Origin of the sequence: Moritella dasanensis ArB 0140, assembly GCF_000276805.1 — a bacterium.
Taxonomy (GTDB): domain Bacteria; phylum Pseudomonadota; class Gammaproteobacteria; order Enterobacterales; family Moritellaceae; genus Moritella; species Moritella dasanensis.
In genome coordinates this window covers 1-57,671 of the sequence record NZ_AKXQ01000028.1, presented here as the reverse complement: position 1 = coordinate 57,671, position 57,671 = coordinate 1, and the positions used below count along the sequence as shown (strand labels likewise).

The following is a 57,671-nucleotide window of genomic DNA, read 5'->3' as shown; positions in this document are numbered from 1 at the left end:
CTCAAAATTAAGCTGAAGTGCTAGTCCTTAAGCTGAATCAAGTTGTTCATTATCAACAAAATCGACTAAAAGTCGAGGTTTGGCTATTAAATAGCCTTGCACGTAATCAATGCCGATTCCTGATAGTATATTTTTGATGTTTTCATTTTCAACATACTCGGCAACGGTTTTGATATTAACCGCCCTTGCGATGTCATTAAATGACTTAACCATAGTATAATCAATGTTATCTGTTTCGATATTCTCGACAAATGAGCCATCAATTTTAAGTTGATCAATCGGCAATCGCTTAATGTAACTATACGAAGAAAAACCACTACCAAAATCATCCAAACTAAAACGACACCCTAATGCTTTAAATTTATTCATGAACAAAATCGTTTGATCAAAATCCATGATGGCCTGGCTTTCGGTAATTTCAAAACATAATTTTTCAGGTGGTATCCCATACGTTATTATCGTATTTTCGATATAAGTATGCATGCTTCTATCAACTAAAGATTGACCACATAAATTGATTGACGCTGAACTCAGGTTGGCAAGGTGTGTTGGATTAGACGATAACCATTGACAGTAATTTTTAACAACCCAACGGTCTATCTGGGTCATGAAGTTATAGTTTTCAGCGGCAGCAATAAATTCACTCGGCGATTGTAAATTACCGTCTTCATCTCTTAAACGGAGCAGTATTTCGTAACGATAACCTTCTTTAATATCCGTTGATAATGGCATGATCGTTTGAAATGCGAGTTCGAAACGGTCTGCGTCTAACGCTTCACGTAATACACCAATCCAACGCATTTCACGTTGATGACCCAACATGACGTCATTGCATTTACTATACACATGAACACGGTTACGTCCCTGCTCTTTTGCTGTAAAACAGGCAGTATCAGCGAGGCTTAATGCTTGAGAAAAATTTTCAATTGACTCATCAAGGGTTACTATACCAATACTAACACCCAGCACAAAGTGACGTCCCTTGTGCGTAAACCTAAAATCTTCGATCCCACAACGGATAGTATCTGCGACTTCGAGAGCATCATCAAAGTTTGTGTGATTCAGCAGGATACCAAACTCATCACCACCAAGGCGCGCCAATATAGCGTTATCATCAAGAAATGATTTTACAACAACGGTAATCTTTTTCAGTAATGAATCACCGACATCGTGACCACATATATCGTTAACCAATTTGAACTGATCGAGATCCATATACAATAAAATATTATCTTCGAGTACCGAACGATTACTTTCTAGTGACACACCAACAAGATTCTCAAAGTGTGTGCGATTGACTAATCCTGTTAGTTGATCATATTTAGCAATAGATTCAAGTTTTATTTCATGTTGTGTACGCTTTGTCGTATTAACAAATGAACCATCAATAACCGTTATATCTGGTTGAATATTTAAGCGCATATTCATCTCACCATGGAATACTTCGCCATAGCGATCATGTCCGGACATCTCGATGCTATTAACCTCGCCTTCAATACGCACCTTCTCGATTATTTGGTCTCGCAGGTTTGGGTCCGCGTAAAACTCATCGGCTTTGAAATGACCCGATTTATTCATATCCTCAAGATTAATAAAACCTAATATCCGACACATCGATTTATTAATGGCTAATATATTACCGTCGATTGATGTGGTAAACATGCCTTCTGCCGCGTTTTGAAACACACTATAATAACGCTCATTAACCGACGTTATTTGCTTCTCAACGTCTTTTTTAGCCACTCTGTCATGGGCCATTTGTTTGGCGAAGTTCCAGCATAAATATACCAGTATAATTAATGCCGAAAAGGCTGAAACATAATCTGCAAATTCAAACTCGCTAAGCAACCCGAATCGCGTCAATATGTGTAAATCAATACCAAGTATAAAATAGACCAACGACAGTACATAAAAGCGGACACTTCTAGATTCATCACGTATAAAAAATAAACCGCATACGATCGATAATAATGTAATGCCCAACGCTAAAGCAGAGACTAATATAATACCGATTTTAAATGAGAATAATAACGGACTTAACATGACAATAAAGGAGCAGATAATTAACGCTTTCGTCGATAGTGCAAACCAATAACGGTATCTTAATTTAAGCAGTTGCCGTGCAAATAAACAGAGGTTTAATCCAATAATACCCATTAACACCACGATTAACGAATCATAATATTGCGCTATAAAATCGACTTTATAAACAAATCCAAAACCTTCTATTATCCATATAACTAATAAATAACAAATAATAAAGACAATGTATTGTACCAATCGCGCTTCTTTAAGATGAATATACAAAAACGTCAAGTAACATATCATCATCAAGAATAAACCGATAAACATACCAACCATTAATTTATGTTGTGATTGTTCACCAATAAAATCTTTCGCGTTCCAAATTTTTAATGGTGTTTGTAAAAATGCACTTGTTTTAACACGTATAAAGTAATGCACGGTTTCGCCAGCAGCGATCTTAAATCCGGTAGAAAATGTTAAGTTGGACATGTTATCGTTGTATTGACGACGAGTACCTAGCTTTTTTGCAATTGAACTACCGTCATCATGAATCAAATACAGGTCAATCCTATCGAGTAGCGAATCACCAAAATCGATAATGAGATATTTTTCAACGCCCGCTTTATTAACTACCTCGCCTTTAAACCAGAACGCACTGTCCGAAAACCCAAAGTTAAAATGCGCTTTATGGCTGTTAACCCAGGGGATAGCAGAGTGTCTCTGTGACAAATAATCAAAGGTATACGAATTGGTTTTATCCTCAAAATATTTTGATGTTAAGCCCAGACGGCCAACTTCAAAATCTGAATCGATGACGATTCCTTCTGCTTTTGCAAAAGTAATATTTAGACTAAAAACGCTGAGCAGGAGTAAAGATAATAAATAATGCATGGATTTGAATATCTATCTCAAAATTATTTTAAATTGATGAATTGATATTACAGAAAAGCATTATGCAAGTATATAGAAGGCTTTGTAGACAGGTGCTTATACCTATTTTATAGGTCAGTCGTATTATTTATTTGTAGGTAGTCGTATAGGTTAGTTGTAGATATCAGTATTAGTTAACTGTAGAAATCGTTGGATTGGTTGTAGGTATTAGCATTAGCTAGTGATAGCTCGTTGTATTTAATCAAATCCCAGATGCTAAAAAAGGAGGCTCAAGCCTCCCTTTAATAACCGTTACTTAATTAATAATTAATTATGCAACTGCTTCTTTTGCTTTATTTACTAGTACAGTAAATGCCGCTTTATCGAATACAGCAATGTCTGCTAAGATCTTACGATCGATTTCAATAGAGGCGTGTTTAAGGCCATTAATGAAACGGCTGTAAGACATACCATTTTGACGTGCAGCAGCGTTAATACGTGTAATCCATAATTGACGGAATTGACGTTTACGTTGACGGCGATCACGGTAAGCATATTGACCAGCTTTAGTAATTGCTTGGAAGGCAACACGGTAAACTCGTGAACGAGCTCCGTAATAACCTTTAGCTTGTTTTAAAACTTTCTTGTGACGAGCACGTGCAACAACACCGCGTTTAACTCTAGGCATAACTATTTTCCTCTTTTATATCTAAAATTAAGCGTATGGAAGCATACGTTTAACGGATGCAACATCGCACTTTGCAACCATTGTCGTACCACGAAGGTGACGTTTACGTTTAGTGCTCTTCTTGGTCAAAATATGACGTAGGTGAGACTGTTTGCGTTTAAAACCATTAGCGGTTTTCTTAAAGCGCTTTGCAGCGCCTTTATTCGATTTCAACTTAGGCATTATAACTCCGCATTGTTGAATATTAATGAATAATAATAAGGCGAGCATAAGTGTTCAAACACTTATACTACTTGGTAGCACCTACTATTTCTTTTTTGGGGCTAACACCATCACAGCTTGACGACCTTCCATTTTCGGGAAAGCCTCCACGACAGCTATTTCTTTTAAATCTTCTTTAATACGATTTAAAAGATCAAAGCCTAAGCTCTGGTGCGCCATTTCTCGACCTCGGAAACGCAGCGTAATTTTTGCTTTGTTACCTTCTTCGAGGAAGCGAGTCAGGTTGCGTAGTTTTACCTGATAATCGCCAGTATCGGTACCAGGACGGAATTTTATTTCCTTAACCTGAACACGAATTTGCTTTTTCTTCTGCTCTTTAACAGACTTACTTTTCTCGTATATAAATTTACCGTAATCCATTATACGGCAAACAGGAGGCTCGGCATTCGGGCTAATTTCTACAAGATCTAAACTTAACTCTTCTGCTTTAGCAAGAGCATCTCTTATAGATACGATTCCGATTACTTCACCGTCAGCACCGTTTAAGCGACATTCTGGTATACGAATTTCTTCGTTGATACGATGTTGTCTGGCCGTCTGTTGTTGACCTTTTTTTCCGCCTTTTATAACGAATCCTCCAAAGTTGTTTTACCGCGGCTATTGATTTCGGTTTGTAATTTACTAATAAAGTCATCTAACTTCATAGTACCTAAATCAACGCCCTTACGAGTACGAACTGCAATTTCTCCTGATTCGACTTCTTTATCGCCGATAACCAAAAGATAGGGCACACGTTTCAAAGTATGTTCCCGGATTTTAAAGCCTATCTTCTCATTTCTCAAGTCTAATTTTGCTCTAATGCCTATTTTCTTCATTTTTTCTACAAATTCTGTAGCAAAAACAGCCTGTTTGTCTGTTATATTCATTACAACAGCTTGAACAGGTGATATCCAAGTAGGGAAAAGACCAGCATATTCTTCAATTAGAATACCAATGAAGCGCTCAAGAGATCCTAAAATCGCTCTGTGAATCATAACTGGAGTGTCGCGACCATTGTTTTCGCAAACATATTCCGCCCCTAATTTCTCAGGCATTGAGAAGTCTAGCTGAATTGTACCACACTGCCATGCACGATCTAAACAGTCATGTAGGGTAAATTCAATTTTAGGTCCGTAAAACGCACCCTCGCCTTCTTGTATATCATAGCTTAGGCCACTTGCCGTTAATGCATCAGCAAGTGCTTTTTCTGATTTATCCCAAGTTTCGTCACTACCTACACGATTATCAGGACGTGTTGACAGTTTAATTTCGATATCTTTGAAACCAAATGTTTCATACGTTTCGAAAACCATCTTAATACAATCAGATACTTCTTGTTGTATTTGGTCTTCAGTACAGAAGATATGTGCATCATCTTGTGTGAAACCACGTACACGCATCAAGCCATGTAACGAGCCTGATGGTTCATTACGGTGACATGAGCCAAACTCAGCCATACGTAATGGTAAATCACGATAAGATTTTAAACCTTGGTTATAAATCTGTACGTGACCAGGACAGTTCATTGGTTTAATCGCGTATTCGCGGTTTTCCGAATGCGTACAGAACATACCGTCTGCATATTTGTCCCAGTGACCTGATTTTTCCCATAAGCTACGATCCATGATTTGTGGACCTTTCACTTCTTGGTAATTAAAATCACGTAGTTTTTCACGAATGAACGTTTCTAACTCACGGAAAATCGTCCAACCATCATTATGCCAGAACACCATGCCCGGAGCATCTTCTTGCATATGGTAAAGGTCAAGCTGCTTACCAATTTTACGGTGATCACGCTTTTCAGCTTCAACAAGACGTTGAAGGTATTCTTTAAGCTCTTTCTTATCTGTCCAAGCTGTACCATAAACACGTTGCAACATCTTGTTGTCAGAGTTACCACGCCAGTATGCACCGGCAACAGACATTAATTTGAAATGCTGGCAATGCTTCATTACTGGTACGTGCGGACCGCGACACATATCGATGTATTCTTCGTGATGGTATAAAGCAGGTGTTTCATCTCGACCGATGTTCTCGTCTAAGATAGCTACTTTATAAGTTTCACCACGTGCTTCAAACGTGTCACGCGCTTCTTGCCAAGATACAACTTTCTTAATTACTTGATAGTTGGTCTTAACCAGTTTGGTCATGTGCTTTTCTAGTTTAGCTAAATCAGCTTCACTAATTGGTTCTTCCATTTCGACGTCATAATAGAAGCCTTTATCAATGGTAGGACCAATAGCCATCTTGGTGTTTGGCCATAATTGCTTAATAGCATGACCAAGTAAATGCGCACAAGAGTGACGTAAGATCTCTAAACCATCGGCATCTTTAGAAGTAATGATTTCAATTGCAGCGTCTTCAGTGATCAAGTCACATGCGTCAACACGTTCACCGTTAACACGGCCAGCGATACACGCTTTAGCAAGACCAGAACTGATGTCTGCGGCAATATCCATTATAGATACTGGGTTGTCAAATTGACGCTGAGCGCCATCTGGAAGAGTAATAACAGGCATTTTATATCCTTTTTGCAGTGATGCTGCCTACGATGCAGCGTTTGCATAAATTAATGATGTGAACAACACATCATGCGATAATGAATTTTAGCTAAATGAGGAGTACAAAAGACCCTCTCGCATGACTAAAACTGAAATTTGAGTTCGAACCCTTTGTAATTGAATTACTAAAAGTAAAAACTATAACTAGAAAGAAATTTCAGACCAAGTATTATATAGAATTACATTATAATTACACGGCTTTTGTTGATGTTACCTGAATTTATCCGTCTTATATAAGAATAAATCCGTAAATCAACAACGCAACTAAGTCCTATAATTTCATCAGCAATGGAATATTTAAAATGTCATACACAGGCCATATCAGTAAAATGGTTTCAACTCTTAATGCAGATAGCAGTGTGAGTTACCAGTTACCACTCGACGATACCCTTATTCCGTTAAACGAATTTATCGGTAAATCACTCACACTGACGCACACCGGCAACATACATTGTTCGAACTGCGGTAAGAAAACCAAGAAAAGCTATTCACAAGGCCACTGCTTTGTTTGTACACGTAAATTAGCCAGTTGTGACATGTGTATAATGAAACCAGAAACATGCCATTATGAGCACGGTACTTGCCGTCAACCTGAATGGGCTGATGATTTTTGTATGACTGACCATTATGTCTACCTGTCTAACACATCGTCATTAAAGGTTGGTATCACCCGCCATACGCAATTACCAACCCGTTGGATTGATCAGGGTGCGACACAGGGCCTGCCCATTTTTAAAGTTAAAACCAGACAGATTTCTGGACTAGTTGAAACCGCACTGGCTGAATTCATTGGTGACAAGACTAATTGGCGTACAATGCTCAAAGGTGAAAATGCGGATCTTGATTTAAAAGCTGAAGCAATTCGTTTAATGCCTTTAATAGAAGAACAGTTAGGTAACATCGAAATGATGTTTGGTTTAGATGCAATTGAAGAACTTGAAGAAGAGATTGTAACGATTAACTACCCTGTTACTCAGCATCCAACAAAAATTGTCTCGCACAATTTTGATAAAGAACCGGTTGTGTCCGGTATATTACAAGGCATTAAAGGCCAATACCTGTTTTTTGATACGGGTGTGATAAACATACGTAAATTCACCAGCTATGAAATCACCTTAACAGCTTAATTACTTGACCTAGCTGTCAACAAGCAAAGCCAACTTACGCGATACTGACCGCAAACTTCGGTCAGTAATTTGAACTACATCACACTAATTCGCACCTCTTTTCTATTCCCCAGCATTTATGTTCTATTTTTCATACATTTTCAGTATTTAATATATTAAAAATTAAAAAACAGATAGAACAAAAGTGATTAAAACTGCTTAATACGTGATTTAATACCCACATATCCCGCCTATCGTTAAGCATCCAGTTTATAGATGGTGGATACTTATAATTATGTGACATATTAATCTACTTGGAGATAAGCAAGTGCAAGTTAAAACCCCTTTCTGCGTACGTAATGCCGCAGCTGATACATTCGCAATGGTCATTTTTAGTTTTGTTGTGGGAATGTTGATTGAGATTTTTGTCTCTGGGATGTCGTTTGAACGATCTTTAGCTTCTCGTGTAGTGTCAATACCGGTGAACATCGCGATTGCATACCCTTATGGTTTGTATCGTGATTATATTATTAAAACCGGTGGTAGGTTAGTTAAGCATAAATTAACCAAACAGTTTGGTGATACGTTTGCGTATGTCTCTTTCCAATCGCCGGTTTATGCTTTAATTTTATTATCTGTCGGTGCTGACTTAGCTCAGATCGTAACAGCAGTATCAAGCAACGCGGTTGTATCTTGTTTTGTTGGTGTGTTTTACGGTCAGTTCCTTGATTTGTGTCGTAAGCTATTTCGCGTACCCGGTTACAACGCCGGTATGAGTGCTTAATAAGCTCTACCGATAGTTCGCTCACAACATAAAAATAAATATAGGCGCAGATAATGCGCCTTTGTTGATTTTATTCTATATACGATACTATTTCACACAACCCACTAGCTTGCCGTTGTGATCATTTCTAACTCTTGTTCAGACTTTAATGTAAATACAATCTTAACCGCGTTATATTCCGCCAAACTTTGAACGTGTGAACCACCACAAGGCATGGTGATACTCTCACCTTTACCTAAATCGCAACACCAAAAGCGAGAGTCTGTAAGCTGCTCTCCTTCGCATTTCATGACTACTGGCGCTTTCGTCGCAAGCCAGGCTGCCAACACATCATTCACTTTAGCTTCGATAAGCGCAAGGTCTGCCAGCATATCTGCGACATTAAGTCCTCGTTTTTTCAGCGTTTTACCTAAACGGTAAGTATCAGTTGATTGGTTTTCAGAAACCAAACTTAATTCCTGTGCATACGAATGAAAATCACGGCTGTTTAACGCATCTCTACGCGATGCATCTTTACGCCAGTAAGCTTGCTCAAGTACTTTGTTTAATGCAAAAGAGGCTAAGTGACCAGCACTGTGTCCGCGACTTAATGCAGTTTGATAGTTTGCATCAACAATCAATTCAACATCATCACTAAGGTTTATCACTGCATCAAGCGCTAACTCGTGCACAACAACAAAATGCCAACCTGCTTCACCACGTTTCACTGGAATATCTGCGCCTACGTGTAATTTGTTATTTTCAATATCAAACGCACCAGTAAGACAATCAATCACAGCGTATTTAGTACCAGCCAATACCAAGAAACCTTTGTCCGCAGGATGATCTGGCCAAATATGGCTAACTGGGTGGAAAGGTGTATTTTCAGTTACGACATAAGAACCTGTGTCTGTTTGTTCAACCCATTGAACTTGAGTTAAAGATTGGGTGATTTCTTGGGTAAAAAGTACCTTGGTAGGGAGTACTTGATGAGTTAAAACTTCAGACATTTAAATTCCTTTCAAACAGTAGAATACTAATAACGGGAATAATACCACTTACACTCAATATTTGCTGATGCATTAGATAGTGGCGAAGTTATATGCAGATTTAAAGTTTGCCACCATTTATTAACACTTATGCATGATGGTCTAAAATATAGAGGTTTTGAGCATTGACTAAATCGCCACCAGCGAGGTGAATAAAATGAGTTGATAGTGAAGAACGTTTCTGTAATGCAGTTTAATTTAAATGGGGACATAAAAAAGAGACAACCTCAAAAATGGGGATGTCTCTGTATAATATTTAAAAAATTTGATGCTTAGCAGCGCAATAAATTACACTGCTAATAATATAAAGTTACGCTATATGGCCAGTCCCTTTATTCACATTACCCCACGCTAACGCAATGTTGTGTTTTGCACCGTTATCTAATTGGTCCATAAACCCAGCATCACCAGCTGATGGTTCAAAACCACTCATGGCCTGTACTAAATTATCTACAGCACCATTCGACAACGCAGTATAATCACGTTCCCCTGATTCTTGCTTGGCATCCATGCTGATCACTAATTTAGCTCGGTTATCCGCGAAGTAGTCAGTGAAGGTAACCAAGCCGAGGCTTTCAAATTTAGCCTGTGCCGAAGTATAATCAGCCTTACGGTTTATCTTGATCTGTAAATCCTCACCGCTGCGCTGCAGCCACAAATCACTCCAGTTCACGTTATTAAAGACAATGAAATCATCTGCAGAAATGTCTGTAACCTGATTGTCGATTACATTAACATTGACCATGAAGCTGTCAATTCCGGTGCCACCTTGGAAGTTATTACTATAACCACCAAGAACGAGTAGATCATTACCTTCGCCACCATCGATCTCACTGTATTTCGAGACAGATGCTGCGATTAAGTGATCATCATCAGCTCCCGCGTCGATCACGGCATGGTAACCCATCAATTTGATAACATCGTTGCCAGCTTTACCGTCAATCTTATTATAATTACCGAACACGTTCGAGAAGTCATCACCATTACCTAAGTCGATCTGATTATTATTACCAATCGTGACCACATAGTCTTGACCATCACCAGCCTGTACAGAATTATAATTACCTGATGTTACAACATAATCTTGGCCTGAGCCGGATTCAATTGTGCCACCTTCGCCGAAGACAAAGGCTTGGTCATTACCATCTCCCATAAACACATGATTAATACGGCCAGCAACAACAGCTGTATCATCACCATCACCACCGAACATCATATTTTCACGGCCCATTAGCACGCCCATATCATTACCTTCACCACCAGTGAAAATATTTGACGTACCAGTTGCGTAATAAACATCATCACCGCGACCACCCCAGAAATTATTATTGTCACCGAGATAAGCGCCGAGATCTTTACCGTCGCCACCCCAGTTGAAATTATAATTACCCAGAGATACATTGACATCACCATCACCTTGCAGATGTCCGCTATTACGAAGGAAATCAAACGTTGCTTCCTTCATATTAAGCAGATCTGCAGTCAGGTTACCTTTCAGATTGGTCACCAGAGATTTCATTTCAGACTGTTTATCTGCACTAAAAATAGTGGCAAATAAGTTAGGTAAATTAAGCGTATTGAATCCAAACGGACGCTCTTCTTTCCCTGCAACTTCATCTGTTGTTACAGCTTTAGCCTGAGAATCTGTTTCAGCATTAACACTGACCGTTGCTTTATTTTCCAGTTCTTCCGGTGCTTTGTCTTTTAAACCATGACTTTCAACAAACGAGTTGAGGCCATCCTTACCCATATCTAAGCTTGATTTCAAGCTATCTAACAATGTCGACGGATCAATGAATGATTTCAGTTGTTCGCCACCAAATTCAGCAACCACTTCCACCATTTCAGTCAGTATAGCGACGCCATCTACAGCCTCGCCATTACGTGCAACTATTTGACCATCAGCAGTATAATCAACCGCAAAAATATCAGCCAATGTAGTATCAGCACCGACGCCAGCAAGTTTACCCAACAGCTTATTTTGTAACTGACGAGGTAAGTCTTGAGGGTTATAAGTGAAGGTTGTTCCCGCTTTTCCTGTTGCCGAGAACTGCTGAGTCATCAGGCCGAATAACGAACCGAGGTTAGTATCGAGAATGGACTGAATATTATCACCGAACATAAAGTTCCAGTTACCAGTCGTTACTTGAATATCAGCGCCTCTGCCACCTACAGCTAAGTTAAATGCCAGCTCTTCATTTTTCTGACGGAGCTTATCTGAACGGCTCATCTTACTACTGTCTGAACTCTTATTACCGCCTAACCATTCGTTATACTTCTTGTTCAATGTTGCTTCAGTATCACTTTTCAGACCACGGCTACTACGTTCGTGCTGAGAATCCAGATTAACTAAAGTTGTATAATCAACACTGCTGGTTTGGTCCAGACCTGACATATCTTTAACGTATTTACTCACACCCGCTAATGTCCATTGACTGTCCTGAGCGGCCAACCAATCCTGATCTTTCCCTGATGCAGAAATACTCTGAAGTACACCTGAAATACGCGCTGCACCATCAAAAGGATTAACCAATGGCGGAGTTGGAATTGACTTGTCCATCATCACGATCAAATCATTACTGCGCCCCATATTGAAGCTCACGTTACGGTTACCGATAAACATTTGTGCACCTTCCAGTGCTTGATAGCCACCCATATCAACGCTATGTTTGCTGTCACCGTTACCGATATGCACCATCACATTATTATCACCAAAGGCCAGCGACTTGAAACCACCAGTACCGACTTTAATGCCCACGTTTGATGTGCCCCAGTTGAGCGCTGTAAACTCTCCATCACCGACGTTCACTTGAATATTGCCCGAGTAACTCACTTTGTTATCCGATTTATCCGAACTACTCGTTTCAACTTTATCTTTGCGTTTTTCTGGCGCAGTAAAGACATCATCATTATCGGCAATCGCACCACGAGTCACGCCATCGTTTTCACTTAAACCGATGCGGCTAAGATCAATATCACCTTCAGCAATAGTGTTACGCACAGCTTCTTCGCGAACAGTCACGTCCCCCTGATCATTCCAGCTAAGAACAACTTTGTTGTCGACCAATTTCTTCGTCCACTGCTCATCTGCATCACGGGTATGTTTATGGCCAGTTGCATCAATAGCAACTTCACTACTGCGCGCAGAAACATCAGTACGAATGTCGCTTTCCGCCATCGCAGTAATAAATGTTTTAGCGAAGCCTTTCTGCTTATCAGTACTAATCAACGAACAACCGACAATACTGATATATTCAGGTTTGCTGTTGATATTTTTAGCCTGACTAAAGTCCTCATTAAACTGGACCAGGTTAGCAGCCAGCTCAGTTGCGCTATAACCGCTTAATCGCGTATTATTATTGTCACTCGCGTCTCGGCCATGGCCGACAATTTGCCAGCGTAGTTTGCCCGCTAGTTTTGACGGGTCACCATAAACAACACGATACTTACCGTCAGCATCAAGCTGCACAACAACGCTTGAATCAGGGTGTTTACCTGCTAGGTTAGCTGCCGCTTTTGCAGCTGCCGGATCGTTTTCCGTCTGAATAATAAGTTGACCATCAAAGCGAGTATCACCACCGTCATTCTGTGGTGTTACGGTAACTTTATCCCAACTTTCAACATTATTTTTTTGCACCTTACCATCATCTGAATTCAGACTGTTGGTAAATTCAATTTTAGCTTTATTGAGTACATCACCATAAATAACACGCTGACTTAAATCGTCAGCCTGCGCTTTGAACTGGTTCGTCTCACTGATCTTCAAACCAGGTAAATCAAGACGGTGTGTAATACCAGGAACAAAACCTTCAATACCTTTATGCGATTGCAAATGAGCATTACCGTAGATAGCGACGAATTTCTCACCAGCCGGTAAACCTGAAAGCGTTTCTACAGCAACATTATTAGCCGCACCAGCACGATACATCAAACCATGTTCTGTACCTTGGATAGTCGGACGAGTAGTACTGTTTGCATCAAGTGCAACAATACGCAACCCTTTCGCACGCGCATTTTCAAATAACGAGATATCAAGATGCTTAGTTTTCAGCATTATGCGTAGCTCAGAAGACATATCACCACTTGACAGGTAACTATCAATTAATGGCTGAGCAAGATCCGCACGTAAATGCTCTAGGCCAATAACAGAAACCCCTTGTGCTTTAAGGGCATCCATCTGCTCGTTGACAAAACGTAAACCATTGACGTCGCTACCATGGCTTTCGCCAATCAACAGGCCATTACGTTTTTCCAACAACAGTGCTAGTTGTGCTTCCACACTGGTTGCAGCTCCAAGCTGACTGTTTAACTCATTCAAAGCGGTACCAGAATAACGCTTATCCCAACCTGCAATATCAGTATCATGGCTACTGCGATAAATTGATTCGATTTGATCAATACGCTGACGTTCAAGTTCAGTGATATAATTTTTATCCGCAAACTTATTTAATAAGATCATTTCAGCAGAGTCTGCTGATGTCGGATCGGATTTTTTAGCCGCTTCCTTCAGGAAGTAAGCAGCCATTTGTACCGATTCAGTACCAGTCTGATCTTGCAGTTCTTGATAGGTGTAACCCAAGTGCACCGTCTTTGTGCTCTCATCAATAACAGCTTTAGTGAGTAGACCTTCAACTTGTGCTTTCTCTAGAGTCTGCTTAAAATCAGCATACTGAGAACCAAGTTCAACATGGAATTTTGCTTCAAAGCCAAGATCAGATGGTATATCACCCTGATAGCCATTTTTAGCAGACAAATACGGGTCTTCCTTCGCCCAACGAACCATCAAGTCCGTCAGTCCCAAATTTTTACCGTTTGCTTCTTCTTGAGCAATGATATAGATACGCGCTGCAAGCTCAGGACGAGTCTGAGCGATTTCGCTGATACCCTCTTTAGCCACCTGTATATCACCGTTAAATAACGCATTCGTTATCTGCCCTTTCAGCTGATTAAATGCTTGATTTCGGCCTGATGCCGGATTCGCTTCAACATAAGCGTCAATTTGTTTATTCAGTTCAAAACTAGCCGCAATTTGGTCACGGCCCGTAGTACTATGCACAAGACCAACTTGATCCAGAATTCTCTGGTAAGACACACCGATAGGTTTAGCAAATACCTTGGCATTTTTCTTAAGCTGATCCTTTGTGAATACTTCTGATAAATCAGCAGACTGCTTAGCTTTATTACCTAATGACTCAAGTTCTACTACTGTTTGAGGTTTAGCATCGAACAAACCAGATACAATTTCCTTAGCATACTGACTCATCAAGCGATTACTTGCTTCATGTCCGTAGAAGGTGTTTTCACCTGATATCTGATAACCATCCGCAGCAAGCTTGGCACGTAGTTTTTCACCTTCGTTACCCAAGCCTTCATTATCCGTTAGCAACATGATCGGCGTCTCTTTCGGTAAACCTTTTAGGTTCTTCTCTACCGAAAACTGACCATTAACTATTTTAGACAATGCTCCGACGATACCCGCGGGGTTTACCACCTCATGTGCCGTGATCGCCTTCGTCATGCTTGGCATTGGACGATCTAGTAACAAGCCGGAAACAGCCTGATTATTCTGTGCTGCAAAACGAGCTAAATCAGCCGCAATCGGTCCACCGAGCGAGTAACCATGAATAATGATATTACTGGGATCGATACCTTTGTCATTAACCAGATAGCTGAACATCGTACGAGCGTCTTGGTAAAGGCCTTTTTCATTAGGGCCACCATCACTTGCACCGTAGCCACGCATATTAACAGCCAGAATATCAATGCCTTGCTTCTGATAATGCTGACGGACTGCACTCGCCTGCTCTTCAGCTGAAGAACCCGAACCATGTACAAACAAAACCACCTTCTGAGAAGTATCTTGAGCCTGCACGGTATCTTCAAGCGTGTTGCCATGATGATAATAACCACTCAATCGGCCTGACTCACCTTTCAGCGTCACCTTGTCTGATTTCCCATCAGTTACGGCGTTATCAAGCAAGGTTTGGGTGATGTCGCCAATTTTTTGGCGAGCATCTTTACTTCCGTACAATTCATTATTTAAGAAACGAGTCAGCGGACTAAGTGATGCTTTCTCGCGTGGTGGTTTCCCATCATTTTCCATGACGACGGATTCCAGCACCTTATCTTTACCGGACAACGTGTCAACATCATCAATAGAGTGACGACTTTGCTTCTTCGTTGCGATTTCCAGTTGAGCTTCCTGCAGCGCCTGACCGTAATTAAACAGCGCTGTTGGCGTCCAGACACCAACATTCGGCGTCCAAGTATGACCAATCAACTTATCCGCGCCACCGGCTTTCAGCACTTTTGCAACAGTAGTTGAACAGTTCTTGGTCAGCAGTTGATAGCGGGTATCTGGGTCATTGCTGATCGTATTCCATTCAGCCTGCATTGCCGCAACGTCCAAACCCTCTAAATTAATTCGGAATACGCGTCCCAAATCAGCTTCTTGAGTTTTAAAGTTATTAATATCTTCTAGTGCACGATCAGCAAACTGGCGGACCACATTGCCAATACGTTTTTCCATTAATACCGTATCACTGCTTGCTTGAGCTTGTTTTTGCAGTTCCTCAGCAAAACGTTTAGCTACGTCCATCATGTCATAACTAGTATCATTCCACTCATCGACAAACCGTCGAGAAACATGCTCTGGAATACCAGATGTCTCCAACATATCAGGGTTCATCAAGGCAACCATCGTAAATGCTTCAGAGATATCCTTAAACTGGGCATCAATGCCTTTAGCAATATTCAGTTTTTCTATAAAACGTTCGAGTTTGCGATCTCCATCTTCCATACCGAAGTTATCATTTTCTTCAGACACCATGTCATGCTCAAGAGTGTCGTTTTGGTGTGCTGGTTGACTAAAATCACTCTTACGAATTTTCAGGTCTGGGTGTTCAGATGTGGCTATATTGAAAATATCGCTAATCTTCGAAGACTTGCTGCCCAGCGGCCACCAGCTCACATAGTTTTTCTGATTAAAATCAGGAGCATCTTGCGCATCTACTTGAACCCGGCCTTGTCCGATCTGCATTGCTGCATGACCAAGAGAACTGTGATCACTCGGCTTCCAGATAAATAGAGTTGCGCTAACTGGAGATATTTGTTGTTCAATAGCACGGTGAATTTTTTTCAGTCCTGCGACATCAACACCCTTACTATCTTTAGCAAGATCATTTTTGTGCAAATCATTGAAGACAGCATCAGCAACAGCCTGACCATATTCCTTAGCAACCGTAACTTTAAGCTTATCTGCCGCTAATTTACCACTTGCAAGCTTTTCAGCATCAGTAATGTTTTCTTTACCCTTGGTAACAAAGCCACCATTAACATCTATATACAGGTGTTTGCTATCGTTAACATTGGCATTATCAAGTTGAGCATAGACCTTGCTGAATGCATCCTGATAGACAGTGTTATCATCCACTTCAATGTTTTGACTCACCTGAGATAACAGCACGTTAAGAGCTGGCACTCGTCCTGAATCAGGATGCCCTAGCAAATAGCCTTCAACTTGTTGACGCAGATTAACCATCGCATCCAGTTCAGAATCGACGTTTTCGCCTGAATCCGCATGGTAATGAGCAAGTGCATCAATCACTTTTTGGTAACTCTCACCTCGGATTTTGCCCTTGACGTAAGCCGCCTCAAGCAGATCCGCTACAGACATCAGCTCTGTTTTAGGTTTATCTTGCGACACGCTTTCAGTATCGAGTGTAACCTCTTTATTACCTCCTGAACCCAGAGATTCCAATTCTTCTGTGGGCATAGTCGTTGTACCCAGAGGCACGCCCGCTTTCGAATGAGCGTCATCACTGACATGTTGTGTTGTTATGATTGTCCACTGTTCCGGAACTTGTGACCTTACCCACTCAGCCTTGTGATTAGCTGAAGCACTACGCTGAGGATTCTTCACTGGTGGTAGACCTTCACTCTCACGATAGGCTTGATACCAGATATCGAAGTCGTCATTGCCGTTAACCAATTCGTTGACCTTTGCAATAATGGCTCTTCGGTTGATCGAATCAAACTGATCAAGCACTTTCACGTCAAGTTTTGCCGTTGATTGAGTCTTTGGAACATAGTCACTTAACTCATTTGGTACGGCACGAAATTCAAATAAGATCGCTGGTTCTGGAGATTGAGCGCTGCCGGTTGTGGCATTATTAATAGCGTGTCCTGCAACCTCACCACCATACTGAAAGTACTCAAAAACATTCTTTGCAAGGGTGTCAGAATGAGTCGACTTTAACTTTGCTGAAATCTGCTGTCTAACATACATTGAATCTTGCTTACTAAGAAGATCCAACATTTTCGCAGGTCTGGTTCTAGGCAGTATTTCCCATGCATTTTTAACTTTAGGATCCGTCAGTCCCTGTGCATTAGGCGTAAATCCTTCCGCTACTGGGTCCCAATCGTTAATATAAAGTCCATACTCTTTTGCTAAATCAGCGGTCTTTGAATAGATTGAGGTTAGATAAGCAAACACATTTTTTGCTGTCATCGGGTCATCTAGGGTCACATTATTAGCAATCTCAGAGAACTCATCTTGTAAGCGCGACTGATACCAACTAGCTGATTCCAGAAGCTTCAATTCAGGTGATGAACTCATACCAAACGCTTTAGCATTCACTGCCATTGTCGCTTGCTGCCCGCTAGGAGTCATACCAATAGTTTGGCCATGAGCTTCCAAAGCAGTACCATTACCAGCAGCAACCAAATGATTAGAGTTCGAAATAACCAATGTAAAACGGTTATCTTGACTGACAATGTTAGACAAGCTCTTGTGGTTTGAATCGTTAATATGGCTAGTAAATTCTTTCGCTAACCAAAGCATTGCCTCTTTACGACTTTCAACCGCTTTTTTATCACTCGTTTCGCTTGGGTAAGTCACTAACTCAATGGTATGAGTCTGCCAATTGCTGACATCTTTAATATCTGAGATGCCCGCCGGATTACTATAACCGCCCTGATTCATGTCTTTAGTTAACATAAATAGAGGGTTACCTTCAGCGTCATGTACGTAGCCGAATTTCTGTGTTGAATTTTTCGGTAAAACAACAACTAAGCCGGACAACTCATTTTCAATACCGATTGAAGTTGTATCAAAATGGCTATTAAACTCAGGCACAGCCTTAGATCTTGATTGCTGTAAACGCTGGCGATCTTGTTCACCGCTAAGACCATCGAGATTAACTTTTGCGTAATCAATTGTCTCGCGTGTTATGTGGCCTCTATCACCCACTACGGTTTCCGCCGTAACATCACGACTACCAGTATGAGTAAACATCTCCGTCACTGCGGAACCGGTATTATTCGGGCGAATACCAGTATTAATTTGTAGGCGGTTAACAGCTTCCTTAGCACCCTCCAACGCTTCTAACTCTTGCTCCGTCAAGCCTTCACTATATCGCCCATCAGCAGCAACTTCAGAATGCGCGTCAACATGACTTGTATTTTCAGCCGCAGCTTGCGCTTCATATGCTTTACCAGAAAGACCGCTTCCTGAAGCGCCATTACGATCCGGTTTGTCATCTTCATCTTGCTTTGTACCTTTCGCATCAGCTTGGGCTTGCGAAGATTTATTTTGCGCGGCTGAACTATCTTGTTCTCCGCGTTGCTGCGCTTGATTACTGTCAGCATTGGCGTTCGTTTTAGCCTGCAGCGCGTCTTGCTGGTTAACTAAAGCTTCATTTTGTCGTGAATTGGCATTGGCTTTAGCATCATTAATGTCATGCTTTGCATTAGCTTGGTTTTCTTCACCTTTAGCGACACCCGATTCAGACTTAGCTACAGCAGCTTGTGTATCTTGCTGATTTTGTATATTTTGCTGAGCCGCTTTATCAAGCTGCTCATTTGAATTCGACTTGGCATCATCAAGTTTGCTTTGGACGTTATCTAAAATTCCACCAGCAAAGTTATCTCTCCAACTATCACCGGATTCACCTTGGTAATTATCTTGACCATCAAGCGCATCAAGCCCTTGGGTCAGATCTGTCAGTTCTTTGGTTATGTCTCGTTGTTCTACGGCAAGCGCTTCACGTTCTGTTTGACCATTGGTTTTCAATGCGTTTTGATCGGTCGCTTCGAGCTGCTTTTGAGAACCGGATACAGCCGCTAATTGTTGATCTTTTTCTTGCTGTAAACGTTGCGCATTGGCTTCCGCTTTTTCTTTGTCATTCTGGGCATTCGCTGCGGCTTTATTTTGCTGTGCGTTGTCACTGACTGCACTCGTTGCCGCTATCTTCTCTGATTTCGCAACCACGTTATCCAAAATATAGCCAAGGCCATTACTTTCGCCTGTGCCTTTAAATTCGATTCTGTTATTACCGATCTGAGCCGTCAGTTGCAATGTTTGCTGCTGCCAGGTACTTTCATCACCAGAGGCTGAGAATACTATGCTGCCATTCCATAGTACCTGCATACCATGTCCAGCAGAAAGGCCTGCGCGTTGAACGAAATCAAAACTCAGTGAAAGTACTTCGCCACTTTCCAAACTTTGAATGTCTTGATAAATAGTGGTATTAACGTTGGTGGCAAGTTCATTAACAATTGCACCGTGGCCTGCATTATCGACACCGTAAACACTGCCTGAATACGACGCTTCAATACCATTGGTCGACAGCCAACCTTGAGCACCTTGTTCAAAGTCTCCGTTAGCGATCAAGTTTGGATTTTCTGTTGATTGCGCATCTTCGTCGACATTTAATTCGCTTTTCATCGCCGCAACATCTGGCGTTTCGACATCTGTAACACCGCCTGACATGCTATCACCAAGTTCACTGCCAACCTCTGCAATTTCTTCCATTTGGAAGCCATTGAGTTTAGTTATCTCCGGAGTAGCAATTGCTCCGCGGCCTTTACGGGAAGCCGATGTCGAAGCATCATCACCCTGCACCAAGAAATTGATGCCCTGGCTGCCAGCCATGCCTAATACCGTCTGTTTGATATTATCGAATAGCGAAGACAGTTTATTACTCTTAGTATTACTTGATGCTACAGACAAGCTATAGAAATCGCCGTTACCAATTTTAATGGCAACATTATTTTGGGCATAAGAGGCATTAATACCTAAACCGTCACCGACTTGAATATTCGCATTAGCTTTACCTTTCATCACCGCAACATTGAGGCCATCACCCACTTTAGTGTTGATGTTGTATTTACCCCAAGCAACATTGACAGAAATACCATCACCGACTTTGGTATTGATATTCAAATCACCATAGGTTGCCGTTACGCTTAAGCCATTACCAATAGTCGTAACGATATTCGCCTTGCCTTTCGCCGCTGTGACTTGCATACCGTCACCCACTTTGGTAACAATATTACCTTTACTCCATAAGGCATTGAAGCTGTCACCATCACCAATTTGCGTAACAATATTAGCTTTACCTTTAGCTAAGACAACATTACGCCCGTCACCGATTTTGGTGATAATATTCGCTTCGCCCCAAGCACCAGTGTAATCATCACCATTACCGACATGAGTAATAATATTGGCTTTACCATGAACAACAGAAACCTCTTGTCCGTTACCCACTTTGGTAATGATATTGGCTTTACCTTTGGCAAAGTTATAGCGATCGCCATCACCAACATGCGTCAGTATATTTGCCTCGCCCCAGGCTACATTAACGCCAAGTCCATCACCGACTTTAGTAATGATGTTGGCCTTGCCTTTCGCAACGCCAATGGTCATACCATCACCAACGTGGGTCATGATGTTACCGATCTTAGAAATCAGTAGACCAACTGTCGTACCATCACCGACTTTGGTTAAGATATTCCCTTCACCAAGCATTAGAGCAGCTGTAGTACCATCGCCGACATGCGTTACCACATTCGCCTTAGCAGCAGCAACTACCCCCATAAAGCCGTCACCCACTTTAGTAACGATATTTGCTTGACCAAGTGCAAGAACGCCGCTCAGACCATCACCTACATGAGTCATGATATTGGCTTTACCAAACATCGCAGCAAGCGTCGTACCATCACCCACTTTGGTCATAATATTCGCTTCACCAGCTAAAATGCCGATACTCGTGCCATCGCCGACATGGGTGTAAATATTAGCCTGACCTACCATCAACGCTGCGGTTAAGTCATTACCCACCTTGGTCAAAATATTGGCCTGGCCAATCATAGCTGCAAATGTATCACCGTCACCAACATGAGTGAAAATGTTGGCATTGCCCACCATCGCTGCCATGGTCATACCATTACCAACTTTAGTCGCAATATTGCCTTTAGCTAACATCAGCGCAACGGTAGTGCCGTTACCAATGTGAGTAAACACATTCACTTCTGCGATCATCAGCGCTAGTGCATTACCATCGCCTATTTTGGTAAATACATTACCCAAACCACCCATCAGTGCCCAAGAATCACCTTCACCGACATGCGTAAAGATATTGGCAGCACCGACCATAGCGGCAATGGCGGTTCCATCACCCACTTTAGTAAATACATTACCAACTGCGCCCATCACGCCAAGAGTCTGACCATTACCGATATGGGTTAATACGTTACCCAGACCAAGCATGATCCCGGTAGTATTACCGTCACCAACTTTAGTCAAAACGTTAGCGCCACCAATCATTACACCAGTAGTGCTGCCATCACCGATATGGGTCAGAACATTACCTCCTCCAGCCATAACCGCAAGTGCATTACCCTTACCTTTTTTGGTCAACACATTTAAGCCGCCAAGCGCAACTGAAGTTGTATCAGAGGATTGCTCATCGCCACTAATGTGAGTAATGATGTTAGCGCCACCGATCATACCGGAAGTCAAATCACCATCCCCAATTTTAGTAAGTACATTAGCACCACCAACTAAAACAGAGGTAATATCACCATCGCCTACTTGGGTCATCACATTAAAACCACCAGCTGCAACCCATGTTCCGCTGCCATTACCGATTTGCGTATGCGTATTATAACCACCGAACATAACGACTCGGCTATCGCCATTGCCTTGCTGTACAGAAATATTACCGTAAGCAAGTAAATGAACTAGATATTCACCATCGCCAACACGAACCAGCACATTGACTAAACCGCCAGCCCAAACATCCATCTTACCTTGTTTACTTTGATGGACGAGTACATTACCTAGACCTGCACCATGAAACGTTAGATCGCCTTGTTGGCCGCTCTTAACAATCACATTTGCCGCACCGACACCATTAAATTCGGTATTACCGAAGTCAGAGCTGTGGGTTATCACATTGGCAATACCTGCACCGTCAAAATACACGTTGCCACGCGTCACATTAGACTTGATGACATTACCGCCACCTGCGCCAATAAAGCGTACATCTCCAGAACTCTCACCACTGTCTGTCGAAGCTTCAATCAATGGTTTTTCACTATACTCCTCCATATCAGCGATTTGATCGGAAGTAACCCTCATAGAATCAACACGGTACTGCAGATCGCTGAGCGAATATCCAGCATGTCTATAGCCATTACCCGCAGAGATATCTTCGTTCGCAAGGTTCGCCGTATAGTCGCCGGATTTATACCAAGGTATTGCTCGGTATTTTAGTTCTCCGCTCTTTGGATCATTAGCCAGCTCTACTACCACTATTTTGGTGTATGGACCCTGTAATGAAGCATAAATATAAGTATTTGCTTTACTGTTGGACTTAACGGCCTGTACATCAATCTTCGTACCAACAGTAGAAATAGAGGGGCCACCCATTTTACTATCAGACAAGGTAACATCAGCTGCATCAATCGAAGTACCACCTCCGTAAGTGATCCATTCGTATTCCGTCAGATTTTTTTCTATCGCGTGAACGGTTACCGATTGCTGATGTTCAACTTTCAGCTTAGAAAGCGTATAAGCACCGTTAATATTAAGGTTCACAAAACCGTTCGCAGATGAAATTTGTTGATCTGCTAAATTTGTTAAGTGATTGCCCCCTTTATACCAAGACGTTGCGTAGTAGCCGAGCTTTCCGGTAATCGGGTCATTATGCAATCTAACTTTACTAATTTTGGTATACGTCGAATCTGCAAAAGCAAACAGATAGGTGTTAGCCTCTGTCGTTGATTTAACACCGCTTACGGCTTGGCTTTGTTGGATCCAGCTACCCCCTAAATCTGCACTCGTTAGTACAATTTCATCGGCGTTAGCATTTTCTAAGCCTTCACCTGCGAAATCATTTTTAACGCCTTTACGGGTAATCTCATTATATGCACCAGCACCTGAGAAATTGATATTACCGTGAGCGACATCTGAATAAATACTGTTGTAACCACCGACCCCTTCAAAGCGAATGTCACCTCGGGTTTCACTGTAGACATCATCAGCTTGACGAGTACGCTCAATACGGTTCGATGCACCAGCACCTTGTAAAGTAATATCCCCCACCTTGCCTTTACGAACTAGATGGTTATCGGCACCTGCACCTTTAAAAGAAATATTACCGGTTTCTACTCGCGAGCTGATACTATTTGCAGCACCAACCCCATTAAAACTAACATCACCGCGAGAGCCTTGATAACGATTGAACCAGGTACGGTCCAGCTTATTACCGGCACCAGCGCCCGCGAAATACAGATTACCTTGATTAGTTTCATGCCAAAGACTGTTATAACCACCAGCCCCCTCAAATGTGACATTACCGCTCAAGCCCTTACGAGTCAGACCATTATAAGCGGCAATACCACCATACTTAACATCGCCATGATTACCGGTATGGTCAATAGATACCCCACCAGCGGCTCCCGCAAAAGAAACGTTACCATCGCCATTTTTATTTATGTCTGCATAGCCTGCTGCACCATAAACACCTAGATTACCTGTACTGTCTTCAACTTTTAGGTAAGCAGCGCCCGCATATACGTTATCATTGCCGCTACCCGTATACACTGTGGCTCCGATAGAACCAACAGTGATAGTATCATCGCCCCCATAAGCCTTTATTTCTCCGCCAAATCCAATCGCAACAATGTTATTGTTACCATCATCAGCAGAATAATTTCCCGTAAAGAAGTACTCAACACTTCTCCAAAATGGTTTACCCATAGCAAATCTCTTTAATGTTTATTTAAATAGAAAACCACTGCACACTTCGAGTGCAGAGATTGGTTTGTGTATCTAACTTACCGCGGACAGTACACACTTTTTGTCCTTTCCACGGCAAGAACACACGACGACGAAGATCGTTTATAATCTTGCGTCCATGACCGAATGGCGCAATCATTTCTGGGATATAGATATGCTCGCCAGAATTCCAATCCGAAGGCAAAAGCTCTCTTGAACCAGAAAGTAGCTCATCTCTATTTTTCTCAGATAAAAACGCCCAATTACAAAAAGCAATTGGGCAGCCTTGGTCATCTTCGTAATAGCAAAATTGATTCAATTCAAAAGCCGGCATAATACGTTGTTGCCATTCAGCTACAACGTAAAAGCGGTGCAAAGGAGAGTGCTGGCTAAGTACCATCACCCCACCAATCATTGACTGTATTTTTGAATAATCAAGCTTTGCTGGTTGATAGTTAATCTTCATATATCAACCCCTTAATGTTATTTTTTGCTGCGCGCAGTTGGCTTTTTTGGTGCTGCTGACACGGTTACAGGTTTAGAAGCAGGTTGTTCTTGCGTCGGCTCTGAGGGTAAAAAACCAGCCGCAACTAGCTTGTCAAATTCAGCTGCCATACGCGGATCCTCAAGCATGTTTTTAACCATAGAAACCATATACATAAAGCCAGAAGCTGGCATATGTACCACTTGTTTCAATTCCAGATCAGTATCATTCTCAGCCATCACACCATTGGACATATTTTGTTGATTCTGTCCAACGAAATACAATGAAAAAATACCTTTATTGTAATTAACACTTGATACTGTTTGTACGAAGTTCTCAGTCATAAATTTACTCTCTTTTTAAAATTAAAAATTACCGCCGACTACTTTTCGAAGTAAGTCGTTGGCATACTTACAGCCTATAAAAGGCTACGATGCTACTTGCAGATTCCACAGGTTGGCGTAGGTGCCATCTAGGTCAAGTAGCTGTTGGTGCGTTCCTTGCTCCACTATCTCTCCTTTATCTATTACCAGTATTCGATCCGCATAGCGCAGTGTATTCAGACGGTGAGCAATACTGATCACGGTACGCCCTTGGGAAATAGCGTCCATATTTGCCATCACCGCAGCTTCAGACTCGTAATCTAAAGCGCTAGTTGCTTCATCAAGCAGTAAAATACCAGGATTTGTAAGTAGCGCTCGAGCCAGTGCAACCCGTTGACGTTGGCCTCCAGATAAACGACCGCCTTTTTCCCCTACTTGTGCGTCAAAGCCTTCTGGCTGTTCGCGAATAAACTCATCGGCGCCAGCCAGTGTGGCAGCCTGCAGAACTTGTGCATCGCTGGCTAAGGGACAGCAAAGGCGGATGTTTTCAGCAATAGTGCCGGAAAAAAGCAGGCTCTCTTGTAACACCACGCTCATATTACGGCGCAGTGCCACGGGATCGGCAATCGCTAAATCGATACCATCAACCAGCACCTGTCCGTGCTGAGGAATATAGAGACGTTGCAACAATCGGGTCAGCGTTGACTTACCAGAACCCGAGGGTCCGGTAATGCCGATAAACTCACCGGGTTTAATATCAAGATTAAGGTTGCGTAACACTTCCTGACCGTCAGCATGATAACGAAATCGCACGCCACTGAAGCTCACACCACCAGCCAGCTTAGGTACAGATGCTAGACCGCCACTGCCTTGCTCCGTATCTTCATCAAGAATGTCACCAATACGGCGCAGTGAAATCAAAGTATGTTGAAAGTCCTGCCAGATCTGGGCAAGGCGTAGGATCGGCTGTGTCACATTGCCTGCCAACATATTGAATGCAACAAGTTCTCCAGGCGTTAACAAGCCTTGCATCACTAGCGTAACGCCCCACCACAACACTAATGCCGAGGTCAATTTTTGAATCAAGCCAATTCCTTGCCCCGCCAATATTCCGATCACTTTGGCGCGAAAAGAAGCGCGTACGAAACTGGCTAATTGACGCTCCCATTGGCGTGAAAAAGTCGATTCGGTAGCCGTCGTTTTGATGGTTTCAATACCGGTAACCGATTCAATCAAAAAGGCGGTATTATCTGCACTTAATTCATATTCTCTTGTCACCCTAGCGCGAAGTGCCGGCCCGACAAGCAGCCAAAAAATAAAATACAGCACCAAAGAGCCGATAACGAGCCAAGTTAGCTTAGCGGCATAGGTAAACATGACAGCTAAAAACAGTCCAACAAAGGCTAAATCCAATACCATGCTCAATGCGGAACCCGTTAAAAACTGACGGATTTGACTCATTTCCCGAACTCGTGCAATAATTTCACCTGTCTGACGTTGCTGAAAATAATTAAGCGGTAAAGTAATCAGATGCTGGTAAAGGCGACTGGATAATTCAGAATTAGTCTTACTGGCTAGATTGGCAAACAGCCAAGCACGAAGAAAACCGTAAACAGGTTCAAACACTGCCAGTACCAGCATCGCAATTCCGAGCACCTGTAAACTGGATAGGCTACGGCTGACCAGCACTTTATCGATAACATTTTGAAACAATAACGGCGTCACCAAGGCTATCAACTGCAGCATCAAAGACACCAACAGCACATAGCGGAACTGCGAGGCATGCTTACGAATAGATGGCACAAACCAAGCAAAACCAAATTTTGTTTTTTTAGGAATATCCAACGCTTCCGCCAGCAGTATTAACTCTCCCCGCCAGAACTCGTTGAACTCCTGCCGTGAATATTCACAACGATCAGCTTGGCCCGGTATAAATACCGTAAGCGTGTCCCCCTCAACCCGTTCCAATACCATCCAACCTTGCGTTGTCAGCATTAATGCTGGCAAAGGTAATGCAGATAGTCGGTCTATAGTAGAGTCAGTTTGACGAGCGCGTAATCCCAGCCAAAGTGCACAACGACATAAATCGATACTGTCGGCGACCCCTTCCCTACGTCCCAGTTGATGCGTCAATTGCCCAACATCCACAGATAATTTAAAGTGACCAGCAGCTCTGCTTAGCGCAACCAGACCGGGATCTTCGACAGCATCGTTAGCAGGCATATTTTTCGCAGATGTATTTTGTGAAGATGTATCTTCTACAGGTGTATCTTGTACAGGTGCCAATGTTTCGATAGCAGCCATTATCGTTCCTTCATCGCTTCAGACTGATACTGCTGCAAAGGACTAAGCAGGTAGTCAATCACTCGTCTATCACCAGTACGGATCTCGGCATTAACACTCATTCCTGCCTGCAGCGGCACCTCTTTATCTTCAACTAGCATAGTGCGCTGTGCGATCCTTACGCGTGCTGGAAAAACTAAACCAAGTTTCTCATCCTTCACGGAATCTCTAGACACATACGCCACCTTGCCAGCGATGGTCCCGTACCGTGTATAAGGGAAAGAGTCGACCTTAATTTCAACATTTTGTCCGCTATGCACAAACCCGACATCCTTGTTGAGGATCTTCACTTCAATTTCTAATACTGCATCATCAGGCACGATAATCATCAACGGCTTAGCAGCCTCTACAACACCACCGAGAGTGTGCACAGCCAACTGCTGTATAACACCGCTAACCGGGGCGAGCAGACTTTGCAGGCGGAATTTTTCCTGTAATTTAATCAATTGTTGTCTCATTACCGCAATTGAAGCTTGCACCTGATTAAGCTTGTCATAATACTCACGACGGACTTTCGCCAAATAACCGTTACGCTGTTCCTGTTTGCTGCTATATTCAGCTTGAAGAACATCAATCCCGGTGTATTGCTGCGATAGCGAGCGATCTATTTCTAACTTTTCTTTTTCTTGTTCCAGCAATACCACCCGTGGGATCAAATTGTTTTTTGCTAAGGTACGCTGAGCATCTAAACGGTTGTCAATATTTTCAGCCAATTCACCCAAGCCTATGATGTCTTTTTTACGCGCATGTTGATTGGCTAAATTAACCTTCATCTCACCGTTGATACTCTCTACATTGGCTTCGATTTCTGCCCATTCACTGCGTAAATGCGCACGCGCAACACTTACTTGTAGTGGGCTAATGCCTGTTGGCACAACAAAGCTATTTAACGGATCGTCACTCAACAACGCCTGCAAACGGGCTTGCTCTAGTTTTTTAAAATTTAACTGTTCTTGGATCTCCTGGATCCCCGCTTGAATACCAATAGGATTCAGTTCAATCAACACATCGCCTTTTTTGACCTGCTGACCATCACGGACATTAATAGCAACAACCTCTCCCGGTTCAATTGACTGGATCACTTTAGAATGGCTGGACACCAATAAACGACCAGCAGCACTAGCATGGATATCTAACCTACCGATCACCGACCAAAACAGAGTCAACAGCAGAAGCAAGGTCAATAATAACGCCGTACGTCGTGTCCAAGGTGCTGGCGGACGTTCTACAATTTCTAAATAGCCAGGTTGAAACTCATATTCATCACGAGAGCGCTTAATATCTGCGGCCTCATTACGCTGTGCTTTCAACGCTTGACGAATTGTTCTTAAGTGTTTGATAAACATCAGTCTGTTTCCTTACGTAATTCTTGCTGTAAGCGCCATAAACGGGCATAACATCCCTGCAGCGCTAATAACTGTTGATGACTACCAGATTCAGTAATATGACCTTTTTCTAGGGTTATGATGCGGTCGCAATGGCGTACTGTTGATAACCGATGAGCGACAATAATAACGGTTCGACTGCGGGATATTGCTTGCATATTCTCCTGAATGATCGCCTGCGACTGATCGTCAAGCGCACTCGTTGCTTCATCAAAAATTAGAATTTTAGGATTGGCCATTAACGCGCGAGCAATGGCGACTCGCTGTCGCTGTCCACCTGATAATGAACTTCCGGCTTCCGCTAAAATAGTGTCGTAACCAAGTGGAAGTTGTAAAATGAAGTCATGCGCGCCAGCTAACTTCGCAGCAGCGACTACGTCTTCTAAACAAGCACTGGGATCTTTTATCGCGATGTTGTTACGCACGCTACGGTTGAACAAGTAATTGTCCTGTAACACAACACCTATTTGGCTGCGCAGGTAATCTGGCGCTAGACTGTGCAGCGGTATACCATCGATGAGAATACTGCCGCTTTGTGGGGTATAAAGCTTCTGCAACAGACGTGTTAACGTCGACTTCCCAGAGCCCGAGGGACCAACAATACCTAAGCTTTCACCCGCTTGGATATGGAGATTGATATCACACAGTACAGGGTCAAGATTAGGTTGATATTTAAATGAAATATTCTGCATCTGTAAGTCACCACAAAGTACAGCAGTCGGGACTTCAGTGCCCTGGTCCTGCTCTACAGGCAGGTTCAGCATGTCCCCCAACTTGTCGACAGCAACGCGGGTCTGTATAAATTGTTGCCAAAGTTCAACCAGCTTGGCGATCGGTTGGCTAACATGCGAGGTCATCATATTAAATGCAATCAACTGACCAATAGTCAGCTCTAATGACATCACTTCATTTGCCCCAACCCAGATAACTGCCACCCCCGTGACTTTCTGCAACAAGGTGACAATATGGCTGATCACCCCGTTTAATGTCTGCGTCTGAAAGCCAGCGTCGACCATTTCTTGTGTTTGCGATTCCCAACGTCGCTGCATACTCGGCTCTACCGCTAAGCTTTTGATCGTCTCAACACCGCTGACCGACTCATTTAAGAATGAAGTATTCATCGCCGAAGTCTGAAACTGGCGTTCAATACGTTCTTGCAAAGGGCGGGTACTTAGCCAGGCCAGTACAAAATAAAAAGGCAGACTTGCTAGCACAATGCAGGTCAATAGCGGCGATAACCAAGCCATGACACCGAAGAACACAAAGGTAAACATAACATCGACGCAAAGGGTAAGCATCGAACCAGTCAAAAAGTCACGAATACTGTCAAGTTCCTGCACTCGGGTAATAATCGCGCCGACTTGGCGATGTTTGAAATAAAGGAGCGGTAGGCCAAGCAGATGACGAAACAACTTAATGCCCAGCTCGATATCAATACGGTTAGAGGTATGCGCAAACAAGTATTCTCGCATCCCCTTCAACACAACTTCAAAAATACCAACAATAACCAGCACCACCACCAGCACGTCAAGAGTAGATAAAGCGTTATGGACGAGCACCTTATCCATAACGACTTGAAAAAATAGCGGCGTTGCTAAAGCGAGTAACTGTAACATCAATGAAAATAGCAGGACTTCGGCAAGTAACTTACGGTGGCGGACAAACTCAGGAATGAACCAAGATATATCGAAACGCAGAGCTTCTCCTTGTAACGTGATCACCACACCTCCCCACTGAGCCTGTAATTCATCGATACTTAACAATGTCGGGCCAGAAGCTTCTGGAGACTGAATTAAAGCCTGGTCAGCAGATATTTTCGCCAGCACCACATATAAACCATCACGATTCTTAAAAGCCAAAGGCAACATTTTTGCTGATATTTTGGCTAGCTTTAATTTGGAAACGCCTAAATTAACATCGTTGGTTTTAGCAAACTGCTTAATGATTTTTTTAAGAGATAAGCGATCATCAAATTTTTCACAGGGCTTTGCCTTCGCTCCCGACAACTGCAACAACAATGCTGAGCATGCTAGTGCCGAAGCTGTCGTTGTATATTTCACAGATGAATTAAGGTCGCTACAGGTAAGATTTTGCATAAAATTAATATTCGCCCACTGAATGTCTATAAACCATTACAAAACTAAAAATAATTACAATTAAACGTAAATACCGATAAACATTAATAAAAAACAATAAAGTTTAATAAAATACTGCAAGGGCGCGTAAAGTATCGTAAAGATCTCTTTTCAGCTACATATCCCATTGATAAGTATGACACCCAGTCACGTAAGTGTGATTTAAATCACACTTCGTAGATGTGCCGCCCAAGTAACGCTCAATATTTGAACTATATGTTTTTATTAGGTTTTAATTTTAAAATTTATCGTCACTTATTTATGGGTAGTGCGGAAGGTAGCGACTCAAATTATGCACTGCAAGTGTTGAAGAACTGGCGTGTATCATTAATGGAGAAGTTATTGTTGCCATCTAATTGACCACAACTCTGAATCCCAGATTCGGTTTGCGTTAGTTAAAACATGTATTTAGACGCTGCGATATTGATACCATAATCTTTTCGTTTAGTTTCAATATTGATGTTATCAACAGACATTGATTTTCCATCTGTTCTTATGGTTAGTTTTACATTGTCGCTTAATGTCAGTAGATACTTTGTAACATGCTCTTCTAAGGTTCCATTGCATTCAAAAAGTTCTGTTATGGATTCAAAGTTAGTCACTTTTCTTAGTGTTTTACTGTCATCAAAAAAGATCTCTGCATTTTCGAAATCGTTTGTTTGTTTTAGAATATTAAAAATTAAATCAGTTGATTCAGTAGTAAAGATTATCATTGTTTCTTCCTTTTATTTTTTGACAACCTACCACGGAGTATTGTTGAGCTAATATTCTATAAAATACTTAGTGGTGACAACCCGTCCGCTAATCGATCGATTTGCACACTACAATTATAGAAATCAGGTGTTTGTATCACGGTTTATTGAGGTGGGAGCGCTTATACAGAAGCTAACTGACATGAACGAGATAATAATTACTGACTTTTTGTATCGCTTTGTAACGTTTTGTAACGCCGAAGGCAAATTCGATTAAATGATAACTTTCAACGTTTTATAAATACCCGATATAAGTCGCTATGGGGAAGATACATCTGCTTAAATCTGAAAACTAAAAGACCTCAGTGTTGAGGTCTTTTTTTAGAAGTGTTCTAGCTTACATCGACATATTTATAGGATGCTACTGATTTATCTACAGAATAGACTGTAACAATTAATGTCTTATTTTTTAGCTAGGTTTACGCGCCAACATGGTCGCAAACTGCAATTTAGCGCCATTGTGCATAGTACCAACATCTTCATTGTACTTAATCAGCTTCCACCCTGCATAAGCTTCACGTAACTGTTCCGTTTGTAGGGTAAAAGGAAACGGCACTGGGCATGGATTTTGTTCCGTGCTCATGGCGCAAACAATCAGGTTATAACCGCCGGGCAGAGTACGCTTATGCATATCAGCAATGATAGCGTCAACATTGGCAGGGTTAATAAACATGAGGGTTACGGTACATGAGATAAAACCATAGTGGTTAACATTGCCTGCACCAAGGTTGGCACTGTTAATGTCGAGCACCTGAGTCTTAATGTTAGTGATCTTTTCTTGATCAATAATGCTTTGCAGCGTATCAATAGCACCAGCATTTATATCGATGGCATTGACGTTAAATCCAAGTTGGCCGAGATACAAGGCATTACGCCCATTTGAACAGCCCATATCTAATGTATCGCACGGCTCAATAACTTTACACGCTTCTACTACTTCACTATGTGCAGGATTTAAGCCGTAACGACTATTTAGATCGATTGTCATGGTAACCACTTTAATTTGTTTAATGAGGGTTATTATCTTACTACTGATATTGGTGAATGAAATTGAGAAAAGTCATTTCCATCGTTATTTCTGACTCATTATTCTGCTAGAAAGCAATGTCATTCTGATTGAACTTATTTGTTATGTGTTAGTGAGAATAAATACATAATTTTCATGCAACTCACCGCCCAGTTCAAAATTGATCGCTATGTTGTCTGCACGTGCCCTAGTGAAGATGCCTTCAGATGTGAAAAAACCGCTATAACAACAACGGTTTGATTTTATATCTAGTCGATAAATTGCACCTTGGTCCCTATTTCGCACTTTCCCCTAGGATGTATTTTGCAATCGCTTCTGATTCATGGCGATTGATAGGTGGTTTAGGCATACCAAGACCACCTGACTTAATAGCAACTCCCAATCTATCAACCGCATTATCCGTTCCCTCATATTTAGCTCGTATGTGTTTAATAGAGGAAACGCCCGCATCTTTATGACACGTTAAACAATCATTATCAGATAATAATGATTTCACATCTAAGTTATCAGGCTGATAGATTTTTTTGGTACTAGCGAGTTTAGTTAAGGCAATTATTTCTGCATCCGTTTCTTTTGCAGAGCCATAAGCAACTGACAAATAAGCGGCAATAACCTTAGCCTCCCCCATACTAATAGGTGCACCGTAAGCGTTACGCATTTTATACATCTCACCAGTCCACTCTTTTAAATCCATCTCTGGTGGTTGATACATAACGTAATCGACTGAATGACAAAGGTGACATTTAGATTGCGCAAGACCATATCCAGGTAATGTCGACGGCTTAAGCTTGGTATTATCCATAGGTAAGGTTATTGATACGATCTCAGCTTTAACAGTCAATGAACATAGCGCTAATATAATAAGTAAAAACCGCATTTAAACCACCTTAATACTTGTTCGTTCAATCGCGTTTCGGTTATAACCGCCATGATTCCAAGATGCATTAACAGGTTGTGTCTCACCACTCTTACCTGTTGCTCTTACCATCACAAGCGTTCTGCCTTTTTCATTAAAATTATGGCTTAACTTCCAACCTCGAAAGGAAAAGCGACCAAGATTTTCACCAAGCGCTGCTTGTATCCACTTATTCCCACCATCGACTGAAACTTCAACTTTTTTGATACCACTGCCACTATCAAAAGCTATCCCTTTAATTTCAATACTGGTTGCAGCGTTAACTTCATCACCATTTTCTAAGCTAGTAACAAAACTTCTTATTGGGAAACGATTTACAGGTAACGTCGTTTTCGCCCTGGCAGTTGGTAATTCACTCTTAGAATCGTTATCAGGTAGACGGTATGCAGTTGTCATAAAGAACGCATCAAAGTTATCAAACTTATCCTCTATAACTTTAAGGTGCGATACATGTTTAACCCAATATGTTGCATACCAACCCGGAACGATTAATTTCACTGGAAAGCCATTTAAAAACGGTAAAGGTTCACCATTCATTTCCCAAACAAGCATAGGTTCGCCCGTCATAATATGGTCAATAGGTAATGATTTTTGAAAATCTGGAGTCGTATCTCGTACCGGCTTATCTAAACCATCAATGATGACACTTGTCGCAGCACTAGAAATACCCGCTTTCGCTAACACGTTTTTAAGTGGCACGCCTTTGAACTTCGCATTACCCATAGCGCCATTACTTAATTGCGCACCATAAACACGTGGTGATGAATAGCCTCGGCTATTACCAGTACACTGTTGTACAGCTACAATTTCTTGTTGGCCTTCAATCGACTTTAATTCAGCCAAGCTTAATGTAACTTCCTTATCAACAGCCCCTGAAATAGTAATAGTGTACTTATCAGTGTCTATGGCTACAGGGACGTCTGCTAAATGATAACGAACAAAGAAACGGTTATTTGGTGTTATTAGTCCTTCATTGAATACATTAAAAGGCGTTTCAAGATGAGGTGGTCGAGTATGTACGATCACAACATTATCTTTTTGCGGAAAATTGCTTAATACAGGCTTAGGGCCATCGGCATAGCTCACCCCTTCACCATCCGAATACATTTGCCCGTCTTTCATAAACTCTTTAGAGAAAGCCGTTAATGGTGCAGCAGCTAAAGCGACATAGCCACCAGCTTTAATGATTTCCCTTCTTAACTTATTCATTTTCATAATTACGGTATCCTATTAATCTTTCAATCTATTAACCTATTAACCTATTAACCTATTAATCTATTAATCTATTAATCTATTAATCTATTAATCTTTGAGCTGTTAACCTTCGATCTATTGGCCTTTCATTTGCTCACAGGTTATTTCATTTTTGATAAATATTTCGACAGGGATTTAATTTCATCATCTGTTAGCTTGTTAACGACGTTTTGCATCATATGACCTTGATCACCGGTTCTATCGCCCGTTCTCCAGTCAAATAATTGTTTCTCTAAATAGTCAGATGATTGACCTGCCAATCTTGGAAATGATGGACTACCTTCAGTTTCTTGACCGTGACAAGTAGAACAAGCAGGAATAGCGCGTTGCCAATCACCTTGGAATATCAGGCGCTCAGTAGGATCATTAATGAGACCGTCTGCTGATTTCTCTGGAGTGATTTTACTTATCGCAGGTGAATCGAGAGAGCTGAAATAGCTAGCAGCAAGTAACTTATCTTTCACATCTAAGCCGGCAACTATATTTTGCATCGTTGCATTTTTTCTTAAACCAGATACAAACAAGTTCAATTGGTTATAGATATACGCTTGCTTTAATCCTGCTAACTTAGGCGCTCCAGGTAAAGCACCAAGACCATCAGCGCCATGACAGGCCACACAAGCCGTTAACACTGCTGGCAATTGCTGTTCATTTCGAGAGAAGATATAAGTGTTCGCTTGCATAAAATCGATATTGTCTTGTGGTTCACTCTGTAGGGATACAATATAAGAGGTTAAAGACAATATTTGATTTCTGCTAAGTCGCTCACCAAAATCAGGCATTTCATTACTCATGCCATTCTCAATATTACGTTTGATATCAGCTTTAGCTGAACCATGAAGCCAGATATCATCCGTTAAGTTAGGCGCCCCTACGCCATGTGTACCTTGGGCATCTTTGCCGTGACATGATGAACAATTAGCATCGAAAAGCGCATTGCTTTTAAATGGTCCTTTATTTAGATCAGACACATACTGCGTAAGCTCATCTATGTCTTTACCGCTCAGTACACCTTTCCAAGCTGGCATTTTACCCTTGCGCCCATTATGTATTGTCGTATAGACATCTTGAGGTGAGCCACCGTATAACCAGTCTTTATCAACTAAACTCGGGTAGTTATATTGCCCCTTAGCATCTTGACCATGACAAGCAGAACAATTATCACCAAATAGCGATTTACCACTCTGTAAAACAAGCGGATCTTTTTGTAACAGAGTAAAGACTTGTTCATCGGTATTCGCATTGATTATTGCGTTAATGTTATTGTTTATATCAATTGATTTAGCCACATACGCGTCATCATTCTCGGTCCAACCGATAAACCCTTTCCAAGAAGCTAAACTTGGATATAGAAGGACATAAACAATTGCCCCTATAAATGCAATAAGATACGCAACAAAGAAAACCTTAGGAATTGGTGCATCTTTTTCATCAATCCCATCAAATTGCTCTATTGTTTTATTACTGTCTGCAGTTTTGTTCTTTCGGAACTGTGAATAAATAACTGCAACCATGATAAAAAAGAAGATAATCGATAGTACGCTTGATAATATGTTCATGGATTCCATTAATTTAAATCCCCACCTTTTTCACGCGTATCTACGCCAAGACTCATCAAGTAAGCAACAAGCGCATCACCTTTTGTTTTACCTTCCACTTTGCTTGATGAATTTTCAATTTGCGTGTCTGTATACGGAACACCTAGCTTTTTCATCGCTTTCATTGAAGCAATAACATGACTAACGTTAAGTTTCTTTTCAAACAGCCACGGATATTGCGGCATGATTGAGGCTGGTACAATTGCCTGAGGATTGATTAGATGCTGTTTGTGCCAGCCTTCTGTGTACTTCAAACCAATATTAGTTAAATCAGGGCCAGTTCTTTGTGAGCTCCACAAAAAGTTAAACTCATAAACATCATCTTCCATTTTATTAGGACGACCGTATCTTTTTCTTTCCGGTTCCAAGTTTCTAACCATCTGGGTATGGCATGCCACGCAACCTTCAGCCATATAAACATCCCGTCCAGCTAACTCTAAAGCTGTGTATGGTTTAGCTGTCGTTATTTCTTTAAGATCGTTGGTGAAGAAGAACCCAGGGAAAACCCACACAAAGAATGAAAATAAGACCACGACAGTCGTGATAGTGATAAAAGCCATTACTGACTTGGATATTGACTCTTCCATTAATATGCTCCTTCAATAACTACTTTTTGTGGTTTTTTCACCGTCATGATGAGGTTATATACCATCACTAACATACCCAAGATAAACAGCGCCCCACCAATTGCACGTCCGAGCATATAGGGTTCCATAAATCGTAAAATATCAACAAACGAATAAGTAAGAGAACCAGACTCAGTAAGGCTTAACGATTTAACACCTTGCCCTATACCACCGATCCACAGGGAGACTATGTAGAATAGTACGCCTATGTGAGCGAGTACAAAATGCACCTTAACTAAGCCATATGAGTAGAGTTCTTTTTTGTATAACTTAGGAATGAAATAGTAGAAGGTTGCTATACACGTCATGCCAACCCAACCTAACGCGCCAGAGTGAACGTGTCCTATAACCCAGCTCGTATTGTGAGCTATCATATTGAACCATCTGATAGCCATAAGAGGCCCTTCAAACGTCGCTAATGCGTAATAGGCGATTGACGATAAGAAAAACCAGACAACGGGGTTTGTTTTCAATTCTTCTTTATTGGAAGTACACGTCATCCAAGCATTAAATGCGCCAGCCCATGACGGGATCCACAATAGAATAGACATCACTACGCCAATATTTTGAATCCAAGATGGCACGGATGTAAAGAGTAAATGGTGTGTACCAGCCCAAGTATAAAAGCCGATTAAGCCCCAAAAAGTAATTAAAGACAGTCGATATGAATAAATGGGTCTATTAACTAACTTGGGAATGAAATAGTAGTTGGTACCCACAAAACCAGCTGTCAATAAGAAGCCAACTGCATTATGTCCCCACCACCACTGTACAAGTGCATCACTCGCACCAGAAAATATGGAGTAACCTTTAAATGCATACACGGGAATGGCTAAATTGTTTATCAAATAAATTAAGCCGATAACAATAATGACACCACCGCTGAACCAGTTTGAAACAAATATATGCTTTGTTTTTCTTTTCGCTAGCGTTCCAAAGAAGATATACCCAAACGTTAACCAAAGAACCACAATAGCGATATCAATTGGCCACTCAAATTCGGCGTATTCTTTGGTTGATGTATACCCTAAAGCGATTGAGATAAGGCCGATTACCAATGTTATCTGCCAACCCCAGAACAAGAACCACGATAAACCTTTGGATACTAGATTCACGACTGATGTTTTTGCCACTATGTATAACGACAGACCGATTATAAAGTTGCAAACCAATCCAAAGATGATGGCGTTAGTATGCAAGGGTCTTATTTTCCCGAAATTTATATACTCATTGGCAAAATTCAATTGCGGTAGATATAGCTGCAGAGCTGCCATTAAACCCATGCACATGCCTATAACGCCCCAAATGATGGCGGCAATAACAAATGCTTTCGTTAGTTTTTCTTCATTTTCATACATGGGTATGTTCCCTGTTTACATCGGTTAATGTGATGTGTGTTTTTTAATGGTTAAATACCTAGGCAGGCGTTTAAATTAAGCTGCAGCTTGCACCATCATGCTACGAGTATAGTGATCTATACGATTGTCCGCCTTTGCCCCTGGACTGATATGATCAGCCTTAGAGCGCACAGCATTGTCATTAGAGAAGCCGCGGCGTAAGACACAATAAGCCGGTAGTGATAGCAATTATTGATAAGCCATTATTAATAATTAATAGATGTGTTTTTTAATGAGGAATTAGTAATGAATTCAAACATATTTGGCTCTCTCTTTCTAAGAGCCGAGAGTATACCCCTCACTGTAAGTTAAGAATATTAGAATGAAGTTAACCTAGAGTTAAGTAAATCTGAACGAACGAGAAATAAATAAAACCACCGTTAACTTGATGATAATTTATGGCTAAATATTGAAAGTAACGAAATTGAACAGAATTTATGACAAGAAGAATTAGGTAGGAATAAAACACATGATGATGTACATGGCTAATACTTGCAGGGATTACAGAGGATGTTATGTCTAAGTGAGATCTACATTGTTGGGGGGTGCTAGCTACCCATTAAAGCTGTTTCTGATAAAGCCCTTCAGATCCATCAACAACCTGAAAGCCCACTTTGAGTAAGTAATCTCTTTGTTCCTGCGTGGTTGGTTTCGCCATCAGTGTATTAACCCCTCTGTGTTTGAGTACATCAGGGTGCGACTTATAGTAATAATCCGCCAACTTAAAATCACGGTATTCCGGCGTAACAAAGTCCAATAGCACTGACAGTTCGCCTTGGTCATTATTATTCCCCGCTAATACACCCGCTATGCTGTTATTCCTGAGCATATAAAACACCGTATTGGCTTCTCGAAGTTCATCTACCGTGGTTTGCCGTTCAATGTCACTTTGATTTGTTGAAATGAAATGCTCAAAATATTCAGAATGAACCGCTGCCACAATCAGCTTGAACTGTTCCTCGGTCGAATGAATTTTCCATAAGAAGTAAACATTGATGCCGGCTATCCCTAGGTTCATTAACATGGTCGGTAAAGAATCAATAAAATAGGCAAATATCGCAAACAGAATACAACCGATGAAGTTAATCACCCGCAGCTTGATGATTGACGTCATTGTCAGGGACACTAGTACAACTAACGATGCGAGATAACCAAACCACTCTACCCAATCAAAATCCATTTCAATATCCTTATGTGTTTGTTTACCATAAAGGTAGCATTGAATTGGAAATTGAGTGAGATAACTACCTAAGCAAGATCAGTTACTAGTTTTTTAGTCCTAAGCATCACGACGAACAACTAAGATGAGACAATCCACCCACCTCAAAAAACTCCAGCGGTTTCAATCGATAGTATTTATCCTCCACCTCCTTCGATTGCTCAGCATATGGCTGTGTCATCACGTCCTGCAGCTCTCGAATGAGAGAATAATCACCCGCAGTTGCTTGCTGATAAGCCGGCATAACAAACCACTCTCGCAAGATGTATTTTGGGTTAACGAGCTTCATCTGCCTAGAGATTTCATCGCTGGTTCGGGGCGACGTAGCATTCGCGTCATTGGCGCTGTTGAGGAGCATTTTCCATTTTTCGAGCCACTCTGCCCAGTACTTGTCCAACTCTTGGCTGTCTTTATCATGCGCCGTCTCATTGTATAGGCTATTGTAAAAGCTTTTCTTGAGAGGACCAATGTCATCGGGTATCGACGACAGCTCACGGAAGAAAATTGTGTAATCGACAGGCGCTTGCATCAGCAATGTTTGTAGCTCGCCGATCAGCTCGTTACAACGTGTTTGGTAAGATGCTGTATTCAGATCTAAGTCCAGCCCCAGTTTAGCTGCCCACATCTTATTCATTTGCGTGTGCATTACTTGCGAAAACCCACTTTGGATCTCGTCAAGCGCTAGCAAACAGTCTTGATTTGATATCAGCAACGGTCGTAACGCCGAACAAAACATGCCGAAGTTGCGCTCCGCAGCGTTTGCTTGGTTCATGAACGAGAAATGATGACCGCCGCCCGTCCAAGGCTGATAATGCGGGTTAAACACATCACTAAAACCGAAGGGACCATAATCAAGTGTAAAGCCACCAGCTGCGCAGTTGTCGCTGTTGAAGTTACCCTGGCAAAAGCCGACGCGGATCCAGTTTGCTACCAATGACGTAAGACGGCTACGAAACTCACGTGCTAACAACACCACTTTTTCTGGTGTGGAGAGTTGCTTATCGACGGCGACAGCGTATTCTCGATCAATCAAGTGCAGCACAATTTTCTCGAGTTCTTCTAGCGCTTTTGGGTGTTCATTGGTACGGGCACGGCGAGCGAAAAGTTCGAGTTGGCCAACGCGGATGAACGACGGTGCGACACGTGTCGAAATGGCGACGGCTTCAGATATAAGCATGTCGGGATTTTCCGAACGCGAGCCCTCCGAATACCATGGTCGCTTCACCGTCTCCGTTTTTGAAACGTACAAACTTAAAGATCGTGATGTGGGAACGCCCAGTGCGTGCATGTGCTCCTGAGCCAAGAACTCGCGGATACTAGACCGCAAGACAGCGCGACCATCTGCGCCGCGGCAATATGGCGTACGACCGCCACCTTTCAGCTGCATTTCCCAGCGTTGACCCTTGATAACAGCCTCAAGCACGGACATTGCACGACCGTCGCCATATCCGTTACCCGTTCGGAACGGGCACTGCTGGATGTATTCAGTACCGTAGATTGAAAGTGCATATCCGCTCGCCCACCCGACCTTGCGCATCGGTACTGGCACCTGAGAAAGGTCACCAGAGAACATGCGGACGAAGTCAGCGGACTCAGCCATACTGTCAGCGAAACCAAGCTCTGAAAAAAAGGTTTTGCTGTGCGCGACATACTCAGGATCTTTGATTGGAGTAGGATTGACGGGGACATAATGGCCCGAGAATACTTGTCTCGGCGCATGATCAGCACCGTTTTCTGTTGCATCAGGATCACAGTTGAGCGTGTCCATGAGGGAATAGTTTGCCAACGTCGCAAGTTCGTTGAGCGTCGATATAGTCGAAGAGGTTTTCTTAGGCAGTCGATTTGTCATATTTGTTTATACCAAAGCTCGTTAAGAGGCAACATTTGTTGGCTAAAATTAGCGACGAAGGAGCAAAAGCCAACTGTTTTCTGTCCCATTTTAACCACTTGTTAAGAGGCTGATACTCTTGACTTTACAGAATCAAAAGTATCCACACCAGTGTTAATTTTACTGCCTACATATATAATGGCTTCTTTTAAACGGTCAGTTTTCAGCTTTAGCATGTGTCAGATTTAATTAACTAAGCTTCACAGACTCAATATTCAATATTTCTATTTGACACATTTTACGATTATCTTCGTGAGTGCTGGCATCTAATATCTGACCAACTGAATAATGACTATCGGACTGTTCGCGGATCGTCGCCGTCTTGCTAACCGATAGAATAGAACGTTTCAATCTCTGAAAATCAGATGGTTATACGGCGCCCTGTCGGGAAGTATTCAAGGGAATCACCAAGTACGCCTTTTAATATGTTATAGGCTTTCATGCCAGTACAATGGCCAGTATAGAGCTTATCTATTGGATAAGTGAGCATGGTTTCACCGATAGCCTCAATGTCTTCCTTGGTTCCGCCAATGCTATTAAACAACGGTAATCCGACCAAATGAAATCCACCGACAACAGCTTTAATTCTGGTGTTCGGGAACAATTCAAGTGCGGTTTCAATCATATTGAGCACCCCACTATGAGCACAACCAGTAAACACGATAAGACCATCATCTTCTTTAATCACTAACAGTAATTCATGGTCAAATGTGTCTGGTTTACAGCCATCACCTGAATCAGTAAAGAGATATTTATTACCTTTTGGCTGTTCATGCTTACGACTCAAACTTGTAATAATGAAAATATTTGGGCGTATCTCAGTGGTTTTATTAATGAAACTGAATCGCCCACTGTCTTTATCTAATAATGTTTTATCAATACCCACATTACTTTTGAAGCCAAACGCCTTGAAACTATAATCCGTTTCTGCACATTCGCGGAAATAGACCTGGGCTTTAGAATTGCGGTCGAGAAAATGCGTTACGCCATTACAGTGGTCATGATGACGATGCGAAATAATTGCAGCATCAACATCTTCCATCTTAATACCTAATAAAATGGCATTATCACAAAAAGCTTTACTGCTACCAGCATCAAACAGAATTTCTTGTCCCATCGTTTTTATGTGAAAAGATAGCCCTCTTTCAACCGCTAGATCTGTTCTATCATCTAATCGAGTATTATCAATTAACGCTGTCAGTATCATATCTACTTCCTAAATCACTGTTTAGCCGAGTCTACTGCACCTGAATTTTCAAGTATCATTATTTACACTAATTTATTACTGATGCCCTTGGTGCGGATTTTATTTACATTAAAATTCATTAAGTGGCGAAGTACATAACGAAACATAACCTTTTTAATACCAGAGAGATTACTACCATAGTTTGAATAAAAATCGTCAGGCTGGGTGTATATACCAAAGTCATCGGCAATACCTTCACTCTGAATATAGGTATCTTGGCCTTGCCAATCGATGTCAGGATTAGATAAACATTTCGTCGCAATACCGTAACCAGAGAATGATTTACTTTGATTCGCAAAATGGCTTTGCACTTGTTTTAAATAATCCTTATCTAAAATATAACCTTCTAAGTTAATCCAACGTCCATCTTGATAAACTTCCACCCAACTATGGATAATGCGAGGCGGTGCAACCCTGAAAAGATAGTTCGGGATAGCCCCTCGCTGTAAATCATTATAAATAGTAAAACCGTGAAAGCGGGTAGAAATACCAACAGCGCGAAGCAAGGCCATTAATAATGTGCCTTTGGTATTACACTGCCCGTAACCATCTTTTAATACTTGGCTTGCCGTCAAACGATCATCCTTGTTATAACCAAAACGAGTCTCATCTCGAACAAAATTATAGATAGCGCCAATGGCATCATATTGAGACAGGCTTTGCCATTTTCTTTGCTCGATCAGGCTTTGTATATGTGGATGGTTAAAATCCAGCATTGACGTTTCTTGTCGGTATTCTTTTGATAATTCGCTCATGGCTAACTCCTGTTATTGAATATGTAAGGAGCATAACCAAAGCGTGAATGAAAAAATTGAATAAACTGGCTAACCTTGACGAAAAATAGCCTTGGCTTGACTAATTGTCATGCCAAACGTCTGGCGAAACGTCCGGCTTAAATGTGCGCTATCGGAGAACCCAGCTAAATGCGCAGCATCTGTTGCTGACTGGCCATTTAATATAGCCCTAACGGCGCATGTCATGCGACACCACAACAGATATGGTCGCCAAGGAACACCCAGTCCTTGACTAAATAAATGCAGAAAACGACTTTCCGACAAAGCGAGGTTTGCAGCCACTTCAGAAGCACGCCAATTACTCGGTTTGATGCACTCACCCTCTAGGCATTTATCAAGTTCACGCAATAACGCCTTAATTCGATGGTCCACAACTTTGCTTTCATTTATCAGCGGGAATTGATTTGAGAGCCCTAACCCTTCGAATAAAGGAGAAAGCAATACAGTTAAGTCATCGGTTGGCTCTGCATGATTAAAAGTAGATGAGGAAACCTTGAATGTTATTGATGACTGGTCTAACAATTTGTCAGAGAGAGCCAGCCCTAGCTCGCTAGTGGGTTCCACCAGCAATATCCACCCCTCATCAATTTGTAATTGATGCTCCACGTTAGAACCAATGATTAAAGGCGTCGATATCGCTTTATTATCGAGTTTGCAACAATAACCATCTCGGGGCCAAGCCAACTGAATTGCATGATGGCGATGAGGAGAGGCATCTATAGATGAACCATATATGATAACTATACCTGCCTTGATCCAAATATTAGACTTCATCACTTTTCGAACCTTTAAAATTTGAACGTTGTGCAAACATACTACAGTATTTACCTTTTTAAGATTGTTCTAGATAATAGTTATGATGGTCTGCTCTAAATGATTAAAATATCGTTAGCCTGAAATTAAAGTGATAAAGTATATAATCATTCTTAATGCAATTATAAAGAGTAAGAATAAATGATGTTAGACGCCCGTATTGACCAAGAAAACCTGTTAAAAAACGTTTTACTAAACACCCCTGGTTTAGATAAAGAAAGCATCATATTTTCGGCATGGGCGGCAGTATACACAGTACAAAGCACCCACGTAGAAAATTTGGTCGAAAGCTGGATAGGAAAACCCACTCAAGAACAAAAGCGAGCCATTTTATTCTCGGTGGCAAGAATGGGTGTGACCAATCCTTATTTTGTTTCTCGCCAATATTTAGATCTGAATGCGGGTGGCACATTAGAGGCATTAAACTTTCGTTCTTTTGGTGACATTAAGGTCGCTAATGAAGCCGCTTATCACTTCGCCTGCATTGCGGTATCGGTGATTAATGGCGGACATATGTGCCTACGTTCACATGCGATGTCGTTGTTAAATGCTGGTGCAACGGATGAGAATATTGATGCAGTAATGCGTCTTGGTGCAGTATGCCACTCATTAGCAAAGCTTGAATTTTCTTTCGATAAAGATGAACAGTAAGATACGTTACGACTAACCTATAATAATGAATAGCCTGTAAATTTTCGTTGCCAGTTGACACAACGGTTCTCATCACGCTGCTCATATTGGCTAATAGCTAATGACAGATCAAGCGTTTATTTTTTTTCATTATCATTCCCTATTGCGGTTAAATACATAGTATACCAAGCCGTAATACCACCTTGAGGTGGGGTCTCAAATCGAGGAAATTCAACCTCACTATCTACTCCACTTAACCAGTCATTTGGAAGTTCAGGATCCAATACCAGTGCACGCGCTAATCCAACGAAATCCGTAGAATTACTTGTCAGGGCATTTAGCGATTGCCCTCGGGTTTTAAAGCCGCCTGTAACAACTAAAGGTATACTCGTTATATTCTTTGCTTTTTTTGCAAAATCGATAAAATAAGGACCTTTAGTAGAGCAGTCTGAACTAGATATTGCGCCCGGGAAGTATGATCCGCCACTCAACTCGATCAAATCAATTGACGTTTTATCGAGGATCCTAATTGCTTCCAACGCATCTTCTTGTGTTAATCCACCTTCTAATTGATCTGACGAATTAATCTTAATTCCGATAGGAAATTCAGCGCCAACGACACTGCGTACTTTAGCAATAATCTCGACAATTATTCGACATCGCGCTTCTATGGTGCCGCCATACTGGTCTTTTCGGCGATTGAATAATGGCGACAAAAACTGACTAAGTAAAAAACCGTGACCGGCATGAATCTGAACGCCGGTAAATCCAACATCTTTTGCGAGTACTGCGGCTCTCGCATATATATCCGGTAACACAGATACCTCAGTTTCTGACATTCCAGCGCATTGGAAGCCATCAATGTTCAGAGCGGATGGTCCTTTAGGGTGACTTATAGGTGTATACGACAGTCCACCAGCATGACCTAACTGAGGCCATATATGAGCACCATTTATCGACGCGCGTGAGGCAAGAGAGTGCAAAGCGTTTAGATCCGAATCTGCGCTTAAAACGAGATTACCGGGTTTTTCAGGAAAGTTTGGATCTACCTGCACTTCTCCAATAATTGATAATCCAAGTCCTCCTTCTGCCCATCTTTCATAAAGGCGGATCTGCGCATTTGTGGGGTCACCTTCGCCATTTCCAAGTGAATCAGACATGGCTGACTTTACCAATCTGTTTTTAATCACAGCACCACAGGGCAGTTCAAGTGGTTGATTGAGTAAATTATCATGGTTTGTTGAATAGGTCATATCTACCTCTCGTTATAATGTTTTTGAAATAAGAAAGACATTATCAACAATTATTTATAAACTATAAATACACCAATCATTCAAACACTATTAAAAATAAGTTAACAATGAACACTTCAGATTTAAACCTATTCATAAGAATTGTAGAAACTTGCAGCATAACTGAAGCTGCTAAGCAACTAGACATCACGCCTGCAGCCGTCAGTTTAGCCCTACGTAGATTAGAAAAAGAAACTGATATTCAATTGTTTATAAGAACAACCAGGCAAATTAGAATTACCCCGCAAGGAGAACAGTTCTTGTTCCATTGTCGACAAGCGTTAGAGAGTTTGGAACAAGGTCAGGCAGCAGCGCATCAAATGCAGGGCAAGATAAGCGGAAACTTACGATTGTCAGTATCATCCGATTTTGGACGTAATATAGTTCTCCCTTGGATAGATGAATTGGCCGATTTACATCCGACCCTATCGATAGATTTTAATGTGGGAGACTCGCTTTCCGACTTTTTTATCGATCACGTTGATGTGGTACTTCGTTATGGAAAGCCAAAAGACTCTACAATGATTGCATTTCATATTGCGACTATGGATAGGATCACGTGTGCCTCGCCGCAATACATATCTCAATTTGGTGCCCCTGCAACCCCTGATGATTTGAAAAAGCATAATTGCTTACTACATCGGAAAGATGCTCGCCTATTTAGTAACTGGGAATATAAGGATAAGCTTAACAACTACAGAGTCAAAGTTGATAGTAATAAAGTCAGCAATGATACCGATATTGTCAGGCGCTGGGCGATTAACGGAAAAGGGATTGCATACAGATCTCAGATAGATGTCACCGTAGATTTACGCAGTGGAAAACTGGTACAGCTTTTACCTGATTATCAATCTCCCTCTGTCGAGCTCTACTTAATCTGCCCAAGTAGAAAACAAGTTAGCCCAGCTGTAATCGCACTCAGGGAATTACTCAGAGATAAATGTACAAAAATGATCGGCATTTAATATTTATCCCTTTAATCATAATCCACGGATAAAGGGATACAAGATAATGCCACTGGAATGATTTTAATCACCCCCCTAATTTCCTAGACACTTTGTAATTTTCTTAATTGCTTATCTTCTAGCCAACAGGCATCAGATCTTTTTGGTTAGCACTAATTATATTGGCAATTTCATCATAAACAGCTCTGATTCTTGGTGAAGTAGTTTCGCTGGCGTGGCTAACTAACCATAGAGACTCAGGTTTAATCGGCGGCGTTTCAATTGGGGTTAAACCGTCGGATAAAAAATGCGGTAATATTCCTGCGCCTACACCACTACGAATGGCAGCTTCTTGGGATGCAAGTGTATTAAATCTAATATTAGGAGCGCGGTTGGTGAGTTTAGCCAACCACTTGGCTGAAGGTAAATCTATATGGCTATCCCAACCAACTAAAGGGACATTATCGAGGACTGATGTTTGACCGTTTGATACAAACATTCCAGATGACATACTACCAACTTTACGCACAGTTAATGCTCCTTTTTCTGGACGCTTTAAACGTAAAGCAATGTCTGCGTCACCTCTTGCTATACCGACATTATATATGCCTGTAACGATTTGCAATTCAAGCTTTGGATAGTCCTGAATAAAGGGTTGTAATTGGGGGATAACAATACGCAACGCTATCATTTCTGGTAGAGCCACTCTCACAACGCCTTCGTATTCTTTGTTTTTAGTTCTGAATTGGGTTTTTAGAGATGCTAACGCTTTTTCTACATTTTCGGCTTCTCGGTAAAATAATAAACCATCTGTAGTTGGCTGGTAACCTGTAGGGTGCTTGATAAAAAGTGTGGTGCCTATCTCAAGCTCTAAATTAGCAATTTTACGACCTACCGTTTGTGGACTAACACCTAATTCTGATGCCGCTTTACTGAGACTTCCATTGCGTATAACGGCAGTGAAAAAATAGATATTTTCAAAATTCATTTAAACTCCAAAAATGGAAATCTGTTTTCCAATGCTTTCCATTTTAAAGGGGATTAAAAGGTTTTACAATTTGTAATAACTTTTAAATAGCTTTTAAATAACTACCGAGGCGTAAAATGGATACTCTTTTAGACACAGCACACTTGTCATCAATTGAAACAGTTAAAGCTTATTTGGCCGCTTTTTCCAAAAAAAATATCGAAAACGCACTTGAGTATGTAAGTGACGATGCCATTTGGCATATTGATGGTGATCCCATTTTAAAAACAGTGGGTATAATTCAAGGTAAGGCTGCAATTAAACAATGGTTACAGCGTTTTCCCGAAGGTTTTCAGCCTATCGGCTTTACGCTAGAACCATTAATTGATTCTTCACCCGATGTCATCGCCATTGGTCACTTTCGTCACCGTATAATGAAAACAGACGCTATTGCGGACGGTCATTTTATGATTCGGTTCACCACAAATAATGGGCAAATAACACGATATCAAATTTTTGAAGATTCTCTGATGCTGTCTAAAGCACATCACAGTAACGACCCCCACCGTTCAGCGTTAGTCAACGGTGTTCAATATGGCTGGGATGACCATGGTGGAGGTTCTACGTTAATATTTCTACATGGTTTATTTCTTGATCGAACATTTTGGTCTCCCGTTATTAGTCACATTGAGACACAATGTCGTTGCGTTGTATTTGATATGCCTGGTCATGGCTCTAGTGGTTGGCGTGAGGGATTAGATCTAAATACGATTGCTGATGATATAGCGCTGTGGATTATTGAAAATAACATCCAAAATGTAACCTTGGTAGGTCACAGCCAAGGGGGAATGATTGCTTTACGAATCGCGATTAAATATCCTCAACTGCTAACGAAGTTAGTGCTAGTCAACACAACCGCACAAGCTGAGGATCCTTTAAATATACCTTTATGGCAGCTGCGCCAATCTTTATTATTGTCATCAGATGATGACAAAAGACGTAGTTTTTTTGAAGAGATACAAAAGGTTAAATATTCCTCCTCTTGGTTAAAAGACCAACCTAACCACACAGAAAAAGAAATAAAAAAACTGATGAATGCGGATCCAAAGTTGCTATCCCATGCCATGGATGCGGCGATCATCCGAAGAGAAGATATACGTAGTGCACTAACAAATATAACAATAGATACAATGGTACTTGTAGGAGAGCAAGATTCTGCAACGCCACCAGAACATGGGGAAGAAATTACACGATTAATGCCTTATGCTACCTGCTGTACTGTAGAAAATGCAGGCCACTCAATTCCAATTGAAAACCCTAAAGCATTGGCGCAATATTTAGTATTGGCAATTCAAGAGAGTTGATGGCTCAAATTTACTATCAATTTGGCCTTCTCTGATTGAATCGCTTAGGTAGAGATGCTGGATCTACTTGTCCAAATGAATATATTTTTGGGGGAGAGGAACTGTAATTTTTGCGTAAACTCATTTAGGAGCAGAAACGGCTTAGCACAAAATTGAGCTAAGCCCATACTTGAAAGAAACCTTGTTAGATGTATGACTCCAACAAGGTAAATAATCATTAGGAATAAATTACTGACGAATTTATTACGTTCCATTACTCCCATGTAATGGAACGCTTGCAAAATAATGTTTGGTCTTTAGCATATAGACCATAAAAAAGAGTTACCAGCTCATGATTATCCGTCCTCTTCTGCCTTTTACTTTGACACGAGCAATGGCCTGCTGATAATCAGCAAAGCTAAACTCGCTATCTATGACGGCTTTTAGTCTTCCCTCTGACACCCAGTTTGCAATTTGCGTTAGCTTGGTGAGATCACCATGTGCAACCATCAAATAAGCCACTTGCGGATCCTCTAACAGGCCACCATTTTCATCATTCGGTTCGCCAGGAATAAAAATACCCGTTGGTGTTAACAGCGGTTTTATATGTTCTAGTTTTTGCACATTGGTTAAATCAAGGATAACGTCGAAGGTACCGGCAATGTCGCCAATTTTGGTTTGATTGTAATCATAGACTTGATCCGCACCATAAGAGAGTAAGAACTCCTCTTGCTCGCTTCCGGCAATCGCAGATACATGTGCTCCTAAAATCTTACCGATTTGGATACCCTGAATACCAAGACCACCCGAAGCTCCATTAATCAATAATTTCATACCCGCTTTTAGATGCCCTAAATCCTGCAAAGCAACTAAGGTTGTCAATGTCCCAAGCGGAATCGCAGCGGCTTGAGAGTAGCTCAATTCATCTGGCATTAAAGCCACATAGTTTTCATCAACGGCTATATATTCTGCATGGGTTTTCCACCCAGTTAACATATGGACATAGCCAAATACATTATCACCGTGACTAAAGTTCTCACCGTCACTCATCACGACACCTGAAAATTCCAGTCCAGTCTTCACTTCTTTATCAAAACCATATTCAGCAAAATAACCGTCATAAGTTCCCTTCGCACTCTCCACATCAAACGGATTAACCGACGCGCTTTTTATTTGAATTAGTATTTCGCCTTGCCCTGCTACAGGCTTTATCAAGTTGTTTCTTAGCTCGATATTATTTTCATTATTAACGACTAAACCTTTCATCTCATTCTCCAACATGGGTTATTTGAGATACAGTCTACAGTCTCCTCATTAGGGTAGAGTCAAGCACTTGCTAAGGATTTATTTGGTCATAACACGCGTCAAGGTTGGCTATTTTTTTCTTTATATCATCGATTTGATTAATTAACTGTTTTCTTAATTCAGCCAAAAATAGTTTTATCTTAGCCCAGTCAACCTTGCCATGACTGTAAACAATAACGCCCTTAAGTTGAGACAGGGTTACCCCTAACTCTTTGGCCTCTTTAATGAGTAGAAGAAGTTCTATTTCTGTGTCTTTGTATATCCTATATCTACCGACTCTTTCTGGCGGCCTGATCAAGCCTATTTGTTCATAAAACCGAATAGCCTTGATAGATAAACCTGTTTTTTTTGATGCTTCACCGATATACATAGATTAATGACTCACATAGATATAATGATTTTTATTCACAAATTCACTCTAGCCCTTCACATTGTAGTGGCTAAGCAATACTGATCACCGTTTTCGATTCATCCCTGTAAATCAGGTTATACAATTATATATTTCTAATATTAGAAATATATAATTAAAAGCTACTGTTCGTTATTGCTCTGCCAACAATATTTTTCTTAACAAGTTTGCCAACTGCTCCTGTTCTTCGTGGCTAAGTACCTCCAATATATTATCCATATTAGCAACATGCGCGTTCAACGCTGTGTCTACCAACTCAATGCCCTCTTTGGTCAGTGTCACTTTACAGCTGCGTCTGTCATGTTCACTGGCAATACGTTGTACAAAACCACTTTTCACCAATTTTTCGATACGCGTACTGACTGCACCAGAGGAAAGCATCAGAGTCTGATACAACTCAGTTGGTGTGACAGGTGAAGTACCACTGCGGCGCATCGTAGCCAAAATATCAAACTCGATACTGCTCAGCCCGTGCTCTTGAAAAACTGGGTCCATCTTATTCTTCCATACACCGCTAGTTTTACGTAATCGCCCGACAACACCCATTGCAGAACAATCGAGGTCAGGCCTAACCGTGAGCCATTGAGCGAGGATTTTATCTACTTTGTCTGATGACATGTTTATCTCTCAAATAAATATCTTTTCAAAAAGATACTTGATTAAAGATGAAAACTCAATTACTTTATAGAAAGTAACTTTTACAAAAGACACTTTCGTTAGAGATAACAAACTAATTAGTCAGGACGAATTATGAACAGGATCCAGCAAATTAAGACTATAGCGTTAACCGCAATTGCGCCTATTGTCTGGGGCAGTACTTATATAGTGACAACAGAAGCACTTCCACCAGACAGTCCGCTTATTGCTTCAACAATACGAGCGCTACCAGCTGGTGTGCTATTGGTGCTTATCAGCCGAGCATGTCCTACTGGATTATGGTGGCGTCGTATGGCAGTGCTCGGTTTTCTAAACATCGGGTTATTTTTCTATTGTTTATTTTTCGCAGCAACCTACCTGCCAGGTGGAATGGCATCGATGGTGATGTCTATCCAGCCTCTTATTGTAATGACCATGAGTAGATACCTACTGAATACCAACTTCACGCAGCAACAGCTAGCAGCCAGTGGATTAGGTATTATCGGTATTGGATTGCTAGTGCTAAACAACTCAGCTGAACTTAATATCGAAGGCGTATTGATCGCGTTACTCGGCGCATTGAGCATGGGTTTAGGCGTGGTACTAACAAAAAGATGGGGTCGTCCTACAGGCATGACAATGCTTGGATTCACAGGTTGGCAATTGTTATTTGGCGGCATAATGTTGTTACCGGTCTCAATTTGGCTAGAAGGCGTTCCAACCCAACTTACGCCTATCAACTTCTTTGGTTATGGATATCTGAGCCTGATTGGTGCCATTTTAGGTTACTTTCTCTGGTTTCGCGGTATCGAAAAACTGCCTCCGGTGACTGTCTCTTTTCTCGGATTTCTAAGCAGTGTTTCAGCATGCTTTCTTGGATATCTAATCCTAGATCAAACGCTGACTTGGCCTCAATTACTTGGTGCCTTAGTCGTTTTATTTTCAATTGTGCTGGCTGTGCCTCGCTCATCCCCACAAACCAATCATCTACGTACAATTTCAAACCATAAAAAGGAATTAATATGAACATTACTATCGTATCAGGAAGTCAAAGAGCACATTCCCAAAGCTTAAATGTCGCCAATTACCTTCAAGCGCTGGCAGAACCCCATTTTGACAAGACAACGGTGCTCGATTTACACCAACTGAATCTACCGCTTTGGAATGAGGGTGTATGGCAAGGCACTGAGGAATGGGATCAATGGAAACCTGTTGCTCAAATTCTTAAGCAATCAGATGCTTTCATTTTTATTACTCCAGAATGGCATGGAATGGCGACGCCTGCATTGAAGAACTTTTTGATGCTGACCTCCGATGAGGAACTGGCTCACAAAGCAGCACTTTTGGTGAGCGTTTCAGCCAGTATCAATGGTGTCTACCCGATCAGTGAGTTACGTATGACTGGTAACAAGAATAATCATGCGTGTTTTTTACCGGATCATCTGATTTTTCGTGATTGCGAAGATATTTTGACAGCTGAGTATAAATGTACCGATCAGCATCTGCATGCTCGCAGCGAATATACGATGCGACTGCTCGCCGCCTACGCCAATGCACTCGCTCCTGTACATCGCGATATGGTTAATGCGGGCAAAGCATTCCGCTATGGGATGTAACAGCTAACAATACTAGAGCCACCTGCCAAGCTGGTGGTTCTAGCTCTGTATTGGGATAAGGTCCGATACATTTTATCAAGTGAGGCGTCACAAAATTTGTTTAGTCATTGGAGTGGTAATTGAATAGACTATTCTTTCTATAAAAAATCCAAAGTATAGGAGTGCCGCTCGCCATAATAAGTGAAACGATGATCAGGTTTGAAAAATCTAAAGATAAGTCAGGCCGAGAGTAAATAAGAAGACTGCTAAACATACTACCCAGCCCTACAGCAAAATGCTGGAGAGAATTTTGTAAACTAATCAAAAATAGACGCTCTTGCGTGGGAATTGAACATATTAATTCTGTTACGAGTATCAGTGTTCGAGTTGAACTCACTATGACAAAAACAATAAAGGCAATAGCCGCTAGGTCTACATTTTCTGTTCTAAACCCCAGAGTAATCGATACTGCCATAACTACCGAAAGTAAAATTATTACCCTGCCTACCGTTAGGTCACTCATTTTAACTATCCCGTAATATTGCATTGTAATGAAAGAGCAAACCCCACTTATCGCGTAACAAAAACTTAATAGTTTTGGAGATATGTTTAGATTAACGGAAAGCATTACAGGGAACTGCGTAGAAACCAAAAAGGTACCCAACACAGCACTAAAAGCCAGCGTTACCGAAAAACGGACATCACGATTTTTTAAAGTTTCGGCTAAAAGCAATTTATTGTCGTTAGAACAGATAAGATCTTGCGAGTGATCCTTTGTTATGTTCCGAGTCGATATAAAGAATAAAATACCCATTAGCACCAATGCAGAACCTATAATTTGAAAAGCTAATTGCCAAGAACTACCTGAAGACAAAACGATAATACTTGGAACTCCAACCGCAAGTGCAAGTGGGAATGAGCTCAGCAATATCGCTATATTCTGTTTCCTTTTCTCTTCACTAGAAATCTGAATTAGATAATTTAGGTTTAAAACCACTAACGCCCCACCAAAAAATCCAGTTAATAGCCGACATAAAATTAATATATTAAAGTCACTCAAAAATGTAGTTAACCATGTAGTTAACGTTATTCCTACGAGATAAAAGTAAATTCGTTTTATTTCTCGATTAATATCTGAAGACCCTTTTGTGAGTAAGCATGTGATCGCCGCTGCCATTGCATAGGCCGAAACAAGGTAACCTGCCTGAGAGGCGTCCGCCCCTAAATGCAAAGCCATTGTTGAGCTAAAAGGAACAATAACGAGAGCATCAAGTGCAACCAAAAAGTGGATCATGAAACAAATTACAATGTTATAACGCGATAGTCCAAAAGACTTAATAGTTGAAGTAGACAATATTTATCCTGTAAATTATTATTGATAATAGTGGTATTATACAAACCTAAATTTGGCAATAAAGCCGCTAAAATGGGTTTTATAATCCAACATTTTAGGATAAAGATGATTAATCAAATAGAGCCTCAATGGCTAAAAAGCTTTCATTGTGTCTACGAGAACAATAGTTTTAAGAGGGCTGCTGAGTTTATGAATTTGCCGACATCAAATGTCAGTCGTCATATAGCATTATTAGAAGAAAAGCTGAACACAAGGTTATTTGAAAGGACTACGCGTCGAATGACCCCGACAGGTGCAGGCGAACAACTCTATTCATCAACACTCCCATTGTTAGCAGAGCTTAATAATGCACTTGAAGAAGTAACACGACACTCTCATAAAGTAATGGGGCAGCTCAGAGTCCTTATGCCAGATATTCCTGCATTGGCTCAAGCTGTGGTTTCTTTTTGTATCCAACACCCTTCAATATCATTATGTTGTGATACGAGTTTAAGTCCAAAAGAAGATTTACTCGATGGGTTTGATTTAATCTTAAGCTTTCATCGTGGAAAAATACCTGACAGCAATTGGGTCGCAAGAGAAATTAGACGTTGGCCAAGTGCTGTAATGGCATCACCTAAGCTAATTCAAACTTGTGTTCTTCCTTATAAAATCACTGATTTAAGTCACGTACCCTGCATCACTAGTTTAACCGCTTTGAATGGGTCACCATGGATTTTCAAAACCTCAAAAGGCGAGCTTATTATGCAAAAAGTGCAGTCTTCATTTAAGGTTAACAGTGGTAGTTTTGCTAGATCTGGTGCGTTAGCAGGGTTAGGGTTTGCTATATTGCCAATCGAATCATGTATTGATGAGATAAATGCAGGATCTTTAGAAATTGTAGAACTAGAGGATAAACCTGAAGATTTAGTGCTGTACGCCTTTTATGCTTCTAGAAAGCACTTAGCAAAAAAAATATCGATGTTTGTTGAGCACTTACAACGTCAACCAACATAGATGAAAATTCATCCGATACTTAAAACTCTGAAACTTATAAAAAATAAATCATTTTCAGTCGGATAAATCTTTCGAACTATCCACTTAAGCATAAACACAAACGGTAAGTTTTCAGCTTTGGCATGTGTCCGATTTAATTCACTAAACTTCACAGTCTCAATGTTCAGTATTTCTATTTGACACATTTTACGATTATCTTCATGAGTGCAGGCATTTAATATCTGACCAACTGAATAATGACTATCGGACTTATCACGGATCGTCGCGGTCTTGTTACCCGACAGAATCGAACGTTCTAATCGTTGAAAAAATGTCATACAACTATACATCGTTTACACCTAGTTTCATCTTGAACTGCCCTTAAGTACATGATCGTTTTCTGCCTGTAGCAAAGTGCCATCAAAAAACTCATTTGCCGATACATTCCATAGCTGTGATGCAGGGGTTCCAGTTGCTTTTATATAGTTTGAAACAATACAATATCCCAATGTATATCCTGCATGCAGAGGTATTGAATCAGGCTCAGTCCCAAAAAACCAAACATTGTGGTCGTAAGTCAAATTAGCAGCTTCATTTAGCATTTTTGAATGTAGGACATCAATCATATCTTGGTTTATTGCTTGTGCATAAAATGGAACATCACCATTCCTAAGCTCTACTTCAAAGTGGCAAGCTAACCCTTCGCTTATTACTGCTTCCTGAAGCGTCTTACCATATCCAACGCCTTTATGTCGAAAGCAGTGATGAATTTCGTGCCCAAGGCTAGGCATGAATTCGGCATCAAGACAAGTATCCAAATTTTCATTATTCAAATCAAAAAACAACATTATTTGTCCCGATGATGGACTGTATCCACAGAAACCAAACTCTGGTATTACAAAGTCACCTTCAGAAATAATCACATCAATATTAATTTCTTCCAAAGGCAGTTTTTCACCAATACATTCGAGTGCTTTATCAAAAAGGCTATCTACCCTAGTCAAAAGGCCATCAAATTTTCCGTGTGCATTTAACTTATGCAAGAAGATGTTCATATATACCCTAAGCTCAATATCTTAATCGTTATTTTCGATATAATATTTTAAAATCAATGGTAAAAGAAAGATACACATGAGCAAGCCGATATAAGCATATTGTGAAAGCCAGATTAACGATTGAAGCAGTAACGATGGCGTATTAACTCATTTTTCGGATCAAACTCGTAGGAGCCACACGTAGTAATAAATGCATAATAGCCCAAGGGTAACTTGGTACATAGCTATTCGCTTTTTCTTTATTAATTGCTTTCACTATCGCTTTGCAACCCGCTTCAGCATCTATCATGAAAGGGGCTGTTTTTACTTTTTCATTCATCTCAGTGCGAATAAACCCAGGATGAATACAACTCACTTTTATTGGCGTATCCATCACGTCAATCCTGATGCCTTCCGTTAATGATGTTAGTGCTGCTTTAGTGGCTGCATACACAGTTAACGCACGGCGGAATCCTCGTACAGCGCTGATAGAAGAAATTGTCACTAGGTGCCCAGAGTTTTGCGCCCTAAAGATTTCCAGCGCCGCTTCACACTGTGCGAGCGCCGCAATAAAATTAGTTTGTGCTGTTTGCAGATTAG

At 41.2% G+C, this 57,671-nt stretch carries 41 protein-coding genes and 1 pseudogene; 8 read left to right on the top strand and 34 right to left on the bottom strand.

Annotation, left to right across the window (positions count from 1 at the left end; translation table 11 throughout):
• Positions 1-27: 27 nt before the first annotated feature.
• The 5 genes from A923_RS0118775 to thrS all read right to left on the bottom strand — a co-directional run bounded on the left by A923_RS0118775 (position 28) and on the right by thrS (position 6,363).
• Positions 28-2,916 carry an EAL domain-containing protein gene (locus A923_RS0118775; protein WP_017223238.1) on the bottom strand — a complete coding sequence of 963 codons (2,889 nt, stop codon included), beginning with the start codon at positions 2,914-2,916 and terminating at the stop codon, positions 28-30.
• A gap of 310 nt (positions 2,917-3,226) precedes the next feature.
• Positions 3,227-3,583 carry a 50S ribosomal protein L20 gene (rplT, locus tag A923_RS0118770; RefSeq protein ID WP_017223237.1) on the bottom strand — a complete coding sequence of 119 codons (357 nt, stop codon included), beginning with the start codon at positions 3,581-3,583 and terminating at the stop codon, positions 3,227-3,229.
• A gap of 27 nt (positions 3,584-3,610) precedes the next feature.
• Positions 3,611-3,805 (bottom strand): 50S ribosomal protein L35, encoded by a 195-nt coding sequence (gene rpmI / locus A923_RS0118765; protein ID WP_017223236.1) that lies wholly within the window; start codon positions 3,803-3,805, stop codon positions 3,611-3,613.
• 84 nt (positions 3,806-3,889) lie between these two features.
• The gene (gene infC / locus A923_RS0118760) at positions 3,890-4,432 is read right to left on the bottom strand and encodes a translation initiation factor IF-3 (protein WP_083849991.1); all 543 of its coding nucleotides are present in this window, start codon (positions 4,430-4,432) and stop codon (positions 3,890-3,892) included.
• A complete protein-coding gene (gene thrS, locus A923_RS0118755; RefSeq protein ID WP_017223234.1) occupies positions 4,429-6,363 on the bottom strand; it encodes a threonine--tRNA ligase in 1,935 nt (644 codons plus the stop codon). The genes infC and thrS overlap by 4 nt, the downstream gene beginning before the upstream one ends.
• A gap of 344 nt (positions 6,364-6,707) precedes the next feature.
• Here thrS and A923_RS0118750 point away from each other — a divergent pair, with 344 nt between their 5' ends.
• Positions 6,708-7,532: a DUF2797 domain-containing protein gene (locus tag A923_RS0118750; protein WP_017223233.1), complete on the top strand. Its 825-nt coding sequence runs from the start codon at positions 6,708-6,710 to the stop codon at positions 7,530-7,532.
• Positions 7,533-7,839: 307 nt separating this feature from the next.
• On the top strand, positions 7,840-8,295 hold the full coding sequence (locus tag A923_RS0118745) for an L-alanine exporter AlaE (RefSeq protein ID WP_017223232.1): 456 nt from the start codon (positions 7,840-7,842) through the stop codon (positions 8,293-8,295).
• Positions 8,296-8,399: 104 nt separating this feature from the next.
• On the opposite strand, the gene A923_RS0118740 is transcribed toward A923_RS0118745, so the two are convergent.
• The 20 genes and pseudogenes from A923_RS0118740 to A923_RS0118645 all read right to left on the bottom strand — a co-directional run bounded on the left by A923_RS0118740 (position 8,400) and on the right by A923_RS0118645 (position 44,458).
• Positions 8,400-9,284 (bottom strand): alanyl-tRNA editing protein, encoded by an 885-nt coding sequence (locus tag A923_RS0118740; RefSeq protein WP_017223231.1) that lies wholly within the window; start codon positions 9,282-9,284, stop codon positions 8,400-8,402.
• 349 nt (positions 9,285-9,633) lie between these two features.
• Positions 9,634-24,369, bottom strand: a complete 14,736-nt coding sequence (gene rtxA / locus A923_RS0118735; RefSeq protein WP_017223230.1) for an MARTX multifunctional-autoprocessing repeats-in-toxin holotoxin RtxA — start codon at positions 24,367-24,369, stop codon at positions 9,634-9,636.
• A 22-nt stretch (positions 24,370-24,391) separates the two neighbouring features.
• Entirely contained in the window at positions 24,392-24,853 is a 462-nt protein-coding gene (gene rtxC, locus A923_RS0118730; protein WP_017223229.1) for an RTX toxin-activating lysine-acyltransferase RtxC, read from the bottom strand.
• A gap of 17 nt (positions 24,854-24,870) precedes the next feature.
• Positions 24,871-25,215, bottom strand: coding sequence for a protein RtxH (rtxH, locus tag A923_RS0118725; protein WP_017223228.1), 345 nt, complete (start codon positions 25,213-25,215; stop codon positions 24,871-24,873).
• A gap of 84 nt (positions 25,216-25,299) precedes the next feature.
• Positions 25,300-27,498 carry a type I secretion system permease/ATPase gene (locus tag A923_RS0118720; RefSeq protein WP_017223227.1) on the bottom strand — a complete coding sequence of 733 codons (2,199 nt, stop codon included), beginning with the start codon at positions 27,496-27,498 and terminating at the stop codon, positions 25,300-25,302.
• Positions 27,498-28,883 (bottom strand): HlyD family type I secretion periplasmic adaptor subunit, encoded by a 1,386-nt coding sequence (locus tag A923_RS0118715; RefSeq protein ID WP_017223226.1) that lies wholly within the window; start codon positions 28,881-28,883, stop codon positions 27,498-27,500. Before A923_RS0118715 ends, A923_RS0118720 begins: the two co-directional genes overlap by 1 nt.
• Complete coding sequence (locus A923_RS0118710; protein WP_017223225.1) at positions 28,883-31,018, bottom strand: peptidase domain-containing ABC transporter; 2,136 nt, start codon at positions 31,016-31,018, stop codon at positions 28,883-28,885. Before A923_RS0118710 ends, A923_RS0118715 begins: the two co-directional genes overlap by 1 nt.
• A 434-nt stretch (positions 31,019-31,452) precedes the next feature.
• Positions 31,453-31,770, bottom strand: coding sequence for a hypothetical protein (locus tag A923_RS0118700; RefSeq protein WP_017223223.1), 318 nt, complete (start codon positions 31,768-31,770; stop codon positions 31,453-31,455).
• Between the two features lie 448 nt (positions 31,771-32,218).
• Positions 32,219-32,797 (bottom strand): tellurite resistance methyltransferase TehB, encoded by a 579-nt coding sequence (tehB, locus tag A923_RS0118695; protein ID WP_017223222.1) that lies wholly within the window; start codon positions 32,795-32,797, stop codon positions 32,219-32,221.
• 313 nt (positions 32,798-33,110) lie between these two features.
• On the bottom strand, positions 33,111-33,713 hold the full coding sequence (locus tag A923_RS0118690; protein ID WP_017223221.1) for a c-type cytochrome: 603 nt from the start codon (positions 33,711-33,713) through the stop codon (positions 33,111-33,113).
• A complete protein-coding gene (locus A923_RS0118685; protein WP_017223220.1) occupies positions 33,714-34,967 on the bottom strand; it encodes a molybdopterin-dependent oxidoreductase in 1,254 nt (417 codons plus the stop codon).
• Positions 34,968-35,107: 140 nt separating this feature from the next.
• A complete protein-coding gene (ccoP, locus tag A923_RS0118680; protein ID WP_026006349.1) occupies positions 35,108-36,565 on the bottom strand; it encodes a cytochrome-c oxidase, cbb3-type subunit III in 1,458 nt (485 codons plus the stop codon).
• A gap of 8 nt (positions 36,566-36,573) precedes the next feature.
• A complete protein-coding gene (locus tag A923_RS0118675) occupies positions 36,574-37,191 on the bottom strand; it encodes a cbb3-type cytochrome c oxidase subunit II (RefSeq protein WP_017223218.1) in 618 nt (205 codons plus the stop codon).
• Positions 37,191-38,588, bottom strand: coding sequence for a cbb3-type cytochrome c oxidase subunit I (locus A923_RS0118670; protein WP_017223217.1), 1,398 nt, complete (start codon positions 38,586-38,588; stop codon positions 37,191-37,193). The genes A923_RS0118675 and A923_RS0118670 overlap by 1 nt, the downstream gene beginning before the upstream one ends.
• 598 nt (positions 38,589-39,186) lie before the next feature.
• Positions 39,187-39,807, bottom strand: a complete 621-nt coding sequence (locus A923_RS0118665) for a hypothetical protein (protein WP_017223216.1) — start codon at positions 39,805-39,807, stop codon at positions 39,187-39,189.
• 106 nt (positions 39,808-39,913) lie between these two features.
• The gene (locus A923_RS0118660; protein WP_026006348.1) at positions 39,914-41,695 is read right to left on the bottom strand and encodes a protein adenylyltransferase SelO; all 1,782 of its coding nucleotides are present in this window, start codon (positions 41,693-41,695) and stop codon (positions 39,914-39,916) included.
• 231 nt (positions 41,696-41,926) lie between these two features.
• Positions 41,927-42,085, bottom strand: a pseudogene (locus A923_RS23015) (ASCH domain-containing protein); the annotation flags it as partial.
• A 10-nt stretch (positions 42,086-42,095) separates the two neighbouring features.
• Positions 42,096-42,941 carry an MBL fold metallo-hydrolase gene (locus A923_RS0118655; protein ID WP_017223214.1) on the bottom strand — a complete coding sequence of 282 codons (846 nt, stop codon included), beginning with the start codon at positions 42,939-42,941 and terminating at the stop codon, positions 42,096-42,098.
• 62 nt (positions 42,942-43,003) lie between these two features.
• A complete protein-coding gene (locus A923_RS0118650; RefSeq protein ID WP_017223213.1) occupies positions 43,004-43,735 on the bottom strand; it encodes a transglutaminase-like domain-containing protein in 732 nt (243 codons plus the stop codon).
• Positions 43,736-43,804: 69 nt separating this feature from the next.
• A complete protein-coding gene (locus A923_RS0118645) occupies positions 43,805-44,458 on the bottom strand; it encodes a helix-turn-helix transcriptional regulator (RefSeq protein WP_237716243.1) in 654 nt (217 codons plus the stop codon).
• 270 nt (positions 44,459-44,728) lie between these two features.
• Here A923_RS0118645 and A923_RS0118640 point away from each other — a divergent pair, with 270 nt between their 5' ends.
• Entirely contained in the window at positions 44,729-45,238 is a 510-nt protein-coding gene (locus tag A923_RS0118640) for a carboxymuconolactone decarboxylase family protein (protein ID WP_017223211.1), read from the top strand.
• A gap of 116 nt (positions 45,239-45,354) precedes the next feature.
• Here the strand turns inward: A923_RS0118640 and A923_RS22565 are convergent, their stop codons facing one another.
• Positions 45,355-46,470 carry an NADH:flavin oxidoreductase/NADH oxidase family protein gene (locus tag A923_RS22565; protein WP_017223210.1) on the bottom strand — a complete coding sequence of 372 codons (1,116 nt, stop codon included), beginning with the start codon at positions 46,468-46,470 and terminating at the stop codon, positions 45,355-45,357.
• Between the two features lie 107 nt (positions 46,471-46,577).
• On the opposite strand from A923_RS22565, the gene A923_RS0118630 reads away from it, so the two are divergent.
• On the top strand, positions 46,578-47,474 hold the full coding sequence (locus A923_RS0118630; protein WP_017223209.1) for a LysR family transcriptional regulator: 897 nt from the start codon (positions 46,578-46,580) through the stop codon (positions 47,472-47,474).
• 118 nt (positions 47,475-47,592) lie between these two features.
• On the opposite strand, the gene A923_RS0118625 is transcribed toward A923_RS0118630, so the two are convergent.
• Positions 47,593-48,441: a LysR family transcriptional regulator gene (locus A923_RS0118625; protein ID WP_017223208.1), complete on the bottom strand. Its 849-nt coding sequence runs from the start codon at positions 48,439-48,441 to the stop codon at positions 47,593-47,595.
• Positions 48,442-48,557: 116 nt separating this feature from the next.
• On the opposite strand from A923_RS0118625, the gene A923_RS0118620 reads away from it, so the two are divergent.
• Complete coding sequence (locus tag A923_RS0118620; RefSeq protein ID WP_017223207.1) at positions 48,558-49,784, top strand: alpha/beta fold hydrolase; 1,227 nt, start codon at positions 48,558-48,560, stop codon at positions 49,782-49,784.
• A gap of 321 nt (positions 49,785-50,105) precedes the next feature.
• Here A923_RS0118620 and A923_RS0118615 read toward each other — a convergent pair whose 3' ends face one another.
• The 3 genes from A923_RS0118615 to A923_RS0118605 all read right to left on the bottom strand — a co-directional run bounded on the left by A923_RS0118615 (position 50,106) and on the right by A923_RS0118605 (position 52,095).
• Positions 50,106-51,029 carry an NADP-dependent oxidoreductase gene (locus tag A923_RS0118615; RefSeq protein ID WP_017223206.1) on the bottom strand — a complete coding sequence of 308 codons (924 nt, stop codon included), beginning with the start codon at positions 51,027-51,029 and terminating at the stop codon, positions 50,106-50,108.
• Positions 51,030-51,099: 70 nt separating this feature from the next.
• Positions 51,100-51,438: a MerR family transcriptional regulator gene (locus A923_RS0118610; protein ID WP_017223205.1), complete on the bottom strand. Its 339-nt coding sequence runs from the start codon at positions 51,436-51,438 to the stop codon at positions 51,100-51,102.
• A gap of 171 nt (positions 51,439-51,609) precedes the next feature.
• Positions 51,610-52,095, bottom strand: a complete 486-nt coding sequence (locus A923_RS0118605; RefSeq protein ID WP_026006347.1) for a MarR family winged helix-turn-helix transcriptional regulator — start codon at positions 52,093-52,095, stop codon at positions 51,610-51,612.
• Positions 52,096-52,227: 132 nt separating this feature from the next.
• Between A923_RS0118605 and A923_RS0118600 the strand changes: the two genes are divergently transcribed.
• Positions 52,228-53,139 carry an EamA family transporter gene (locus tag A923_RS0118600; protein WP_017223203.1) on the top strand — a complete coding sequence of 304 codons (912 nt, stop codon included), beginning with the start codon at positions 52,228-52,230 and terminating at the stop codon, positions 53,137-53,139.
• Positions 53,136-53,729, top strand: coding sequence for an NADPH-dependent FMN reductase (locus A923_RS0118595; RefSeq protein WP_017223202.1), 594 nt, complete (start codon positions 53,136-53,138; stop codon positions 53,727-53,729). Before A923_RS0118600 ends, A923_RS0118595 begins: the two co-directional genes overlap by 4 nt.
• A 100-nt stretch (positions 53,730-53,829) precedes the next feature.
• On the opposite strand, the gene A923_RS0118590 is transcribed toward A923_RS0118595, so the two are convergent.
• Positions 53,830-55,062 (bottom strand): MFS transporter, encoded by a 1,233-nt coding sequence (locus A923_RS0118590; RefSeq protein WP_026006346.1) that lies wholly within the window; start codon positions 55,060-55,062, stop codon positions 53,830-53,832.
• 105 nt (positions 55,063-55,167) lie between these two features.
• Here A923_RS0118590 and A923_RS0118585 point away from each other — a divergent pair, with 105 nt between their 5' ends.
• Positions 55,168-56,058 carry a LysR family transcriptional regulator gene (locus A923_RS0118585; RefSeq protein WP_026006345.1) on the top strand — a complete coding sequence of 297 codons (891 nt, stop codon included), beginning with the start codon at positions 55,168-55,170 and terminating at the stop codon, positions 56,056-56,058.
• An 8-nt stretch (positions 56,059-56,066) separates the two neighbouring features.
• Here the strand turns inward: A923_RS0118585 and yqfB are convergent, their stop codons facing one another.
• The 3 genes from yqfB to A923_RS0118570 all read right to left on the bottom strand — a co-directional run.
• Positions 56,067-56,387, bottom strand: coding sequence for a N(4)-acetylcytidine aminohydrolase (gene yqfB / locus A923_RS0118580; protein WP_017223199.1), 321 nt, complete (start codon positions 56,385-56,387; stop codon positions 56,067-56,069).
• Positions 56,388-56,402: 15 nt separating this feature from the next.
• Positions 56,403-57,092 carry a DUF2268 domain-containing putative Zn-dependent protease gene (locus A923_RS22360; RefSeq protein ID WP_017223198.1) on the bottom strand — a complete coding sequence of 230 codons (690 nt, stop codon included), beginning with the start codon at positions 57,090-57,092 and terminating at the stop codon, positions 56,403-56,405.
• Between the two features lie 142 nt (positions 57,093-57,234).
• The coding region (locus tag A923_RS0118570; RefSeq protein ID WP_017223197.1) for an SDR family NAD(P)-dependent oxidoreductase at positions 57,235-57,671 on the bottom strand (437 nt) is incomplete at its 5' end.

Bases quoted from the DNA above. Each gene is read 5' to 3' on its own strand.
- A923_RS0118610 (WP_017223205.1), bottom strand. From the start codon at position 51,438: ATGTATATCGGTGAAGCATCAAAAAAAACAGGTTTATCTATCAAGGCT.
- A923_RS0118660 (WP_026006348.1), bottom strand. From the start codon at position 41,695: ATGACAAATCGACTGCCTAAGAAAACCTCTTCGACTATATCGACGCTC.
- rtxH (WP_017223228.1), bottom strand. From the start codon at position 25,215: ATGACTGAGAACTTCGTACAAACAGTATCAAGTGTTAATTACAATAAA.
- A923_RS0118615 (WP_017223206.1), bottom strand. From the start codon at position 51,029: ATGAAAGGTTTAGTCGTTAATAATGAAAATAATATCGAGCTAAGAAAC.
- A923_RS0118710 (WP_017223225.1), bottom strand. From the start codon at position 31,018: ATGCAAAATCTTACCTGTAGCGACCTTAATTCATCTGTGAAATATACA.
- A923_RS0118665 (WP_017223216.1), bottom strand. From the start codon at position 39,807: ATGGATTTTGATTGGGTAGAGTGGTTTGGTTATCTCGCATCGTTAGTT.
- rplT (WP_017223237.1), bottom strand. From the start codon at position 3,583: ATGCCTAGAGTTAAACGCGGTGTTGTTGCACGTGCTCGTCACAAGAAA.
- A923_RS0118640 (WP_017223211.1), top strand. From the start codon at position 44,729: ATGATGTTAGACGCCCGTATTGACCAAGAAAACCTGTTAAAAAACGTT.
- A923_RS0118700 (WP_017223223.1), bottom strand. From the start codon at position 31,770: ATGATAATCTTTACTACTGAATCAACTGATTTAATTTTTAATATTCTA.
- A923_RS0118720 (WP_017223227.1), bottom strand. From the start codon at position 27,498: ATGGCTGCTATCGAAACATTGGCACCTGTACAAGATACACCTGTAGAA.
- A923_RS0118600 (WP_017223203.1), top strand. From the start codon at position 52,228: ATGAACAGGATCCAGCAAATTAAGACTATAGCGTTAACCGCAATTGCG.
- A923_RS0118650 (WP_017223213.1), bottom strand. From the start codon at position 43,735: ATGAGCGAATTATCAAAAGAATACCGACAAGAAACGTCAATGCTGGAT.
- A923_RS22565 (WP_017223210.1), bottom strand. From the start codon at position 46,470: ATGACCTATTCAACAAACCATGATAATTTACTCAATCAACCACTTGAA.
- A923_RS0118685 (WP_017223220.1), bottom strand. From the start codon at position 34,967: ATGAAAATGAATAAGTTAAGAAGGGAAATCATTAAAGCTGGTGGCTAT.
- A923_RS0118655 (WP_017223214.1), bottom strand. From the start codon at position 42,941: ATGATACTGACAGCGTTAATTGATAATACTCGATTAGATGATAGAACA.
- A923_RS0118630 (WP_017223209.1), top strand. From the start codon at position 46,578: ATGAACACTTCAGATTTAAACCTATTCATAAGAATTGTAGAAACTTGC.
- A923_RS0118750 (WP_017223233.1), top strand. From the start codon at position 6,708: ATGTCATACACAGGCCATATCAGTAAAATGGTTTCAACTCTTAATGCA.
- A923_RS0118715 (WP_017223226.1), bottom strand. From the start codon at position 28,883: ATGTTTATCAAACACTTAAGAACAATTCGTCAAGCGTTGAAAGCACAG.
- A923_RS0118620 (WP_017223207.1), top strand. From the start codon at position 48,558: ATGGATACTCTTTTAGACACAGCACACTTGTCATCAATTGAAACAGTT.
- rtxC (WP_017223229.1), bottom strand. From the start codon at position 24,853: ATGAAGATTAACTATCAACCAGCAAAGCTTGATTATTCAAAAATACAG.
- A923_RS0118625 (WP_017223208.1), bottom strand. From the start codon at position 48,441: ATGAATTTTGAAAATATCTATTTTTTCACTGCCGTTATACGCAATGGA.
- thrS (WP_017223234.1), bottom strand. From the start codon at position 6,363: ATGCCTGTTATTACTCTTCCAGATGGCGCTCAGCGTCAATTTGACAAC.
- ccoP (WP_026006349.1), bottom strand. From the start codon at position 36,565: ATGAACATATTATCAAGCGTACTATCGATTATCTTCTTTTTTATCATG.
- A923_RS0118675 (WP_017223218.1), bottom strand. From the start codon at position 37,191: ATGGAAGAGTCAATATCCAAGTCAGTAATGGCTTTTATCACTATCACG.
- A923_RS0118595 (WP_017223202.1), top strand. From the start codon at position 53,136: ATGAACATTACTATCGTATCAGGAAGTCAAAGAGCACATTCCCAAAGC.
- A923_RS0118740 (WP_017223231.1), bottom strand. From the start codon at position 9,284: ATGTCTGAAGTTTTAACTCATCAAGTACTCCCTACCAAGGTACTTTTT.
- tehB (WP_017223222.1), bottom strand. From the start codon at position 32,797: ATGACAATCGATCTAAATAGTCGTTACGGCTTAAATCCTGCACATAGT.
- A923_RS0118670 (WP_017223217.1), bottom strand. From the start codon at position 38,588: ATGTATGAAAATGAAGAAAAACTAACGAAAGCATTTGTTATTGCCGCC.
- A923_RS0118585 (WP_026006345.1), top strand. From the start codon at position 55,168: ATGATTAATCAAATAGAGCCTCAATGGCTAAAAAGCTTTCATTGTGTC.
- A923_RS0118690 (WP_017223221.1), bottom strand. From the start codon at position 33,713: ATGCGGTTTTTACTTATTATATTAGCGCTATGTTCATTGACTGTTAAA.
- rtxA (WP_017223230.1), bottom strand. From the start codon at position 24,369: ATGGGTAAACCATTTTGGAGAAGTGTTGAGTACTTCTTTACGGGAAAT.
- A923_RS22360 (WP_017223198.1), bottom strand. From the start codon at position 57,092: ATGAACATCTTCTTGCATAAGTTAAATGCACACGGAAAATTTGATGGC.
- yqfB (WP_017223199.1), bottom strand. From the start codon at position 56,387: ATGTATAGTTGTATGACATTTTTTCAACGATTAGAACGTTCGATTCTG.
- A923_RS0118605 (WP_026006347.1), bottom strand. From the start codon at position 52,095: ATGTCATCAGACAAAGTAGATAAAATCCTCGCTCAATGGCTCACGGTT.
- rpmI (WP_017223236.1), bottom strand. From the start codon at position 3,805: ATGCCTAAGTTGAAATCGAATAAAGGCGCTGCAAAGCGCTTTAAGAAA.
- A923_RS0118775 (WP_017223238.1), bottom strand. From the start codon at position 2,916: ATGCATTATTTATTATCTTTACTCCTGCTCAGCGTTTTTAGTCTAAAT.